This window comes from Streptomyces sp. NPDC043870 (genome assembly GCF_056435785.1).
This window is the reverse complement of the sequence record NZ_JBWKDT010000008.1, coordinates 101,927-157,228: the sequence shown is the minus strand read 5'-3', so window position 1 is coordinate 157,228 and position 55,302 is coordinate 101,927. Positions and strand designations below refer to the sequence as shown.

Annotated in this window: 61 protein-coding genes and 4 pseudogenes; 36 read left to right on the top strand and 29 right to left on the bottom strand. The window is 70.8% G+C overall.

The features are described from left to right. The first annotated feature begins 39 nt into the window (after positions 1-39). A complete protein-coding gene (gene sigJ / locus AC0699_RS13485) occupies positions 40-921 on the top strand; it encodes an RNA polymerase sigma factor SigJ (RefSeq protein ID WP_478659390.1) in 882 nt (293 codons plus the stop codon). Positions 922-1,176: 255 nt separating this feature from the next. Beyond that, positions 1,177-1,941, top strand: a complete 765-nt coding sequence (locus tag AC0699_RS13480) for a GntR family transcriptional regulator (RefSeq protein ID WP_478659388.1) — start codon at positions 1,177-1,179, stop codon at positions 1,939-1,941. A 29-nt stretch (positions 1,942-1,970) separates the two neighbouring features. Here the strand turns inward: AC0699_RS13480 and AC0699_RS13475 are convergent, their stop codons facing one another. Continuing rightward, complete coding sequence (locus AC0699_RS13475) at positions 1,971-3,128, bottom strand: ROK family transcriptional regulator (protein ID WP_478659386.1); 1,158 nt, start codon at positions 3,126-3,128, stop codon at positions 1,971-1,973. Between the two features lie 471 nt (positions 3,129-3,599). On the opposite strand from AC0699_RS13475, the gene AC0699_RS13470 reads away from it, so the two are divergent. The 4 genes and pseudogenes from AC0699_RS13470 to AC0699_RS13455 form a co-directional block, all read left to right on the top strand. Then, entirely contained in the window at positions 3,600-6,158 is a 2,559-nt protein-coding gene (locus AC0699_RS13470) for a Pls/PosA family non-ribosomal peptide synthetase (protein WP_478659385.1), read from the top strand. A 22-nt stretch (positions 6,159-6,180) separates the two neighbouring features. Then, a complete protein-coding gene (locus AC0699_RS13465) occupies positions 6,181-8,697 on the top strand; it encodes a non-ribosomal peptide synthetase (protein ID WP_478659383.1) in 2,517 nt (838 codons plus the stop codon). Next, entirely contained in the window at positions 8,690-9,853 is a 1,164-nt protein-coding gene (locus AC0699_RS13460; RefSeq protein ID WP_478659381.1) for a pyridoxal-phosphate dependent enzyme, read from the top strand. Before AC0699_RS13465 ends, AC0699_RS13460 begins: the two co-directional genes overlap by 8 nt. Positions 9,854-9,891: 38 nt before the next feature. Next, a pseudogene (locus tag AC0699_RS13455) lies at positions 9,892-10,031 on the top strand (ABC transporter permease); the annotation flags it as partial. A 33-nt stretch (positions 10,032-10,064) separates the two neighbouring features. Here AC0699_RS13455 and AC0699_RS13450 read toward each other — a convergent pair. Next, positions 10,065-10,718 carry a response regulator gene (locus tag AC0699_RS13450; protein WP_478659379.1) on the bottom strand — a complete coding sequence of 218 codons (654 nt, stop codon included), beginning with the start codon at positions 10,716-10,718 and terminating at the stop codon, positions 10,065-10,067. 166 nt (positions 10,719-10,884) lie between these two features. After that, entirely contained in the window at positions 10,885-12,039 is a 1,155-nt protein-coding gene (locus tag AC0699_RS13445; protein WP_478659377.1) for a sensor histidine kinase, read from the bottom strand. Between the two features lie 108 nt (positions 12,040-12,147). Between AC0699_RS13445 and AC0699_RS13440 the strand changes: the two genes are divergently transcribed. Genes AC0699_RS13440 through AC0699_RS13430 form a run of 3 tightly spaced genes read left to right on the top strand, consistent with a single transcriptional unit; the run spans position 12,148 to position 14,281 of the window. Beyond that, the gene (locus tag AC0699_RS13440; protein WP_478659375.1) at positions 12,148-13,077 is read left to right on the top strand and encodes an ABC transporter ATP-binding protein; all 930 of its coding nucleotides are present in this window, start codon (positions 12,148-12,150) and stop codon (positions 13,075-13,077) included. Between the two features lie 3 nt (positions 13,078-13,080). Next, positions 13,081-13,803, top strand: a complete 723-nt coding sequence (locus tag AC0699_RS13435; protein WP_478659373.1) for an ABC transporter permease — start codon at positions 13,081-13,083, stop codon at positions 13,801-13,803. Between the two features lie 40 nt (positions 13,804-13,843). Beyond that, on the top strand, positions 13,844-14,281 hold the full coding sequence (locus AC0699_RS13430; RefSeq protein WP_478659371.1) for a hypothetical protein: 438 nt from the start codon (positions 13,844-13,846) through the stop codon (positions 14,279-14,281). Positions 14,282-14,387: 106 nt separating this feature from the next. Here the strand turns inward: AC0699_RS13430 and AC0699_RS13425 are convergent, their stop codons facing one another. From AC0699_RS13425 to AC0699_RS13410, 4 genes are all read right to left on the bottom strand, one after another. Next, entirely contained in the window at positions 14,388-15,113 is a 726-nt protein-coding gene (locus AC0699_RS13425; RefSeq protein ID WP_478659369.1) for a DUF899 family protein, read from the bottom strand. A 170-nt stretch (positions 15,114-15,283) separates the two neighbouring features. After that, a complete protein-coding gene (gene mug / locus AC0699_RS13420; protein WP_478659367.1) occupies positions 15,284-15,856 on the bottom strand; it encodes a G/U mismatch-specific DNA glycosylase in 573 nt (190 codons plus the stop codon). 14 nt (positions 15,857-15,870) lie between these two features. After that, positions 15,871-17,304: an adenylosuccinate lyase gene (gene purB / locus AC0699_RS13415; protein WP_478659365.1), complete on the bottom strand. Its 1,434-nt coding sequence runs from the start codon at positions 17,302-17,304 to the stop codon at positions 15,871-15,873. Between the two features lie 196 nt (positions 17,305-17,500). Then, a complete protein-coding gene (locus AC0699_RS13410; RefSeq protein WP_478659363.1) occupies positions 17,501-18,304 on the bottom strand; it encodes an SGNH/GDSL hydrolase family protein in 804 nt (267 codons plus the stop codon). Between the two features lie 100 nt (positions 18,305-18,404). Here AC0699_RS13410 and AC0699_RS13405 point away from each other — a divergent pair, with 100 nt between their 5' ends. Then, positions 18,405-18,686: a holin gene (locus AC0699_RS13405; protein ID WP_478659361.1), complete on the top strand. Its 282-nt coding sequence runs from the start codon at positions 18,405-18,407 to the stop codon at positions 18,684-18,686. Here AC0699_RS13405 and AC0699_RS13400 read toward each other — a convergent pair. The 6 genes and pseudogenes from AC0699_RS13400 to AC0699_RS13375 form a co-directional block, all read right to left on the bottom strand. Further along, complete coding sequence (locus AC0699_RS13400; RefSeq protein ID WP_478659359.1) at positions 18,674-19,696, bottom strand: hemolysin family protein; 1,023 nt, start codon at positions 19,694-19,696, stop codon at positions 18,674-18,676. The two genes, AC0699_RS13405 and AC0699_RS13400, sit on opposite strands and share 13 nt — an antisense overlap. Further along, positions 19,693-21,033 (bottom strand): hemolysin family protein, encoded by a 1,341-nt coding sequence (locus tag AC0699_RS13395; protein WP_478659357.1) that lies wholly within the window; start codon positions 21,031-21,033, stop codon positions 19,693-19,695. Before AC0699_RS13395 ends, AC0699_RS13400 begins: the two co-directional genes overlap by 4 nt. Before the next feature lie 263 nt (positions 21,034-21,296). Next, entirely contained in the window at positions 21,297-21,722 is a 426-nt protein-coding gene (locus AC0699_RS13390) for a GNAT family N-acetyltransferase (RefSeq protein ID WP_478659562.1), read from the bottom strand. Between the two features lie 87 nt (positions 21,723-21,809). Continuing rightward, a pseudogene (locus AC0699_RS13385) lies at positions 21,810-22,682 on the bottom strand (LLM class F420-dependent oxidoreductase); the annotation flags it as partial. A 56-nt stretch (positions 22,683-22,738) separates the two neighbouring features. Next, entirely contained in the window at positions 22,739-25,309 is a 2,571-nt protein-coding gene (locus AC0699_RS13380) for an ABC transporter permease (protein WP_478659355.1), read from the bottom strand. 10 nt (positions 25,310-25,319) lie between these two features. Further along, entirely contained in the window at positions 25,320-26,102 is a 783-nt protein-coding gene (locus AC0699_RS13375; protein WP_478659353.1) for an ABC transporter ATP-binding protein, read from the bottom strand. Between the two features lie 102 nt (positions 26,103-26,204). On the opposite strand from AC0699_RS13375, the gene AC0699_RS13370 reads away from it, so the two are divergent. Together AC0699_RS13370 and AC0699_RS13365 are read left to right on the top strand one after the other, a co-directional pair. Continuing rightward, on the top strand, positions 26,205-26,489 hold the full coding sequence (locus tag AC0699_RS13370) for an antitoxin (protein WP_478659351.1): 285 nt from the start codon (positions 26,205-26,207) through the stop codon (positions 26,487-26,489). Between the two features lie 124 nt (positions 26,490-26,613). Next, entirely contained in the window at positions 26,614-26,985 is a 372-nt protein-coding gene (locus AC0699_RS13365) for a fic family toxin-antitoxin system, toxin component (protein ID WP_478659560.1), read from the top strand. Here the strand turns inward: AC0699_RS13365 and AC0699_RS13360 are convergent. From AC0699_RS13360 to bioB, 5 genes are all read right to left on the bottom strand, one after another. Next, positions 26,979-27,659: a class I SAM-dependent methyltransferase gene (locus tag AC0699_RS13360; protein WP_478659349.1), complete on the bottom strand. Its 681-nt coding sequence runs from the start codon at positions 27,657-27,659 to the stop codon at positions 26,979-26,981. The genes AC0699_RS13365 and AC0699_RS13360 overlap by 7 nt on opposite strands. A gap of 166 nt (positions 27,660-27,825) precedes the next feature. Continuing rightward, on the bottom strand, positions 27,826-28,170 hold the full coding sequence (locus AC0699_RS13355) for a VOC family protein (protein WP_478659347.1): 345 nt from the start codon (positions 28,168-28,170) through the stop codon (positions 27,826-27,828). A gap of 5 nt (positions 28,171-28,175) precedes the next feature. Next, the gene (bioD, locus tag AC0699_RS13350; protein WP_478659345.1) at positions 28,176-28,892 is read right to left on the bottom strand and encodes a dethiobiotin synthase; all 717 of its coding nucleotides are present in this window, start codon (positions 28,890-28,892) and stop codon (positions 28,176-28,178) included. A gap of 238 nt (positions 28,893-29,130) precedes the next feature. Then, positions 29,131-30,429: an adenosylmethionine--8-amino-7-oxononanoate transaminase gene (locus AC0699_RS13345; RefSeq protein WP_478659343.1), complete on the bottom strand. Its 1,299-nt coding sequence runs from the start codon at positions 30,427-30,429 to the stop codon at positions 29,131-29,133. Continuing rightward, positions 30,422-31,594 carry a biotin synthase BioB gene (gene bioB / locus AC0699_RS13340; protein WP_478659341.1) on the bottom strand — a complete coding sequence of 391 codons (1,173 nt, stop codon included), beginning with the start codon at positions 31,592-31,594 and terminating at the stop codon, positions 30,422-30,424. Before bioB ends, AC0699_RS13345 begins: the two co-directional genes overlap by 8 nt. 145 nt (positions 31,595-31,739) lie before the next feature. Here bioB and AC0699_RS13335 point away from each other — a divergent pair, with 145 nt between their 5' ends. Further along, on the top strand, positions 31,740-32,897 hold the full coding sequence (locus tag AC0699_RS13335; protein WP_478659339.1) for an 8-amino-7-oxononanoate synthase: 1,158 nt from the start codon (positions 31,740-31,742) through the stop codon (positions 32,895-32,897). A gap of 13 nt (positions 32,898-32,910) precedes the next feature. On the opposite strand, the gene AC0699_RS13330 is transcribed toward AC0699_RS13335, so the two are convergent. Then, positions 32,911-33,129: a DUF397 domain-containing protein gene (locus AC0699_RS13330; protein ID WP_478659337.1), complete on the bottom strand. Its 219-nt coding sequence runs from the start codon at positions 33,127-33,129 to the stop codon at positions 32,911-32,913. A 15-nt stretch (positions 33,130-33,144) separates the two neighbouring features. Then, positions 33,145-34,002, bottom strand: coding sequence for a helix-turn-helix domain-containing protein (locus AC0699_RS13325; protein ID WP_478659335.1), 858 nt, complete (start codon positions 34,000-34,002; stop codon positions 33,145-33,147). Between the two features lie 242 nt (positions 34,003-34,244). Between AC0699_RS13325 and AC0699_RS13320 the strand changes: the two genes are divergently transcribed. Continuing rightward, positions 34,245-34,688 carry an ATP-binding protein gene (locus AC0699_RS13320; protein ID WP_478659333.1) on the top strand — a complete coding sequence of 148 codons (444 nt, stop codon included), beginning with the start codon at positions 34,245-34,247 and terminating at the stop codon, positions 34,686-34,688. Positions 34,689-34,796: 108 nt separating this feature from the next. Here AC0699_RS13320 and AC0699_RS13315 read toward each other — a convergent pair whose 3' ends face one another. From AC0699_RS13315 to AC0699_RS13300, 4 genes and pseudogenes are all read right to left on the bottom strand, one after another. Beyond that, positions 34,797-35,330 (bottom strand): DUF6328 family protein, encoded by a 534-nt coding sequence (locus AC0699_RS13315; protein ID WP_478659331.1) that lies wholly within the window; start codon positions 35,328-35,330, stop codon positions 34,797-34,799. Between the two features lie 89 nt (positions 35,331-35,419). Continuing rightward, positions 35,420-35,896: a C40 family peptidase gene (locus tag AC0699_RS13310; RefSeq protein WP_478659329.1), complete on the bottom strand. Its 477-nt coding sequence runs from the start codon at positions 35,894-35,896 to the stop codon at positions 35,420-35,422. A gap of 518 nt (positions 35,897-36,414) precedes the next feature. Then, a pseudogene (locus AC0699_RS13305) lies at positions 36,415-36,721 on the bottom strand (hypothetical protein). A gap of 7 nt (positions 36,722-36,728) precedes the next feature. After that, on the bottom strand, positions 36,729-37,364 hold the full coding sequence (locus AC0699_RS13300; RefSeq protein ID WP_478659558.1) for an ATP-dependent Clp protease proteolytic subunit: 636 nt from the start codon (positions 37,362-37,364) through the stop codon (positions 36,729-36,731). Between the two features lie 229 nt (positions 37,365-37,593). Between AC0699_RS13300 and AC0699_RS13295 the strand changes: the two genes are divergently transcribed. The 11 genes from AC0699_RS13295 (at position 37,594) to AC0699_RS13245 (ending at position 42,931) form a co-directional block, all read left to right on the top strand. Next, entirely contained in the window at positions 37,594-37,869 is a 276-nt protein-coding gene (locus AC0699_RS13295; protein ID WP_478659327.1) for a hypothetical protein, read from the top strand. A 25-nt stretch (positions 37,870-37,894) separates the two neighbouring features. Continuing rightward, positions 37,895-38,251 (top strand): hypothetical protein, encoded by a 357-nt coding sequence (locus AC0699_RS13290; protein WP_478659325.1) that lies wholly within the window; start codon positions 37,895-37,897, stop codon positions 38,249-38,251. After that, on the top strand, positions 38,251-38,967 hold the full coding sequence (locus tag AC0699_RS13285) for a hypothetical protein (protein ID WP_478659323.1): 717 nt from the start codon (positions 38,251-38,253) through the stop codon (positions 38,965-38,967). The genes AC0699_RS13290 and AC0699_RS13285 overlap by 1 nt, the downstream gene beginning before the upstream one ends. 437 nt (positions 38,968-39,404) lie before the next feature. After that, the gene (locus AC0699_RS13280) at positions 39,405-39,827 is read left to right on the top strand and encodes a hypothetical protein (protein ID WP_478659321.1); all 423 of its coding nucleotides are present in this window, start codon (positions 39,405-39,407) and stop codon (positions 39,825-39,827) included. A gap of 193 nt (positions 39,828-40,020) precedes the next feature. Further along, positions 40,021-40,284: a hypothetical protein gene (locus AC0699_RS13275; RefSeq protein ID WP_478659319.1), complete on the top strand. Its 264-nt coding sequence runs from the start codon at positions 40,021-40,023 to the stop codon at positions 40,282-40,284. Continuing rightward, positions 40,253-40,780 (top strand): DUF6879 family protein, encoded by a 528-nt coding sequence (locus AC0699_RS13270; protein WP_478659317.1) that lies wholly within the window; start codon positions 40,253-40,255, stop codon positions 40,778-40,780. The genes AC0699_RS13275 and AC0699_RS13270 overlap by 32 nt, the downstream gene beginning before the upstream one ends. Positions 40,781-40,795: 15 nt before the next feature. After that, entirely contained in the window at positions 40,796-41,647 is an 852-nt protein-coding gene (locus AC0699_RS13265; RefSeq protein WP_478659315.1) for a helix-turn-helix domain-containing protein, read from the top strand. Positions 41,648-41,709: 62 nt separating this feature from the next. Next, positions 41,710-41,904, top strand: coding sequence for a hypothetical protein (locus AC0699_RS13260; protein WP_478659313.1), 195 nt, complete (start codon positions 41,710-41,712; stop codon positions 41,902-41,904). Beyond that, the gene (locus AC0699_RS13255) at positions 41,901-42,179 is read left to right on the top strand and encodes a hypothetical protein (protein WP_478659311.1); all 279 of its coding nucleotides are present in this window, start codon (positions 41,901-41,903) and stop codon (positions 42,177-42,179) included. Before AC0699_RS13260 ends, AC0699_RS13255 begins: the two co-directional genes overlap by 4 nt. A 234-nt stretch (positions 42,180-42,413) precedes the next feature. Then, a complete protein-coding gene (locus AC0699_RS13250) occupies positions 42,414-42,752 on the top strand; it encodes a DUF397 domain-containing protein (RefSeq protein WP_478659309.1) in 339 nt (112 codons plus the stop codon). Positions 42,753-42,754: 2 nt separating this feature from the next. After that, entirely contained in the window at positions 42,755-42,931 is a 177-nt protein-coding gene (locus AC0699_RS13245) for a hypothetical protein (RefSeq protein ID WP_478659307.1), read from the top strand. Between the two features lie 126 nt (positions 42,932-43,057). Here the strand turns inward: AC0699_RS13245 and AC0699_RS13240 are convergent, their stop codons facing one another. Next, on the bottom strand, positions 43,058-43,339 hold the full coding sequence (locus tag AC0699_RS13240) for a hypothetical protein (protein WP_478659305.1): 282 nt from the start codon (positions 43,337-43,339) through the stop codon (positions 43,058-43,060). Positions 43,340-43,931: 592 nt separating this feature from the next. Between AC0699_RS13240 and AC0699_RS13235 the strand changes: the two genes are divergently transcribed. Next, positions 43,932-44,222 (top strand): hypothetical protein, encoded by a 291-nt coding sequence (locus AC0699_RS13235; RefSeq protein ID WP_478659303.1) that lies wholly within the window; start codon positions 43,932-43,934, stop codon positions 44,220-44,222. A gap of 255 nt (positions 44,223-44,477) precedes the next feature. Then, a complete protein-coding gene (locus tag AC0699_RS13230; protein ID WP_478659301.1) occupies positions 44,478-44,867 on the top strand; it encodes a hypothetical protein in 390 nt (129 codons plus the stop codon). Between the two features lie 269 nt (positions 44,868-45,136). Here the strand turns inward: AC0699_RS13230 and AC0699_RS13225 are convergent, their stop codons facing one another. From AC0699_RS13225 to AC0699_RS13215, 3 genes are read right to left on the bottom strand one after another with little or no spacing between them, the layout of a single operon-like run. Next, positions 45,137-45,505, bottom strand: a complete 369-nt coding sequence (locus AC0699_RS13225; RefSeq protein ID WP_478659299.1) for a helix-turn-helix domain-containing protein — start codon at positions 45,503-45,505, stop codon at positions 45,137-45,139. After that, positions 45,502-45,771 carry a hypothetical protein gene (locus AC0699_RS13220; protein WP_478659297.1) on the bottom strand — a complete coding sequence of 90 codons (270 nt, stop codon included), beginning with the start codon at positions 45,769-45,771 and terminating at the stop codon, positions 45,502-45,504. Before AC0699_RS13220 ends, AC0699_RS13225 begins: the two co-directional genes overlap by 4 nt. Positions 45,772-45,790: 19 nt before the next feature. Further along, a complete protein-coding gene (locus AC0699_RS13215; RefSeq protein WP_478659295.1) occupies positions 45,791-46,063 on the bottom strand; it encodes a hypothetical protein in 273 nt (90 codons plus the stop codon). Positions 46,064-46,255: 192 nt separating this feature from the next. Here AC0699_RS13215 and AC0699_RS13210 point away from each other — a divergent pair, with 192 nt between their 5' ends. After that, positions 46,256-46,549: a type II toxin-antitoxin system Phd/YefM family antitoxin gene (locus tag AC0699_RS13210; RefSeq protein WP_469770612.1), complete on the top strand. Its 294-nt coding sequence runs from the start codon at positions 46,256-46,258 to the stop codon at positions 46,547-46,549. A gap of 127 nt (positions 46,550-46,676) precedes the next feature. On the opposite strand, the gene AC0699_RS13205 is transcribed toward AC0699_RS13210, so the two are convergent. Next, a complete protein-coding gene (locus tag AC0699_RS13205; RefSeq protein WP_478659293.1) occupies positions 46,677-47,678 on the bottom strand; it encodes an ABC transporter permease in 1,002 nt (333 codons plus the stop codon). A 115-nt stretch (positions 47,679-47,793) separates the two neighbouring features. On the opposite strand from AC0699_RS13205, the gene AC0699_RS13200 reads away from it, so the two are divergent. The 8 genes and pseudogenes from AC0699_RS13200 (at position 47,794) to AC0699_RS13165 (ending at position 55,166) form a co-directional block, all read left to right on the top strand. Further along, positions 47,794-48,414: a TetR/AcrR family transcriptional regulator gene (locus tag AC0699_RS13200; protein ID WP_478659291.1), complete on the top strand. Its 621-nt coding sequence runs from the start codon at positions 47,794-47,796 to the stop codon at positions 48,412-48,414. A 135-nt stretch (positions 48,415-48,549) separates the two neighbouring features. Then, on the top strand, positions 48,550-48,852 hold the full coding sequence (locus AC0699_RS13195) for an urease subunit gamma (protein WP_478659289.1): 303 nt from the start codon (positions 48,550-48,552) through the stop codon (positions 48,850-48,852). 14 nt (positions 48,853-48,866) lie between these two features. Further along, a pseudogene (locus AC0699_RS13190) lies at positions 48,867-49,172 on the top strand (urease subunit beta); the annotation flags it as partial. A gap of 91 nt (positions 49,173-49,263) precedes the next feature. After that, positions 49,264-50,985, top strand: coding sequence for an urease subunit alpha (locus AC0699_RS13185; RefSeq protein WP_478659287.1), 1,722 nt, complete (start codon positions 49,264-49,266; stop codon positions 50,983-50,985). Between the two features lie 332 nt (positions 50,986-51,317). After that, complete coding sequence (locus AC0699_RS13180) at positions 51,318-51,977, top strand: urease accessory protein UreF (protein WP_478659556.1); 660 nt, start codon at positions 51,318-51,320, stop codon at positions 51,975-51,977. A gap of 20 nt (positions 51,978-51,997) precedes the next feature. After that, the gene (gene ureG / locus AC0699_RS13175; protein ID WP_478659286.1) at positions 51,998-52,678 is read left to right on the top strand and encodes an urease accessory protein UreG; all 681 of its coding nucleotides are present in this window, start codon (positions 51,998-52,000) and stop codon (positions 52,676-52,678) included. Positions 52,679-52,685: 7 nt separating this feature from the next. Beyond that, positions 52,686-53,429 carry an urease accessory protein UreD gene (locus tag AC0699_RS13170; RefSeq protein WP_478659284.1) on the top strand — a complete coding sequence of 248 codons (744 nt, stop codon included), beginning with the start codon at positions 52,686-52,688 and terminating at the stop codon, positions 53,427-53,429. A 159-nt stretch (positions 53,430-53,588) separates the two neighbouring features. Continuing rightward, a complete protein-coding gene (locus AC0699_RS13165; RefSeq protein ID WP_478659282.1) occupies positions 53,589-55,166 on the top strand; it encodes an alpha/beta hydrolase in 1,578 nt (525 codons plus the stop codon). Positions 55,167-55,302: the final 136 nt, after the last annotated feature.

Below are 55,302 nucleotides of genomic sequence, written 5' to 3'. Positions count from 1 at the left end.
CGCCTGGACATCACCGCCCCTGTCGGCTGGGATGGTGAGGTGGCAACCGATACCGCGACGGACGTCTTCGAAGCCCACCGCTCCGTGCTGACGGGGGTGGCCTACCGCATGCTCGGCCGTATCGCCGATGCCGAGGACGTGGTCCAGGAAACCTGGCTGCGCTGGTCCGCCGAGGACCGCGGCGACGTCCGCGAGCCCCGCGGCTACCTCGTACGCATCGCCACCAGGCTCGCGATCGACCGGCTGAGGCACGTGCAGTCGCGCCGCGAGGCGTACGTGGGGCCCTGGCTGCCCGAGCCCATCGCGACCGACTTCGACCACACCGCGTCCGACACCGCCGAGCGCGCCGTGCTCATGGAGTCCGTGTCACTCGCCGTCCTCGTCGTCCTCGAGTCGCTCTCGCCACTGGAGCGCGCGGTGTTCGTGCTGCGGGAGGCCTTCGGCTTCCCGTACGGCGACATCGCGACGACCCTGGACCGCAGCGAGGCGGCCGTGCGGCAGCTCGCCGGGCGGGCCCGCCGCCATGTCGAGGAGCGCAAGCCGCGATACGACGTCGATCCGGCCGAACGCCGCGACCTGACGGAGCGGTTCCTCGCCGCGGCGTCGGGCGGTGACCTCGACGCGCTCCTCGACCTGCTCGCCCCCGATGTCCGGCTGGTCAGCGACAGCGGAGGCAAGTCGAAGGCGCCGCTGCGGGTCATCGAGACCGCGGACAAGGTGGGCCGCTTCCTGCACGCCGTGGCCAAGGAGCCCCTGCCCCGCTCCGAGTTCCGGCTCATGGAGCTCAACGGAGCGCCCGGGCTGCTGGTGCTCTCGGGCGGACACCCGGACACCGTCCTTCAGGTCGAGGTCAGGGACGGCAGGATCCAGTGCATCTACCTCGTACGGAATCCCGACAAGCTCGGCGCCCTGGAGGGGTAGGCCCTGCCCTGGCGGCGGTTTCCCGCTGCCCGCGCGTGGCCCCGCGTCCGGTCCGGATGTGGGGCCACTGTTTTTCGCCACAGCGCGAACCTTCCGTGAACGCTCTGTGGCAGAGGGTGATTCCATGGCTCGGCGCACGAGGATTGGTCTTGACCAAGCCTGTGCGCCGTCCTATGGTCGCAGCGTTAGTGCAGGAACCTTTAATAAACAAGGGCACGGAAATCCGCCGGGGCCACGGTGATTGCGGAGGACAGGGTGGGGACCACGCAACTGGAGACGGTGCCGGAGCCGAAGTACTGGCACCTCAAGACCGTGATCGGCGAGGCGCTCGACTCCGACTTCTCGGTCGGGGAGATCCTGCCCAACGAGCGCGAGCTGGCCGCCCGCTTCGGAGTCGCCCGGGCCACCCTCCGCCAGGCGCTCGAACAGCTGGAGCTGGAGGGCCGGTTGCAGCGCCGCCGCGGTGTCGGCACCACGGTCGCGCCGCCCCGCATGGGCGTCGACGTCTCCACCTCCCCGCAGGACTGGCCCGGTACCGCCGGTGACGCCTGGCAGGCCCTCGACTGCACGACCGGTGTCCCACCCGCCGCCGTCGGCCGCGTGCTGGACACCGACGGCGACGAGGAAGTCCACATCGTGCGCCGGATGCTGGTGACACACGGCCAGCCTGTCGCCACCGAGCTGCTCTACATCCCGTCCGGCTCCGTGGCCGAGCTGTCCGCCATCGATGCCCCCGCCGGCGCGGCTCGCGCCCGCGGAGTCCTGCGTGAGCTGCAGCGTCTGGCTCTGGAGGGCCAGGACCGCGCTGTGGAGCTCGGCTCCGCGCGCGCGGACGACGCGAAGGAACTGGACCGCCTCCCGGGCGCCCCCGTCCTCGTCGTCACCACCCGGTACTTCGCGCAGGGCCGCACCGCCGTCGTCTCGGTGGCGACGTATCGCGCGGACACCTGCCGACTGACCTTCGGCGACTCCGGCGATCTGGAGATCCGCCACGACACCCAGCAGCGCCGCGCCTCCTGAGCGCTGCCCAGCCGTACGGCCCGTCGCGTTCAGCGGCGGGCCGTCACCGTTCCCTCGACGGCGAACAGTTGCTCCTCGACATGGTCCAGCGCCAGCCGTAGCGCCCCGGTCGCCACCGCGGCCTCACCGAGCATCGAAAGCGCCACCCGGGGCGGCCGCAGGCAGTAGCGGGACAGCTCGTCGCGCAGCGGATCGAGGACGCCGTCCAGTCCGGCCGCCCAGCCGCCGATCACCACCAGTTCCGGGTCGAGCGCGAGCACCAGTGCCGCCACGTCGTGCACCAGCCGCTGGATGAACCGGTCGACGGCGGCGCGCGCCCGCTCGTCACCCTGCCGGGCATGTGCGAACACCCCCGCGACCGCCTGTTCGTCCAGCGGATGCAGCGGCTCGCCCGTGGTCGACAGCAGCGTCTCCGGAGTGACCTCCCGGCCCAGCAGGTGCAGTGCGCCGATCTCGCCCGCCGCCCCGCCGTAGCCCCGGTGGAGACGCCCGCCGATCAGCGAGCCCGCGCCGGGACTGAGCCCCGCCAGGACGAAGACGATGTCGTCCGAGTCCGTCGCCGTACCCTTCCAGTGCTCGGCGACCGCCGCCGCGTTCGCGTCGTTCTCCACCAGCACCGGACAGCGGAACGAGCGCCTCAGGCGATCACCCAGGGCCAGCCCCGTCCAGCCCGGCAGCGCCGTGCCCAGGCGTACCGTGCCGTCGGCCTCGACGATGCCCGGCGTACCGACTCCGACGGCGCGGAGCGAGCTGCGGGCGACTCCGGCACGCCGCAGGACATCGGCGACGACGGTACGGACCCGCTCCAGCCGCTCGTCCGCGGGCGCCGCCTCGTCCACCTCACGGGAGCCCGCGCCGATGATCCGGCCGTCGAGCCCCGACAGCAGCGCGGCGACCCGGTGCGGGCCGATCTCCACTCCCAGTAGATGCCCGGCCTCGGCACGGAACCGGAACCGGCGGGCCGGCCGCCCCTGCCGCCGGGTCTCGCCCTCCTCGGGGCCGGTCTCCACGACCAGCCCGGAGGCGATGAGCCCTTCCAGCACGCCCTCGACGGTCGGCCGGGACAATCCGGTGATCCGGGTCAGATCGGTGAGCGTGGGGGAATCGGCACCCCGCAGCGCATGGAGTACCACCGCGGAATTGATCCGCCGCAGCAGCGAAGGATCCCCGCCGGTCAGCCGCCCCACGTCGTGGTCCTTCCCGCTCGTACGCGTGTCTGCCGGATCGTACTCAATGCCGGTCGAGCCCGGCGAGGGCCGACATGACAGCGACAGCGGTTCGGCGGCTGGTCGCGAGGCGCTCGGTGCGCAAGGCCGACGCGCACGGGACGCAGGGGAGCGCTGGGTAGCGAGGTGCGTACGGATCGTACCCAGGAGTGGGTCGTGAGCTGCGTACGGACCGTACGTGGGAGTGGGTCGTGAGGCGGAGAAGGTCAGGCAGTTCGGAGGGGCGGCGGAATCCCGGGGAGGACCGGCTGCGGCGGCTTATCCCACAGAGGGACTGTCGTGTCAAGTTCCGAGTTCTAGGGGCGTGACGGGGCTTCTCACACCAGACGTACTGGAGGAGGTGCAACCCGGGCCCACCGGGTGCCGGCCGCAGCGGCCGACGCGAAACGTTCTCAGGGAGTTCGTATGACAGGGAAGTCCGAGGTAGTCCGCATGCCAGGGGAGTTTGCCGGAACCGTCACGGCCGACTCGGCGGAAACCTCCACCATCCAGGGCGGCGCGTGTGCAGGCCCGGTGGCCGGTACCGCCGGGCTGCTGGCCGAGGTGCTGGCCGGCGTCGTCGGAGTCGAGCAGGTCCAGGCCGACAGCCACTTCTTCCATGACCTGGGTGCCGACTCGATGGTGATGGCGCGATTCTGCGCCAGGGTCAGGAAGCGGGCGGACCTGCCGTCGGTGTCGATGAAGGACATCTACCGGAACCCGACGATCGGGAGCCTGACGGCTGCGCTCGAGGATGCCGAGCCGGCCGTGGCCGAGCCCTCGGTCCCGGCGCCGGCCGAGCCGGCCGAACCGGCCAGGACCAGCACACTGGAGTACGTCCTCTGCGGAACGCTGCAGTTCCTGATCTTCCTCGGGTACGTCTATGCCGTCGCGCTCGTCTCTGTGCGAGGCTTCGAGTGGATCTCCGCCGGCTCAGGGGTGTTCGACATCTACCTGAGGTCGGTCCTGTTCGGTGGCGCGGCCTTCCTCGGCGCGTGCACGCTGCCGATCCTGGCGAAGTGGCTGCTCATCGGTCGGTGGAAGCCCCAGCAGATCCGTATCTGGAGCCCGGCCTACGTCCGGTTCTGGGTCGTCAAGACGCTCGTCCGGTCCAACCCGCTGGCGCTGTTCGGCGGTTCGCCGCTGTACGCGCTGTATCTGAGGGCGCTGGGCGCGAAGGTCGGGCGAGGCGTGGTGATCTTCTCCCAGCACGTGCCGGTGTGCACCGACCTCCTCACCATCGGCGACGGCACGGTCATCCGTAAGGACTCGTACTTCAACTGCTACCGCGCCCACGCCGGACGGATCCAGACCGGCGCGGTCACCCTGGGCCGGGATGTGTACATCGGCGAGCAGACGGTGCTCGACATCGAGACCTCGATGGGCGATGGGGCCCAACTGGGCCACGTCTCCTCTTTGCACGCCGGGCAGGCTGTGCCCGGCGGCCAAGGCTGGCACGGGTCTCCGGCCCAACCCACCGAGGTGGACTACCGGATGGTCCCGCCTGCCATCTGCGGCACCCTGCGAAGTGCGGTCTACTCCGCCGTGCAGGTGCTCATGATGCTTGCCCTGTACCTGCCGTTGGTGATCTGCGTTCTCGACATCCTCGTGGGGTCCCGGGTGGAGGCGCTTCTGGGCGCAGCCTCTCCTGACTTCACCAGTGGGGCGTTCTACCTCGAAGCGCTGGTCATTTCCTTCGTGGTCTTCTTCGGCTCCCTGCTCCTCGGCATTCTCTTCGTGTTCACCGTCCCTCGCGTGCTCAACCTGGCCATCAAGCCGGACACGGTCTATCCCTTGTACGGCCTGCATTACTTGCTCCACAGGGCGATCACGCGCATGGCGAACTCGAAGTTCCTGATAGGTCTCTTCGGGGACAGCTCCTACATCGTCCCCTTTCTGCGCGGCCTTGGGTACGACCTTTCTTCCCCGGTTGTGCAGACCGGTTCGAACTTCGGCGACCAGGTCAAGCACGACACCCCGTACTTGGTCTCCGTCGGCCCCGGAACGGTCTGCGCCAGCGAGCTGTCGATCGTCAATGCCGACTATTCCAGCACGTCCTTCCGTGTGTCCCGGGCGTCGATCGGAGCCCACAGCTTCCTCGGGAACATGATTGCCTATCCCTCGCAGAGCAAGGTCGGCGACAACTGCTTGCTGGCGACGAAGGTCATGGTCCCGATCGACGGGGAGGTCCGGGAAGGAGTCGGGCTCCTGGGCTCGCCCAGCTTCGAGATCCCGCGCACGGTCGATCGTGACAACAGGTTCAACCACCTGACGGACGGAGACGAGCTGCGTCGCCGCCTCGCCGCCAAGAACAGGCACAATGCCCTCACCATAGGGTTCTTCCTGATGGCGCGGTGGATCTACACCTTCGTGGCCATCGTGATCGGTCTGTGCGCTGCGGACCTGTACCCCTCCCTCGGTGTGCCGGCGGTCGCGCTGGCCATGGTCTTCCTCCTTCTGTTCAGCGTCGTCTACGGCGTACTCGTCGAACGTGCCTCCACGGGATTCCGGCCCCTGCCGCCGAAGTACTGCTCGATCTACGACATGGACTTCTGGCGGACCGAACGCTTCTTCAAATTGGAATCGGGTGCGGGCACGGTTTTCAACGGCACCCCGTTCAAGAGCGCGATCTGGCGGCTGCAGGGCGTCCGGCTCGGCAGGAGGCTCTTCGACGACGGCTGCCAGATGGCCGAGAAGAACCTCGTGACGATCGGCGACAACGTCACCCTCAACGCCGGTGCGTGGATTCAGTGCCACTCGCAGGAGGACTACGTCTTCAAGTGCGACCACATCACGATCGGTGCCGACTGCACCCTCGGAGTCGGTTCCTTCGTTCTCTACGGCACGTCGATGGGCGACGGCGCAGTGCTCGCCCCCGACTCCTTCCTCATGAAGGGCGAGGAAGTCCCACCGCACGCCCGATGGGGCGGAAACCCGGCCAGGGAGCTGCGGACCGGCCACCGAATCGACAACCGCGACGTCGCCCACTTCGGCGCCAAGTGGCATCAGTGAGCAGGAAAAGGATTTGATGATCATGGAAATGACCAAGACCGGGCAAGAGTTCTGGCGCGGTGTGCTCACCGCCGGCGGGCTCACGCCGATCCCGCGGTGGACCCTCGATCCGGTAGCGGGCATCGCCGAGCACGAGGCGATCATCCCCGACCGCGACATGGCGGCGCTGCGCCGACTGGCCGACGAGCTGACGGTGCCGTTCGGTTCCGTGCTCCTCGCCGCACACGCCAAGGTGCTTGCCGCGCTGTCCGGCGAGCGCGAGGTCGTGACCGGTTACGTCGCCGACGGCGGCTCGCCGCTGCCCTGCCGGCAGACGACCGCATCCCACTCGTGGCGGGCACTGCTGCTGGACACGCGTCGGAGCGAGTCGGAACTGCTGTCGCACCGGGACTTCCCGGTCGACGACCTCAAGCGCGAACTGGGCCTGACCGAGCCGTCCTTCGAGACCGTCTTCGACCCCACCGGCGGCGACGGCGAGCTCGCCGAGGACACGGTGCTGCGGGTGGGGGTCTTCCAGCAGGGCGGCCGACTCGGCCTGCGGCTCCGGTACCGGACCGATGTGATCGACTCGGCCTGCGCCGCAAGGATCGCCGGCTACCACCTCACCGCGCTCGCGCTGATCGCCGCCGACCCCGACGCCGAGCACGGGCGGTGCAGCCTGCTCTCCGCCGAAGAGCTCCGTTTCCAGCTCGCAGGGCTCTCCGGGCCGCGCCGGGAGCTGCCGGACCGCCGGGTCCACGAGCTGTTCGAACAGCGGGTGCGGCAGCACCCGGACGCCGTCGCGGCCGTGCACGGCGACCGGCAGTGGACCTACCGGGAGCTCAACGCCCGCGCCAACCGACTGGGCCGGGCCCTGCTGGCGCGAGGGCTGCGCCGCGAGGACGTCGTCGCGGTGGTGACGGAGCGGAACCTGGACTGGATGGCCGCCGTCCTCGCGATCTTCAAGGCCGGTGGCGTGTACCTGCCCATCGAGCCGCACTTCCCGGCCGACCGCATCGCGGCCGCCCTCTCCCGGGCCGAGTGCGGGCTCGTGCTGACCGAGCGCGACAGCACCGCCACGCTCGACCAGGCCCTGGACGCGCTGCCCGGAGTCCGGACCCTCTTCGTCGACACGGCCTGGGAGGAAGACCACCCCGACGGTGATCTCGGCATCCAGGTCGCGCCGGACCAGCTCGCCTACATCCTGTTCACCTCCGGTTCCACCGGGGAGCCCAAGGGCGCGATGTGCGAGCACGCGGGCATGCTCAACCACATCTACGCCAAGCTCGACGACCTGGAGGTCGCCGAGGGCGAGGTGATCCCCCAGACCGGACCCCAGTGCTTCGACATCTCGGTGTGGCAACTGCTCGCCGCGCTGCTCGTCGGCGGTCGGACCCTGCTGGTCGACCAGGAGGTGATCCTGGACGTCGAGCGGTTCGTCGACACGATCGTCGACGGCCGGGCCGCCGTGCTCCAGGTCGTGCCGTCCTACCTCGACGTCTTCCTGTCCGCTCTGGAGCAGAACCCGCGCGAGCTGCCGGACCTGCACACCGTGTCGCCCACCGGCGACTTCCTGAAGAAGGAGCTGGTGCAGCGCTGGTTCGTCGCCCAGCCCGAGATCAAGATGGTCAACACCTACGGGCTGACCGAGACTTCGGACGACGCCGTCCACGAGGTCATGGACCGGGCGCCGGACCGGGACCGGGTCCCGCTCGGCCGCCCCATCGGCAACGTGCACATCTACGTCGTCGACGAGCACCTGGCACCGGTGCCGCTGGGCGCCCCCGGTGTGATCGTCTTCGCCGGCGTCTGTGTCGGCCGCGGGTACGTCAACGACCCCGAGCGCACCCGCCGGGTCTTCATGGCCGATCCGCACCGCAAGGGCGAGCCCCTCCTGCCCGACGGCGGGCAAGAAGGGAGGATCTGCCGCAGCGGCGACTACGGCCGCTGGCAAGCCGAGGGCAAGCTGGAGTTCCTCGGCCGCCGGGACAACCAGGTCAAGATACGCGGGTTCCGGATTGAGATCGGCGAGATCGAGAACGCGCTGCTGCGGGCGGACGGTGTCCGCGACGGCGCCGCGGTGGTCGCCGAGCGGACCGGTGGGAGCAAGCGCCTGGTGGCCTTCTACTCCGGCCGGCGTCCGCTGGAGGCCGGCGTCCTGCGGGACCGGCTGGGCGAGTCGCTGCCCGAGTACATGGTCCCGTCGGCCTTCCACTGGCGGGAGAGCCTGCCGCTGACCCCAAACGGAAAGATCGACAGGCGGACGCTGACGGTCCTTGCCGCGGAACTCGACACCGTGAAGGACGACCACCACGCGCCGAGTACGCCGACCGAGCAGCGGCTGGCGGCCGCCTGGGCGAAGGTGCTCGGCGTCCCGCCGGACCGGATCGGCCCGCGCGACCACTTCTTCGACAGGGGCGGCACGTCGCTGTCGGCCGTGAAGCTGGCGGTCGCCCTGGACCGTGCGGTGTCCCTCAAGGACGTCACCCGCCACCCGGTCCTCGCCGATCTGGCCGCTCTGGTCGACGGCAGGCACGGAAGCGAGGTGCGACATGGGTAGCGTGACCAGGTCGGTCGACCTGTCGGGTTGTGAGTGGCTGCAGTACGACTACGGATCCGCGCTGATGGCACCGGACCCGCCGGGATCGTTCAGCATGTGGCGATACCGGAAGCTGCTGCCGGTGGCCGATGGTCCGGTGCGGTATCCGATGCCGATCGGCGGCACGCCGTTGCTGCCGGCCCCGGCGCTCAGAAAGACGCTGGGAATGCCGCGCCTGTGGATCAAAGACGAGACGCGGAACCCGACCGCCTCCAACAAGGACCGCGCCACCGCGCTCGTGATCGAAGACGGGCTGCGACGCGGGATGGACACGATCACGACAGCCTCCACCGGTAACGCGGCTGTGGCCACCGCCTTCGGTGCCGCGGCAGCCGGGATGCGGGCCGTCATCTTCGTGTCCGCCGACTGCCAGCCGGAGAAGCTCGCGCTCATGACGCAGGCCGGTGCATGGGTCTTCCAGGTGCGCGAAGGCTACTCGGCCGCGGTCGACCTGTCCCGGGCCTCCGCCCGCACGTTCGGATGGCTCGACCGCAACACCGGCTCCAACCCGCTCACCATCGAGGCGAAGAAGACCGTGGCGTTCGAGGTGTGGGAACAGCTCGGCCGCCGGCTCCCGGATCTGGTGATGGTCCCGGTCGGGGACGGCCCCACGCTGGTGGCGCTCGACAAGGGCTTCGCCGAACTCGTCAGCTGCGGCCTCGCCGCTCGGAAACCGCGCCTGATCGGCGTACAGGCAGAGCGCTGCCAGCCGCTGGTGCGGGCCTGGCAGGGGGCGCCCGCCGTGCCGACGGAGCTGGATCCCACCGCCACCGTCGCCGACGGCATCGCGGTGGTGCGCCCCGCTATCGGTGATGCCGCGCTGGCCGTGATGCGCCAACGTGGCGGAGGAATGGTGGCGGTCACCGATGACGCGCTGCTGAGCGCGGTGTCGACGCTTGCCGACAGGGCGGGCGTGGGTGCCGAACCCGCCGGGGCGGCGGCCCTGGCCGGGCTGGAGAGCGCCGTCGAACGAGGTCTGGCGGATCGGTCGGAAAGCGTGGTTCTGCTGGTCACCGGCCGGGAGATGAAGGCGAGCGGAGAGCCGGCCGACCGGGGCCGGGTGGCGGTCGTCGAAAAGCTCGACGACATCGAGCGGGCCCTGGCGGGCGGCTGCTGAGGGGTCGAGGACCGGGCCCCGTCAGCGCCGGTCGAGGCGCCGCCGGACTCGCCGCCCTGCTGCGCAGCGGCGTGGCCGTGCTCGGCATCCTGATCCCCTGGTTCTGATCGTGTCCTTCGTCGTCGGGGACGCTGCCGGGGGAGTGGCCCAGTATCTTCCCTACCGGGCCGGGCAGTTGGGGTCCACCAGTATCCCGAGGACGGGCCCGCGGTCAGGCGGGAGCCACGAAACCGGACTCGTACGCGGCGATCACCGCTTGCGTGCGGTCCCGGGCACCCAACTTCGCCAGCACGGCGCTGACATGGGATTTCACCGTTTCCGTACCGACGATCAGCTCCGCGGCTATCTCCGCGTTGGACAGGCCCTTCGCCATCAGCCGCAGCACTGCCGACTCCCGCTCGGTGAGCGCCGCCCGCTCCACGGCGGTGGGCGTGGGGCGGGCGGCGGCCCGCCCCGCGACGAGCGAACGCAGCGCGGCCGGGAAGAGCAGCGACTCTCCCTCGGCCACGGTGCGCACCGCGTTCACGATCTCAGCGGGCCGGGACCGCTTCAGCAGGAACCCGTCGGCACCCGCCCGCAGTGCCTCGTACACGTACTCGTCGTTCTCGAAGGTCGTCACGACCAGGATCTTCGGCGGCTGCTCGACCGTGCGCAGCAGCGCACGGGTCGCCTCGATCCCGTCCAGGAGCGGCATGCGCACGTCCATGGCCACCACGTCGGGCCGCAGTCGCCGCACCAGCGGGATCACCGAGGCGCCGTCGGCCGCCTCCCCGACGACCTCGATGTCGGGCTGCGCCTCCAGAACGGCACGCAGACCCGCGCGGACGAGGGGTTCGTCGTCGACGAGCAGAACAGTGACCGGCATGCGGCCAGCGTAGATCAACAGCCCCCGCCGTCCGCAGGGTTCCGTGCCGGTACGGGTCATCAGTCCGTCCGCAGGGTTCCGTGCCGGTACGGGTCATCAGCCCGTCCGCAAGGTCCCGTGCCGGTATCGGTCATCAGCCCGTCTGCGGGCGTCCGGCCGAAACCGGTCAGCGGAGCGGCAGTTTGACGCGCACCCGCCAGTCCCCCCGGTCCGGGCCCGTCTGTGCCCGGCCACCGAGCAGCGCCGCCCGCTCCCGTATCCCGCGCAGCCCGCTGCCCTGGCCCGGCCCCGGTGTCTCCGCCGTCAGCGGATTGCGGACCTCCAGTCCGAGGGAGCCGTCCGCGACCGCGATCCGCACCCGTACGGGCACCCCCTCCGCGTGCCGCAGCACATTGGTGAGCGACTCCTGGAGGATGCGGTAGCCCTCGCGGGACACCGGTCCCGGCACCTCCTCCAGCGGGCCGGACACCTCCGCGTCCACCTCGGCCCCCGAGGCACGCGCCGACTCCAGCAGCCGGTCGGCGTCGGTGAGCGTCGGGCGGCTGCCCACCGGGCGGTCGTGCTCGCGCAGGATCCCGAGCACCCGTTCCAGGTCCTCCAGCGCCGCCCGCCCCGTCTCCTCGATGGCACCGAGGGCCCGGTCCGTGAACTCCGCGTCGCCCGCGGCCCGCGCCGCGCTGGCCTGCACCACGGCCACCGTCAGCGCGTGACCGATGGAGTCGTGCAACTCGCGCGCGATGCGGGTGCGTTCGAGCAACTGCTCAGCGCGCTCCTCCAGGGCGGCGAGCCGCTCGGCGGCGGACGGGCCGAGCAGCCGCCGCGCGAGCACGGTGGCCAACTCGCCCAGGCCGAGGACGAGTCCGTACAGCGCGAGCAGAGGGAGCGGGACCAGCAGGGCGTACCACCAGTGCGGTGCGGCCTGATCGAGGAGCGGAACGTCGTCGTGAACGCCCCCGAACGTCGTCGCGCCCAGCTCGATCGTGAGGATCGGCAGCCAGACGCAGCCGAACGCGGCCGGCACCCCCAGCACCATCCGTGTCTCCAGCCAGAGGACCGTACGAAGCCGGTCCCGCCAGGCCGTCGCCGGAGTCACCGAGAACGCCGGATCCCGCTCGCCGGGCGTGAGCAGCAGCTGCGCCTGCACCCCTTCGCCCCTGCGCACCGCCGGGATCAGCCCCAGTGGCGGGAGCACCAGCGCCGGGACCCACGGCCGCGCCGGGTCGATGAACATCCAGACACTCTGGACCAGCACGGGCACCCACAGGTGCAGCAGCCGTGTGTACGTCGTCCCGCGGAGCAGCGGGCGCAGAAAGCGGGCCATTCCGTCATCGTGCCAGCCGCCACCGACGACGGACCTCCCCCGGGCGGGGGAGACGATCTCCACGCGCGGGGGAGGAACAGGACCCTCGTCGGACGCGAAGCTGGCCCCATGACCAGCATCGACATCCGAGACCTCACCAAGGAGTACGGCTCCCGGCGCGCCGTGGACCACGTCACGTTCAGCGTGCCGCCCGGTCGCGTCACCGGCTTCCTCGGCCCCAACGGCGCCGGGAAGTCCACCACCTTCCGCCTCGTTCTCGGCCTGGACCGCCCCACCTCCGGCACCGCCACGGTCGGCGGCCGGCCCTACACCGCGCTCGGCGAACCCCTGCGGCACGTGGGTGCCCTCCTCGACGCCGGGGCCGCGCACGGGTCACGCACCGCCCGGGACCACCTCATGTCCCTCGCCGTGAGCAACCGCATCCGCGTCCGCCGCGTGGACGAGGTCCTGGAGGAGACGGGACTCGCCTCCGTCGCACGGCGCCGCGTGAAGACGTACTCCCTGGGGATGCGCCAGCGCCTGGGCATCGCGGCCGCCCTCCTCGGTGACCCGCCCGTGGTGCTCCTCGACGAGCCGTCCAACGGCCTCGATCCCGAAGGGATCATCTGGATACGGGAGTTGCTGCGCCGCCTCGCTCACGAGGGCCGCGCCGTCCTCGTCTCCAGCCACCTCATGAACGAGACCGCGTCCTTCGCCGACCACCTGGTCGTTCTCGGGCGCGGGCGCCTGCTCGCCGACATCCCCCTGCGGGAGTTCATCGACGCGCGCGTGCAGCCCCGGGTCCGGGTCCGCACCACGGACGGCGAGGCGCTGAAGCACCTCCTCGACCGCCACGGCTACGACGCCGTCGACGGCGGGGACGGGGGGTGGACGGTGCACCACGCACGCGTGGAGGACATCGGCCGCCTCATGTCGGGCTCGGGCGTGCCCGTCCTCGAACTCGCCGCCGAGGAAGGCACGCTGGAACAGGCCTACCTCGACCTCACGGCATCGGAAGCCGAGTTCACCGCGTCCCCCGCGCAGCCCCAGGAGGCCTGACCCATGGCGTTCACATCCGTCCTGCACTCCGAGTGGATCAAGATCCGTACGCTGCGGTCGCTCATCGGCGCCCTGTGCGCGGTGCTCGTCGCCACCGTGGCCTTCTCCGCGCTCGCCGGACTCGACCCCGGGGAAACGGACTTCGACCCGCTGTTCACGGCGTTCTTCGGCGTGAGCTTCGGGCAGACCGCGGCGGTCGCGTTCGGCGCGACGGCCGTGTCGTCCGAGTTCCGGGGCGGCGCCCTGCGGGTCTCGCTGGCCGCCGTCCCGCACCGGGGGCGGTGGTTCGCGGCCAAGACCGTCGCGGTCGGCGCACCGGCCCTCGCCGCCGGCTTGGCCACGGGTCTCGCCGGCCTGGCCGTCGGCAAGGCGGTGCTCGGGGACCGGGCCGACGGGATCGGCTGGGCCGAGGGCCTGCGCGGTGTCCTGGGCTGCGGCGTCTACCTCGCGCTGATGGCCCTGTTCGCGGCCGGCCTGGCCGCGCTGCTGCGCAGCGGTGTCGCCACGCTGAGCGTCCTGGTGCCCTTCCTCCTCATCGTGTCGTTCGTGGTCGGTGACATGTCGGGGACGGTCGCCGACTTCCTTCCGGACAAGGCGGGGCAGGCGGTCCTCCACCAGATGCCCGACGGAGCCCTCGGCCCGTGGAGCGGCCTTGCCGTGACCGCGTGCTGGACGGCGGCCGCGCTGCTGGCGGGCGGGTGGAGCATCCGCCGCCGGGATGCCTGACGCCCCGCCACATGTCAGTGCGAGAAGGTTTACTGAATCCATGACCATCGCACGGCATCTGGCGACCATCGATCAGCTGCGCTCCCGGCCCTTCCCCGCGGAGTACGGCCGGTCGGACGTGGGCGACAGCGGTCCCGGCTACCACATGGCCGAGCTGAGTACGAGCGAGGACTTCGGGGAGGAGCCGGAGCGCCGTGAGGTCGTGGAGGAGCAGTACGACGCGGAGCGCGAGGCCCTGGCGTTACTGCTGAGCGAGCGTTGGGGCCGGCCGCAGGTGTTCAGTCTGAACTCGGTGTTCGTCAGGTCCACGGAGGACGGCGAGGAGATACCGGAACCCTGGGGTTCGCTCTCCAGCTCAGTGCCCGATGTCCATCTGTGGCATGCGGACGGCCAGTGGGTGGTGCTCGGTGTCTCCCAGTGGGACACCGAGCTGCCGTTCCAGCTGGTGGCGGTGATCACCGAGATAGACCCGCCGTAGGAAACGCGCTGTAGGTTCGCCGTGTCGTGGGGCTGCTCGCGGGAGTCCATGGCGTACTGGGCCGGCAGCCGTCCGCCGTGCCGGCCGGTCGGCAGGGACTCGGGCGCTACGAGTAGCTCAGCTGCTCCTGCCAGTCGACGCCGCGCCCTTCCGGCGTGAGATCGAACATGTTCCAGAGCGGCTCGAGGGTGCCCACGTGACGCGGGTCCTGGCCCGGCTCGCTGGGTGCGTAGAGCATCTCCGAGCCCCAGAAGTGGCGGATCTCGTCACCATCGCGGTGGAACACGTTCAGCATGGGCATCGCCCCGCCGCCCGCCGTCTCTGCCAGGTAGTCACGGCTGTAGGTGTTGCCGGCTGAGGACAGCAGGCGCAGCCGTCGCCAGCCGCGCTCCTCGGCGAACGTCTGCAGCCGTGAAAGCGGCGCCCTGGCCACGACAACGAAGTTGACGTGCGGGGAGACGTGCTCCACGGCGCCGTCCAGCTGATCGAGCAATGCCGTGCAGGAAGGACACGGTCCTTCCTCGAGCTTCAACTGCGCCGTGCGACCGCTCTTGGGGCCCGGCCGCTCGTCGCTGGGATAGCGCGGGAACATGTAGCTGTAAATGATCAAAGAGTCCTTGCCGGGCATGAAGAGCTGCGACAGCCTCACATCGGCAGGGGCTCCCTCAGGTCCCGTCCCCTGGAAGACATAGTCCTCCGGGACCGGCCCGCCGGGCGGCAGTGCACGTCTGGCAGCCGCCACCGCCTCGGTGGCACGGCGCAGTTCGAGCTCCTGCTCCAACAGCTGGTCGCGCGCCGCGCGGTACGCCGCCGACTCTCCTGGAAAGGTCACGTTCGACGCCCCTCGTGTCAGTTCGACCCCTTTGCAGCGTGCGGCATGAAGAGGTCGTCGACAAGGATGTCCGGTGTCGGGCGGGTCGCTGTGTCGTGTCCGCACCGTCGGGCGCGGACCCGATGCTCCGGACATGCCCCGTCGGACACCGCCCAGGGCGCACCCGCAGCCTATGGCGCGCCCGCGCCCCGGTCCGCGCCGCCGGCCGCCGCCGCCCTCAGCCGGCCGAACTCCTCAGCCATCGTCTGTGCCGTCCAGTGGGCATTGAGCCCGCTCGGGTTGGGCAGTGCCCAGATCCGGGTCCCGCCGATCGTCCGCTCCTGTGGGCCGATGCGCGCCGAGCGGTCGCCGAACGCCGTGCGGTACGCCGTGACCCCGGCGACAGCGAGCCAGCGCGGCCGTAGCCTCTCCACCTTCTCGGTGAGGATCCGGCCGCCCTCGTGGAACTCCTCGTCGCTGAGCTCATCGGCCCGGGCGGTCGCACGGGCCGCGACATTGGTGATGCCGAGCCCGTACGTCAGAAGTTCGTCCTGCTCGGACGGCTTCAACTGGCGTGGGGTGAAGCCCGACAGGTGCAGCACCGGCCAGAAGCGGTTTCCGGGCCGGGCGAAGTGGTGGCCCGTCACCGCCGACATCAGACCGGGGTTGATGCCGCAGAACAGGACGGACAGACCGTCCGCGATCACATCGGGGACGAGGCGATCGCGGGCGGCCTCCAGCTCGGCGGGGGTTTGGCGGGCCATCCCGATCACCCCGGTCAGAGGATGGACCCCGGCGTGTACGCGGCGGCCTCCGGGTGCTGCTTGGCGATCTCCTCGATCCGGGACACCACCGAGGCGACCTGCTCGCCCGCCGCGCCGGTGAAGGACAGCTTGTCCGCCATCAGGGCGTCGAGCTGGGCGCGGTCCAGCGGAATGCGGTCGTCGGCGGCGAGCTTGTCCAGCAGCTCGTTGCGCTCGGCGCCCTGCTCCCGCATCGCCAGCGCGGAGGCGACCGCGTTCTCCTTGATGGCCTCGTGGGCGACCTCGCGGCCCACGCCGGCGCGCACCGCGCCCATCAGCACCTTGGTGGTGGCGAGGAAGGGCAGGTAGCGGTCGAGTTCGCGGGCGACGACCGCGGGGAACGCGCCGAACTCGTCCAGCACCGTCAGGAACGTCTCCAGCAGACCGTCGAACGCGAAGAACGCGTCCGGGAGCGCGACCCGGCGCACGACCGAGCAGGAGACGTCGCCCTCGTTCCACTGGTCGCCCGCCAGCTCACCGGTCATCGAGGCATAGCCGCGCAGGATCACCATGAGGCCGTTGACGCGCTCGCAGGAGCGGGTGTTCATCTTGTGCGGCATCGCCGACGAGCCGACCTGGCCGGGCTTGAAGCCCTCGGTGACCAGCTCGTGACCGGCCATCAGCCGGATCGTCTTCGCCAGCGAGGACGGTGCGGCGGCGAGCTGCACCAGCGCCGTGACGACGTCGTAGTCCAGCGAGCGCGGGTAGACCTGACCGACGGACGTGAAGGCGTGCGCGAAGCCCAGGTGGCCCGCGATGCGCTGCTCCAGCTCGGCGAGCTTGGCGGCGTCCCCGCCGAGCAGGTCGAGCATGTCCTGGGCGGTGCCGACCGGGCCCTTGATGCCGCGCAGCGGGTAGCGGCCGAGCAGCTCCTCCAGCCGGGCGTACGCGACCAGCAGCTCGTCCGCGGTCGTCGCGAACCGCTTGCCGAGCGTCGTGGCCTGCGCCGCGACATTGTGCGAGCGGCCGGCCATCACCAGCTCCGCGTACTCCCCGGACAGCTTCCCGAGACGGGCCAGCACGGCGACCGTCCGGTCCCGCATAAGCTCCAGCGAGAGGCGGATCTGCAACTGCTCGACGTTCTCGGTGAGGTCGCGGGAGGTCATGCCCTTGTGCACGTGCTCATGACCGGCGAGGGCGTTGAACTCCTCGATACGCGCCTTCACATCGTGCCGGGTGACCTTCTCGCGCTCCGCGATGGAGGCGAGGTCGACCTGGTCGAGGACCCGCTCGTAATCGGCGAGGGCGGCGTCGGGCACCTCGATCCCGAGGTCCTTCTGGGCACGCAGCACGGCCAGCCAGAGCTGACGCTCCAGCTTCACCTTCTGCTCGGGAGACCACAGGACGGCGAGCTCCGCGGAGGCGTAGCGGCCGGCCAGGACGTTGGGGATGCGAGGCTTTGCAGTCACGTGTACGGATTCTACTGGCGGTTTACGCAGGCCAGCGCCCCGCCCCGATTTGTGGCTTGCTACGAGACCTGCGCGGCATACGAGACCGCACGAGACCGTACGAGACGGAGTCGCAGGGCGCCGCGATCCCGGCAAGATCCACCGGACATGTCCCAAGAGAGCCCTGAGAGAGCCCTGAGAGAGCCCTGAAAGAGCCCTAGGAGAGCTCGCCGTCGAGCGGAGTCCCGGCCGTGGCCTCGTACGGCAGCAGTTCGGGCCGCTTCGCCTGCCTGCCGTCTCCCGACGATCGCCCGGTGAGCCGCCGCCCGATCCACGGCGCCAGATGCTGCCGGGCGAACCGCACATCGGCCGTCCGCCGTTGGGTCCAGCCCGGGCGCACCGCCGGCGGCAGCGGCGCCCGCCAGTCCTCCTCGGCGGCGAGGCCCAGTGTCTGCCACACGGCCTCGGCGACCCTGCGATGTCCCTCGGCGGTCAGGTGCAGCCGGTCCACGTCCCACAGACGCTGGTCCCCGAGCACCTCGGCGCCCCACAGGTCCACCACCAGCGCGCCGTGGCGCGCCGCCAGGGTGTCGATGTGGCCGAAGAGCTCCTCCATGCGGGGACGGAACCGCTCCATGACCGGACCCTGGCGCCCGGGACTGCGCATCAGTACCAGCTGCCCGCACGCCGGAGCCAGCCGTTCCACGGCCTCCTCCAGCAGCCCCCGTACCCGCCCCATGTCGCACTTGGGGCGAAGGGTGTCGTTGAGCCCGCCGACGAGCGTCACCACGTCCGCCTTCATCGCCGCGGCGCGGTCCACCTGCTCCTCGACGATCTGCCCGATGAGCTTGCCGCGCACGGCGAGATTCGCGTACCGGAAACCGGGCGCGCGGCCCGCGAGACGCGCGGCGAGGACATCGGCCCAGCCCCGGTACGAGCCGTCGGGCTGCAGGTCGGACATGCCCTCGGTGAACGAGTCGCCGACCGCGACAAGACTGGTGTAGCTGGCATTCATTGTCATGACCGTGCGATCATACCGGTCGGTATGCACGTGGGGCCGTCCGGGTGCCCAGGGTGGCGCGACCCTCGTCGCCGCCGCCGTTTCTGGGTATGTCCAGTACATGACTAACTTATGGAGCGGTGCCTTCTGGGCCGCAACCGCAGAGCGTGCCATCCGTACCTTCGCGCAGTCGCTCGCCGCGGTCCTGGTGGCCGGGGCGACCAGCCTCTTCGACGTCGACTGGCCCGCGGCCCTCGCGACGGCGGGCCTTGCCGCCCTCCTCGCCGTTCTCACGGCGCTGGGCGCCTCGGGGCTGGGCCGGAGGGGGCCCGGCATCACCGAGACCACCGACAGACCGGCCACGGCGGCACCGCCGCCGGCGCCGTCGCCTCAGCGGCCCTGACCGGGCGGCCCGACCAGCTCCCGCAGTACGTCCTCCATCGTCACCAGGCCGGCCAGCCCGCCGTTCTCGTCCAGCACCGCCGCGAGATGGGTGCGGCTGCGCCGCATCGCCGTGAGCACGTCGTCGAGCGGGGTCGCGGCCCGCACGCGGGCGATGGGCCGCATCGCCGAGACCGGGAACGGCATGTCGCGCGGAATGTCGTCCAGGGCATCCTTCACATGCAGATAGCCGAGGATCTGCCGGTTGCTGTCGACGACGGGGAAACGGGAGAAGCCGGACTCCGCCGCCAGCCGCTCCAGGTCCTCGGGCGTGGCGCCGACCTGGGTGGACACCACCCGCTCCACCGGCATCACCACATCGGCGACCGGCCGGCGCCCCAGCTCCAGGGCGTCGCGCAGCCGCTCGGCCGCCCGGTCGTCCAGCAGACCGGCGTCTCCGGAGTCCCGGACCAGCCGGGCCAGTTCTGCGTCCGAGAAGGTCGCCGCCACCTCGTCCCTGGTCTCCACCCGCAGCAGCTTCAGCAGCGCGTTCGCGAAGGCGTTGATCGCGAAGATCACCGGGCGCAGTGCCCGGGCCAGCGTCACCAGCGGTGGACCCAGCAGCAGCGCGGCCCGCGTCGGTTCGGCCAGCGCGATGTTCTTCGGCACCATCTCGCCGAGCAGCATGTGCAGGTAGGTGGCGACGGAGAGCGCGATCACGAACGAGATCGGGTGGACCAGGCCGTGCGGCACACCGACGGCGTCGAAGACGGGTGTCAGGAGGTGAGCGATGGCCGGTTCCGCGACCACCCCCAGTACCAGCGTGCACAACGTGATGCCGAGCTGTGCCGCGGCGAGCAGCGCCGAGACGTGTTCCAGACCCCAGATGACGCTGCGCGCCCGCCGGTTCCCGGCTTCCGCCTCCGGCTCGATCTGGCTGCGTCGCACGGAGATCAGGGCGAACTCCGCGCCGACGAAGAAGGCATTGACGACGAGTGTCAGAAAGCCGATGAAGAGCTGGATCGCGGTCATCGCGCCGTCCTCTCCTCGTCGGGGCCGTCCGACGGCAGCGGCGCGTGCATCAGCACCCGCGCCGCACGCCGCCCGGAGGCGTCCACGACGTCGAGCCGCCAGCCGGACAGCTCGATGCTGTCCCCGACGGCCGGAATCCGGCCGAGTGCGGTGGCCAGCAGCCCGGCGAGGGTCTCGTACGGTCCTTCGGGCACCCGCAGCCCGATGGTTTCCAGCTGGTCGGTACGGGCGGCCCCGTCGGCCGACCACAGGGCGCGGCCGTCCGCGTCCTCGCCGGCCCTCGCGAGGTCCGGCGTCTCATGCGGATCGTGCTCGTCGCGGACCTCGCCGACGACCTCCTCGACGATGTCCTCCAGCGTCACGACCCCGGCCGTGCCGCCGTACTCGTCGATCACCACGGCCATCGTCCGCTTCCCGGACAGCCGGTCCAGCAGCCGGTCCACTGTTAGGGTCTCCGGTACGAGCAGCGGCTCGCGCAGCAGCTCGGCCACCGGGTGGCGCGGCCGATGCCCGGCCGGGACAGCCAGCACGTCCTTGATGTGGGCGATTCCGATGACGGTGTCGAGGCTGCCGCGGTAGACGGGGAAGCGCGACAGACCGGTGGCTCGCGTGGCGTTGGCGACGTCCTCGGCGGTCGCCTGCACCTCGAGGGCCGTGACCTGGACGCGTGGCGTCATCACGTTCTCCGCGGTCAGCTCGGCCAGACTCAGGGTGCGGACGAACAGCTCGGCGGTGTCCGCCTCCAGCGCGCCCTGCTTGGCGGAGTGCCGGGCCAGGGCGACGAGCTCCTGCGGGCTGCGCGCCGAAGCCAGCTCCTCGGTCGGCTCCAGGCCGAGCCGGAGCAGGATGCGGTTGGCCGTGTTGTTCAGATGACCGATCAGCGGGCGGAACGCCGCCGAGAAGACCCGCTGCGGGGGCGCGACCACCTTGGCGATGGCGAGCGGCGACGAGATCGCCCAGTTCTTGGGGACGAGCTCGCCGACGACCATCAGCGCGATCGTCGACAGACCCGTACCGATGACGAGGGCCAGGGACGAGGCGGCCGAAGGCGCGAAGCCGAGCGCCTCGAGCGGCCCGCTGATCAGCTTGGCGATGGACGGCTCGGCGAGCATGCCGACGACCAGATTGGTGACCGTGATGCCGAGCTGGGCGCCCGAGAGCTGGAAGGTGAGTTCCCGGACCGCCGTCAGCGCGCTCGCCGCGCCGCGCTCGCCCCGCTCCACCGCTCGTTCGAGGTCGGAGCGCTCGACCGTCGTGAGCGAGAACTCCGCCGCGACGAAGCCCCCACAGGCGAGGCAGAGCAACACCGCAACGACGAGAAGCAGCACCTCGGTCATCGGTTCACCTCCGTCCCATGGTCGGCCAGGGGGAGGAGGACCGCGCGATATCTGCTACTGGGAGGCTCGCCCATGGGCGGACGCTCACACCTTTCGTTCAATTCTGAAGCTGTCGAGGGGAGCATCCATGGTAAAGGACGGGCAAAGTCGTGGCCCAATCGCGCGGATCGGCCCGGCCGTCTCGGCTCTCCCGGATCGTGCCGGCTGTCCCAGCCGTCCCGGTGCACGGATACCCGGCTGCTCAGCCGCGCGTGCGGGGGACCTCACTCGGCGAGTGGCTTCACCCAACGGCTCCACTGAGGCTCGGGGGCGTAGCCGGCCGCTCGCCATGCGTGGTGCGCCGACGCGTTCCGGTCCAGCACCATCGCGTCCCCGCGCCGCCCGCCCAGGCGTACGAAACGCTCCTCCGCCGCCGAGAGGAGCGCCCTGCCGACGCCGCGCCGCCGGTGGTCCGGGTGGACCGCGAGCCGGTACAGATGGCAGCGCCAGCCGTCGAACCCCGCGATCACCGTGCCCACCAGCTCACCGTCGTGCTCCGCGAGGATCAGCGCCTGCGGATCGCGGACGACGAGCCGCTCGACGCCCTCCGGGTCGTCGCTGATGCTGGTGCCTTCCGCGGCCACCTTCCAGAAGGCGAGCACGATGCCGAGGTCGGCCGGCGACGCGGCCCGTATCCGAAGATCAGTCATGGCTGCCATCCGACCACCGAGGGGCCGCGGCGGTCGACCGGATTCCACGATGCGGTCCGTGCCCGGCGGTACGGTCCGTGCCCAGTCGCCCCGCAGCTCCTCGATCACCTGGCCGAACGTCTCCATCCAGGGGTCGAGCACAGCGAGGTACGAGAAGCCGTAGCGCTCGCGCTGCTCCCTCATCTGGTCCGCGATCTGCTTCACGGTGCCGATGGCGAACAGCGGCAGCTCCAGCACCTGTTCCTCGGTGAGGTACGGGACCATCGGCAGCAACTCCGAAGCCGCGGCCCGGCGGTCGTCGGTGATCGTCGGGGCCTGTACGAGCAGGTTGAGCTCGGCGGGCGTCTCGCGGCCGGCCGCGAACGAGTGGTACGCAGCCACCCGCTCGTCCAGTTCCTCGGCGGTGAGCGCCACCATCGCGCCGTTCGCCACGCGGGCCCCGGTGAACGCGACGATGTCCGCGTGCTCGGCCGCCAGCCGCAGCACCCGGTCGCCTTTCGCGCCGATCAGCAGGGGAGGCCGGGGACGCTGCACCGCCCGAGGTACGTGCCCCTCGTCCGCGAGCAGCCGGCCGACCTCCTCGACCGTGCGGGCCAGGTGGTCGACCCTGCGGCCCGGCGGGAGGAACTCCAGGCCCGCGCGGTCGTGTTCCGCCCTCACATAGCCCGTGCCCAGCCCGATCTCCAGACGTCCGCCGGTCAGAGCGTCGGTGGTCGCGATCTCCCGGGCCAGCAGATGGGGGTTCCAGAACGCCGTGTTGAGGACGAACGTGCCCAGCCGCGGCCGCTCGGTTGCCTCGGCAGCGGCGATCAGCGCGGGAAACGGCGCCACCATGCCGAGATGGTCGGGCACGAGGATGGTGTCGTAGCCGAGCTCCTCCGCCCGTCTGCACCGCTTGCGCCACTCCTTGCCCTCACCCGGCGTCACCATGTTCACCCCGAACCGGAACGGCCTGACCATCAGGAACCTCCTCAGAAGCTCGGCAAGTTCGGCAAGTTCGGCAAACTTGGCCTCGGCTACTCGTGCGCGATGGCGGCCAGCACGTTCATGCGCGAGGCACGCAGCGCGGGAAACACCGCCGCGGCCAGACCCACCACCACGGACCCGACGACGACCGCCACCACCGTCGCCCACGGCACGGCGAACTCGGTCATCCCCTCCAGTTGCAGCACCTGCTGCACCGCCACTCCCCACACCATGCCCAGTGCGAGCCCGAGCAGCGCCCCGAAAACGGCGATCACGACCGACTCCAGCCTGATCATGCGACGCAGCTGTACCCGAGAGAGCCCGATCGCCCGCAGCAGCCCGATCTCCCGGGTCCGCTCCACCACCGAGAGCGCCAGCGTGTTCACCACACCCAGCACGGCGATGACGATCGCCAGGCCCAGCAGCGCGTACACCAGATAGAGCAGTACGGCGATCTGCTGCCGTACCAGCTCCTTGTAGTCGGCCTGATCCCTCACCTGCACCTGCACCTGCGGATACGGATCGAGCGCCTGCTCCAGCCCGGCGCGCAGTTCGTCCGGAGCGGTGCCGCTCGCGGCGTTGACGTACACCGCGCTCTCCTGACCGCCCGGCACATGGCGGTCCAAGGTGGCAAGACCCATGAACAGTCCGCCCCGCATCCCGGGACCGGCCGCCTGGTCCATGTCCGTCAGGGCGCCGACCGTCAGCCGGGCCTGCCGCCCGCCGGGGAACTCGACCGGCAGCACCGCCCCGGTCCGCACCCCGTGCTCCGCGGCGAAGTCCCGGTCCATGCCCATCGCGTCCCGCGCCAGCGCGGCCGCCGTGTCCCCGCTCGCGTAGCCGACGTTGGCGGCCTCGTCCAGCTCCGGGTCGTACCCGGCGGCCGTCGACTCGATCCGCGTGCCGTCCGGAAGGGTCAGCGCCAGCGGAGTGAACCGCTGCCGAACGACCGTGCCCGCACCCTCCACGTTCCGCACCTTCGCGGTGATCTCCCGCGGGAACGGCTGGAAGTTGGCGTTCTGTACGACGAAGTCGGCGCCCAGCGTGCGGTCGATCTGGCGGTCGAAGGACTTGGTCATCGAGGCGCTCGCCACCGAGAGACCGGTCACCAGCGCCAGCCCGATCATCAGCGCCGCGGCCGTCGCGCCCGTACGCCGCGGATTGCGCAGCGCGTTGCGCCGGCTCATCCTTCCGACCGGGCCGAACAGCCTGGGGAACGCCCCGCCCAGCACCCGGATCACCGGCCGCACCAGCAGCGGACCGGCCACCACCGCGGCGATCAGCGTCAGCACCACCCCCAGCGCCAGCAGCGAGGACGCGGTCGCCGTCCGCCCGTTCGCCGCACACCCCGCGAACGCGGCGAAGCCGAGCGCCCCGATCACCGAACCCGCGATCGCCCGGATCCGCAGCGGCCGCCCCACACCGGCGACCTCGACATCCACGAGCGCCGCCATCGGTGACACCCGGGCCGCCCGCCGGGCCGGCAGATACGCGGCGACGAACGTGACCCCGAGCCCGACCACGTACGCGGCGGCCGGCGTCGCCACCCTCACCACCATCTCGGCGGCGCTCAGGGTCATCCCGAACAGGCCCATCAGCTCGATCAGCCCGGCCGCCAGGCCGATCCCGGCGGCCAGCCCGAGCGTCGCCCCGACGAGCCCCAGCAGCAGTGCCTCGGTGAGCACCGAGCGGCGCACCTGCCGGCGGTCCGCGCCCAGCGCCCTCAGCAGTCCCAGCTCACGGGTCCGCTGGGCGATCAGCATCGAGAAGGTGTTCACGATCAGGAAGATCCCGACGAGCACCGCGACCCCGGCGAAGCCCAGCATCACGTACTTGATCACGTCGAGGAATCCGCCGAGCTGCTCGGCGGCCGACTCGGCCTGCTCGTCCGCCGTCCTGAGGTCGTAGGCGCCGCCCAGCCGTTCGGCGATGCGCTGCTCGACGACCGCGTCCGGCACGCCCTCGGCCGCGTCGACGGAGATCGACGTGGCGGCGTCCGGCCTGCCCAGCAGTTCCCGCTGCGCGGTCGGAGTGTCGAGGAACACCAGCGCTGCGCCCGGGTTGGTCGTGGTGAACGTCGCGATCCCCACGATCCGGACGTCGAACGAACCCGGCTGGGCCAGGACGGTGAGCGTGTCCCCGATCCCCAGCTTCCTCTTGGCGGCCGTGTCCTCGTCGAGAAGGGCCTCGCCGGGACCACTGGGTGCACGTCCGCCGGTGAGTCTCACCGGACTGCGCTCGGTGACGTACCAGTTGGTGACGATCGTGGGCGCGCCGGTGGTCGGTCCCACGGCCTCATTGCGGTCGTCGACGACCGTGATGTTCTCGACTGCCGCGTCGACATGGGCGTCGGCGACGCCGTCGACCGCGCGGATCCGTTCGGCGAGCGACGCCGGGACGGTACGGACCACCCCGGAGGGCACGTACTCGTCGAGGCCCTCCTTGGCGGAGACCGTCACATCCGCCGAGGTCGAGGCGAACAGCCGGTCGAACGTACGGGACACCGTGTCCGAGAAGATCAGCGATCCGCTGACGAACGCCACGGACAGGATGACCGCGAGGGCCGACAGCAGCAGCCGGCCCTTGTGGGCGAAGAAGCTCCGCAGGGTCGCCTTGAGCACGGGCCCGCCCTCAGCTCTTGCCCACGGTGTCGAAGCGCTTGAGGCGTTCCAGCACCGCCTCGGCGGTCGGCTCCCGCATCACGTCCACGATGCGCCCGTCGGCGAGGAAGAGAACCAGATCGGCGTGGCCGGCCGCGCCCGGGTCGTGGGTCACCATCACCACCGTCTGCTCCAGCCGGTCGACCGCCTCACGCAGGAAGGAGAGCACCTCGGCGCCGGCCCGGGAATCCAGATTGCCCGTCGGTTCGTCGGCGAAGATCAGCTCGGGGCGGGAGGCGAGGGCCCGGGCGCAGGCAACACGTTGCTGCTGGCCGCCGGAGAGCTGCTCGGGCCGGTGCTTCAGCCGGTCCCGGAGCCCGAGCGTGTCGATGACGAGATCCACCCACTCCCGGTCGGGTCTGCGCCCGGCGATGTCCATCGGCAGCGTGATGTTCTCGGCGGCCGTGAGCGTCGGGAGCAGATTGAAGGCCTGGAACATGAAGCCGATACGGTCCCGGCGCAGGCGTGTCAGCTCACGATCCCCGAGCCCGGTGATCTCGGTGTCGCCGAGCCAGACCTGCCCCGTCGAAACCGTGTCGAGACCGGCCAGACAGTGCATCAGCGTGGACTTGCCCGAGCCGGACGGGCCCATCACGGCCGTGAACCGCCCCCGCGCGATGTCCACGTCCACCGCGTCCAGCGCGAGGACCGCCGTCTCGCCCGTCCCGTACGCCTTGGTGAGGCCGCGCGCCCGCGCGGCGAGCGGCGCATCCGCGGGCAGTTCCTGGGCGGGCGCTGTGGCAGGTGTGGACAAGACTGCCTCCCGGGTCGTGGGCATCGACGGCTCCCGTACCCCTGAGCGTACGGGCTCCTCCGGGCCTTGTCGGTGCTAGCGTCGCCGCGCTAGCTTGAAGGTGTGGCGAAGACTCAGCTGAACGTGCGCGTGGACGAGACCACCGCCGAGGCCGCGCGCCGGCGGGCACACCAGCGTGGTCTGAGCGTGAACCGCTACATCGAGGAGCTCGTCAAGCAGGACGCGGGCGAGGTGGGCCGCACCTTCGTCGAGGCCGCCGCCGACTTCATGAAGCAGTACGAGTCGGTGTTCGCCGAGGAGTTCGGGGCGGTGGCCGGCACGACCGGCGCCGAACGCGCGGACAAGCAAGGCAAGCAGGCAGAGCGAGGGGGCCAGGGCAAGCGCTGACTTCGCGCAGGTTCGTCTGCCGGGGCGCCCGTGCCTCGCGGAACCCCTGTGCGACCGCCTACCCCTGAGACAGCCGGCACCCATGGACAACGACGAATCCGCTGAGACCCCGTCACATGGCAACATAAACCTGTCGATCGACCTCGCCTGGCTTCTCATGGTCGCCGAGCACAAGACGCCCGGCGATCCTCAGGTCACCGACTGGGGTGCACTGATCGCCGCCGTCAGCCGGCACGAAGCGGAGATATTCGGCACCCCGGTCTACGACGATCCGCACACCCGCGCCGCCTCCCTGCTGCAGCTCCTTCTGCACGTCCCCGCGCTCGAGCACTCCAACGCGATGTTCGCCTCGGCGGTCGCGTACGGCTATCTCGCCGCGTGCGGGCTGAAGCTCGTCACGTCGCCCGAACGTGTCCGCGACCTCGCCCGGCTGGTGAAGCAAGGCACGGCCGATGTCCGGGACATCGCCGGTGAACTGCGGCGATGGAGTCAGTGACGGTCCACGTGCGGCCGGCGCGCAACACCGAGCACACAGAAGGACGTGGGGAGTCGGGGGCCCTTCTCCGGTACCCGCAGCCGCCGGTACTCACCCGGTTGGAACCCGGCCGCCTCGATCGCGGCGAGCGGATCGCGGGCCGTGTGACAACCTCCGAAGAGCCGTGGCCACACCGTACGGTCCAGACCCCGCTGGACCCTGGCCATCGCTCCGCCAGGCGCCACCCCGTGCTCGAAGAACCGCAGCTCACCGCCGGGGCGCAGGACACGTCTGATCTCCGAGAGCGCGCGTGGCAGGTCCCGGACGCTGCACAGCACCAGGGACACGACCGCCGCGTCGAACGCCTCGCTCTTCACCGGAAGCGCCTCCGCGGCGCCCGGCACCACGTCGACGGGCACATCCGCGTGCCTGGCCGCCGTCACCGCCAATTGCCGCAGCGTGCGTTCCGGTTCGAGGGCGACCACCTCGGACACGGCGCCGGGGTAGTGCGTGAAGTTCAGCCCGTTGCCCGCGCCGATCTCGATGACCCGGCCGGACAGACCGGACAGCAGCTCCTCGCGGTGTGCGGCGATCCCGCCGCGGAGGTCGGCGGACACACTGAACCGGGCGTAGAAACGCGCGAAGACGGGATGGTGCACGGCGTCCCGGGGAACTCTGGAGCTGCGCAGCGGCATGGAGCCTCCTCCGACGTCCGGTGAACCGGTACGGATGGACGGATACCGTGATTGTCCCCCCGGACGGCCCGGGTCAGTCAGGCCCTGCGGCCGGCCGTGTCACCAGGCCTTGTCACTGCGCCGGTCACTGGGCTCCGGCACCGTGTCACCGGGCACCGTCACCATGTCACTCGGCCACGAAACAGAACTCGTTGCCCTCGGGATCCCGCATGACCTGGAACCGGCCCTGTGCATCGGTGACCACGTCCCCGACCAGACTCCCGCCGAGCCCCACCGCCTCGTCGGCCGCGGCCTCGATGCCGGTCACGTCCAGATCCAGGTGGAGCCGGTTCTTGACGGTCCTGCCCTCCGGCACGCGCTGAAAGGCGACGCGTACGAAACCGGGCGGATCGACGTACGCCCAGTCCTCGTTCCGCACCACCGGCTCGCCGCCGAGCAGCGCGGACCAGAACCGGGCGAGAGCCGCGGGCTCCGCGCAGTCGAAGACGATCTCCTGCACTCGTGCTCGCATGGTGATCAGCGTACGGTCGCGCCGAAGGCGGCCGCGTCCCACACACCGCCGAGCGCGGGCGCCAGCCAGCTCGGCGCCGCCGTACGGAACGCCGACGGCGACAGCGATCCCGAGCCCTCGGGTACGGCGCCGAGCAGTTCCGTGCCCGCCGACTCCGGCAGATCCGCCAGATTGCAGCGCGCCGCGAGATCAGGCACGGCGGGCCAGCTGCCCACCACGACCCCCAGCGGCTCCAGCGAGCGTGCGCGCAGGGCCTCGGTGGTGAGCGCGGTCGCGTTCAGCGTGCCGAGCCCGGCGGGGGCCACGACCAGCACGGGGGCGCGCAGCAGCCGGGCTGCCTCGGCGAGGGTTCCGCCGTGTTCGTCGAACCGGACGAGCAGACCGCCGGCGCCCTCGACGAGTACGAGATCGTGCTCCGTGGCGAGCTTCTCGGCGGCCTCGGCGACGTGCTGCGGGCCCACCGGGGTCATGCCCGCCCGTCGTGCGGACGTCGCCGGTGCCAACGGTTCGGGGAACCGGGCGAGTTCGATGCCGGTCACCCCGGGGCCCGCGAGCCGTGCGGCTTCCTCCGCATCACCGGCCTCACCGGTCGCGAGCCCGGTCTGCGCGGGCTTCAGCACCGCCACCTTCCGCCCCTGCGCCGCGGCGACGGCGGCGAGGGCCGCGGTGACCACGGTCTTGCCGATCTCGGTCCCGGTTCCGCTGACGACGATGACGCCCATGCGCTGCTGCTCCTTGCGGTTGTGTTCTTGCTGTCCTGCGCTCGGGGGATTCGGGGGCTCTGCCCCCGAACGCCCGCGCCTCGGAATCCCCTGCGCCCCGGGGGCGTGGGGGGACCCCCAGCGGGGCTCGTTCCGGGCCCGTCCGTCACTTGAGGACGGACACCCCGGCCCACCGACGGTGCCGGATTCGGAGCCGCGCCGCCGCAGGGCGTACCGGGGTCGGGGGCGCGGCCCCCGGTCACCCCGCCGCCGCGGCCGCGCAGACCGCTCGCGTGATGCGGGCGAGGTCCTCGTCGCCGGTCACGTACGGGGGCATCGTGTAGATCAGATCGCGGAACGGCCGGAGCCACACGCCTTCGCGAACGGCCGCCTCCGTCGCCGCGGCCATGTCCACGGGGTGGTCGAGCTGGACGACGCCGATTCCGCCGAGGACGCGGACGTCGCGCACCCCGGTCAGGGACGCGGCCTCGGCGAGCCCCTCGCGCAGGCCCGCCTCCAGACGCTTGACCTCCTGGCCCCAGTCCTGGCCCAGCAGCAGGTCGATCGACGCGCACGCGACCGCCGCCGCCAGCGGGTTCCCCATGAACGTGGGCCCGTGGGCCAGAACGGGGACCTCGCCCTGCGAGATCCCGTCCGCCACCCTGCCCGTGCACAGCGTCGCCGCCATCGTCAGATAGCCGCCGGTCAACGCCTTGCCGAGGCACATGACATCGGGCGGGACACCCGCGTGCCCGGCGGCGAACAGCGTGCCGGTGCGCCCGAACCCGGTCGCGATCTCGTCGAAGATCAGCAGAACACCGTGCTCGTCGCAGGCCTCCCGCAGCACCCGCAGATACCCGGGGGAGTGGAACCGCATCCCCCCGGCGCCCTGCACGACCGGCTCCACGATCACCGCGGCCAGCTCGTGCGCGTGCCGCCCGATCTGCTCCCGCAGGTGATCCGCGTACGTCTCCTCGTACGAGTCGTACCCGGACGGCGGAGCGTCCGCGAAGACCTGCCGGGGCAGCACGCCCGACCACAGTTCGTGCATCCCGCCGTCCGGGTCGCACACGGCCATCGGCTGCCAGGTGTCCCCGTGGTACCCACCGCGCCAGGTCAGCAGCCGCCGCTTCGCGGGCTGTCCCACCGAGCGCCAGTACTGCAGACACATCTTCACGGCGACCTCGACGGAGACCGAGCCCGAGTCGCAGAGGAAGACATGCCGGAGCGGCTCCGGGGTGATGTCCACCAGCCGGGTGGCGAGCCGGACGGCGGGCTCATGGGTGAGCCCGCCGAACATCACATGGCTCATGCGGTCCAGCTGGCCGCGCGCGGCCTCGTTCAGCACCGGGTGGTTGTAGCCGTGGATCGCCGACCACCAGGAGGACATACCGTCGACCAACTCGCCGCGCCCATGCGCCGGTTCGGCGAGCCGGAGCCGTACTCCGGACGCGGACTCCACGACCAGCGGGTCCGTACGGCCCGGCATCGGGCCGTACGGGTGCCAGACATGGGCCCGGTCGAGGGCCACGAGCTCGCGCGCGTCGGAGCTACGCATTGGGCGCGAGGTCCGTCCCGGCGCCGCGGCGGCGCACCGCCACCAGATCCGTGCGGGCCACCGCCGCTTCCGCGGGGGCCTCCGCGGTCTCCTGCGGTGTGTCACCGCAGGGCGCGCAGCCACCGCCACCGTGCGAGCCGCAGCCGCCCGCCACCGCGTCCGCCCGGTGCTCCGGAAGTGTCGTGGTGTCCGTGCCCTCCACCTCGAAGCCCGCGTCCGCGATCATTTCGAGGTCCGCCTTGCCGGCCTGGCCCTCACTGGTCAGATAGTCGCCCAGGAAGATCGAGTTGGCGAGGTGCAGCGCCAGCGGCTGGAGCGTGCGCAGATGGACCTCGCGGCCACCCGCGAGCCGTACCTCCACGTCCGGGCAGACGAACCGCACCATGGCGAGGATCCGCAGCGCCCGCTGCGGCGTCAGGTTCCACTCCTTGGCGAGCGGCGTGCCCTCGAACGGGATCAGGAAGTTGACCGGCACCGAGTCCGGGTCCAGCTCGCGCAGCGCGAACACCACATCGACCAGGTCCTCGTCGCTCTCGCCCATACCCGCGATCAGGCCCGAGCAGGCCGAAAGACCGGCGGCGTGCGCCTTCTGGACGGTGTCCACGCGGTCCGCGTACGTGTGCGTGGTCGTGATGTCCCCGTACGTCCCCTCGGACGTGTTGAGGTTGTGGTTGTAGGCGTCGGCGCCCGCGGCGCGCAGCCGCTCCGCCTGGCCGTCGGAGAGCAATCCGAGGCAGGCGCACACCTCGACGCCCTCGTTCTGCTCCTTGATCGCCTCGATGGTCTGCGAGACCCGGTCGACGTCCCGGTCCGTCGGGCCCCGGCCGCTGGCGACGAGGCAGACCCGCTTCGCGCCACCCGCGACCCCGGCGGCCGCCGCCTGCGACGCCTCGTCCGGCTTCAACCAGGTGTACTTGAGGATCTCCGCCTTGGAGCCGAGCCGCTGGGAGCAGTACGAACAGTCTTCCGGGCATAGACCGGACTTCAGGTTGACGAGATAGTTCAGTTTCACCCGCCGTCCGAACCACTGACGGCGTACCTTTCCGGCCGCGGCCACCACTTCGAGCAGATCGTCGTCGGAGGTCGCCAGCACGGCGAGCGCTTCTTCGCGGGTCGGCAGCTCACGCCGCAGGCCCTTGTCCACCAGCGTGTTCAGGAGGTCCATGGCGCAGATCCTCGCCTACCGGACACTCCCCGGCCAAGGAGGAACTCGACAACAGACGCCGAATGAGGTGTGTGTATGGCCACACTCTGACCTCGGCTGTCCAGGGATAGGGTCTGTGCGCTGCCTACAAAAGGACCGGAGCCTCATGTCCCAGGCCTTGCCCCAGGATCCCTTCCACTGGACCGACGGCGCGGCGCGGCGCCGCGCGGACGCCGGGCTGGTACGTACGCTCCGCCCGCGATCCGCCGACGCCACCCTGCTCGATCTCGCGAGCAACGACTACCTCGGTCTCACCCGCAGGCCCGAGATCACCGCGGCGGCGGCCGAGGCGGCCCGGCGCTGGGGCGCGGGCGCCACCGGCTCCCGGCTGGTCACCGGCAGCACCGAACTCCACGCCGAACTGGAGCGGGAGCTGGCCGAGTTCTGCGGGTTCGAGGCCGCGCTCGTGTTCTCCTCCGGGTACGCGGCCAATCTCGCCGCGCTGACGGCGCTCAGCGACCACGGGTCCCTGATCGTCTCGGACGCGGGCAACCACGCCTCGATCGTCGACGGGTGCCGGCTCTCGCGGGCCGAGACCGCTGTGGTGCCGCACGCCGATCCGGACGCCGTGCGCAAGACGCTGGACGCGCACCCGGGACGGCGCGCCCTGGTGGTCTCCGACTCGGTCTTCTCCGTGGACGGCGACGCCGCTCCGCTGACCGGGTTCGCGGAGGTGTGCCGGGCGCACGGCGCTGCGCTGGTCGTCGATGACGCGCACGGCCTCGGAGTCCTCGGCGACGGTGGCCGGGGTGCCCTGGACGCGGCGGGACTCGCGGGCGCCACGGGCGTCGTGGCCACCCTCACCCTCTCCAAGTCCCTCGGCAGCCAGGGCGGTGCCGTCCTGGGCCCGGCGCGGGTCATCGACCATCTGGTCAACGCCGCCCGGACCTTCATCTTCGACACCGGCCTCGCCCCGGCCGCGGCGGGCGCGGCCCTGGCGAGCCTGCGGCTGCTGCGCCGCGAACCCGCCCTCGCGGACCGTGCCCGTGCCGTCGCCGCGACGCTGCACGACCGGCTGACGGGCGCCGGACTGACGGCCGCGCGTCCGGACGCGGCCGTGGTCTCCGTACAGGCTCCGTCGCCGGAGTCGGCCGTGCGCTGGGCGGCGGACTGCAGGGCCCGGGGACTGGCCGTCGGCTGCTTCCGGCCGCCGTCCGTGCCGGACGGCATCTCCCGGATCAGGCTCACCGCGCGGGCCGATCTCACGCCTCAGCAGGTCGAGACGGCGGTCGCCGCCATCCTGGGGACCGCGCCCGCCGTCTGAGCCGGCGGGTCCGTCAGCCGGCCGAGTCCCCTCCCAGCCCGCGCACGAAGCCGGTCCAGGCGGCGGGGGAGAACAGCAGCACCGGCAGATGGATGTTCTTCGAGTCCCGCACGGCCAGCGCGCCGTCGGCGCAGCGTGCGGTCTCGACGCAGTTGTTCATTCCGACACTGCGGCTGCTGCGCTGCCACGGGGTGCGCAGCGGGGTGTGTATGCGTGCGTCGTGAGCAGACATTGGGGGGTGCCTTCCCTACGCGCCGTCACCGATCCCGGCGATGAGATCCAACGAGTCGTGGAGCGAGAGCGCATGCGCCTGCATGGTGCGGAACGCGGCGCCGTACGCATCAAGGTCTTCTTTCCGCTCCAGATAGAGACTACTCGTCAAGTGGTCAAGAACAACCACGTCCAGATCAGAAGTGTTCGGAAAGGAGAAGATAACGAAAGGTCCGGTGAGTCCCGCGTAGCCACCGGTCGAGAACGGCAGCACCTGCAGCCGGACATGGGGGAGCCGGGCCATGTCCAGCACCCTCCTCAACTGACCGCGCATGACCCGCGGGCCGCCCACCTGCCGCCGCAGCACCGCCTCGTCCAGCACCGCGCTGAACTCCAGCGGCCGCTCCGCACGGAGCACTTGCTGCCGGGCGATCCGCACCTCCACCAGTGAGTCCACGGTGGCCGACGGCAGCCCTTCGAGCGCCGAACGGGTCACGGCCCGCGCGTAGTCGGGGGTCTGCAGCAGCCCCGGCACCACCGACGTCTCCAGCGTCCGGGCCGTACTCGCCTGGGACTCCAGACTGATGAAGTCCCGGTACTGCGGTGGGATCACCCCCCGATAGGCGTGCCACCAGCCCGTACCTCCGCCGTCCGCCGAACCGGCCAGCGTCCCCAGCAGTTCCCGCAGCCGCTGGTCGACGACCCCGTACGCATCGAGCAGCCGGGCCACGTCCGCCGGCTTCGCCCCGCTCGTGCCCGTCTCTATCCGGCTCACCTTCGACTGGTGCCAGCCCACGAGCCGCGCCGCCTCCCGGCTGGTGAGGCCCGCGCCGAGCCGCAGCCCGCGCAACTCCTCCCCGAGCTTGCGCCGGCGCACCGCGGGACCGTGCCGCATCCCCGTCTCCTCCTTCGGCCGCCGAATCCCCGGCGAATCGCAGCGCCGAGTATGGGCCCAAATACGGTCTCCCGTCGCAGAGTTCACCGCTTTGAGCGACAGATATATGCATATCCTGGTGGATCGGCACCACCGGCGACAGCAAGAGTGGCAGTCTGGCGCGAAGCACAATCCGAGGCTGTTCCGGCACATCATCCGCTCCGTGCCGCAAACCGGCCCCGGTGGGAAAGGGACAGCCCGCCATGGCAGATCACCAGGAAGCATCCGTCACTCTGCCGAGCAATCCCGCCTCGGTCCCCGCCGCGCGGAGATACGTCTCCGACATCCTCACCGAGTGGGGACTGCCGGGGGAGACCGAAGCGGCCGACACCGTCCGGCTCATCGTCTCCGAACTCGCCACCAACGCCGTGCAGCACACCTTCGGACAGTCGCCGACCTTCACGGTCGACGTCCGGCTGGAGCGCGACGAGCAACTGCGCATCGGCGTCACCGACAGCCACCCCCGATGGCCGCAGCGGCTGCCCGCGGCCGTACAGCAGGACAACGGCCGGGGCATGGTGATCATCCGCTGGCTCACCGCGGAGTGCGGCGGGCGGCTGTCCGTCAACCCCACCCCGGAGGGCGGGAAGACCATCTGGATCGTCCTGCCCTGGGCTGCCGCCGCACCCGTGCAGAACCCCAACTGACCGGATGGCGGCCCACCGGCCGGGCGGCGGCGCCGCGGTGACCCGGCCGGTGGCCACGGTCCGGCCGCGTACCGCCCGGACCGTGGAGGAGACCGGTGGCGCGGGCTCTCACCGTCCTGCGCCGGGCGCCGAGGACGGGTCTTCCCGCGAGTCCTCCCGCGAGGTGAGGTGCCGGCCCACGAGCCAGGGAAGCAGGCCCCACAGCCCCGCGCAGACGAGCAGCGTCGCGGCCGCGGCGGTCACCCCCTCGGGCGTGCCGTGCACGACGTCGACGACCAGCAGTACCGCCGAGGTCAGCGCCAGGGCGAGCACCGCCAGGCCGATGCCGGCCAGCCGGGAGGAGACGTCGACGATCTCCCGTTTGGCACCTCTGCGGAACAGGCCGCGGTGCAATGCGGCGGGCGCGGTGAACAGCGCCGCCGCGACCACGGCCAGCATCAGCGTCGTCACGTACGTACCGCGCTGGAACGAGTCGAGCGAAGGGAAGCGGGCCGTGAAGGCCAGCGTCAGCAGAAAGGCGAACAGGATCTGAACGCCGGTCTGGATGACCCGGAGCTCCTGGAGCAGCTCGACGAAGTTACGGTCGGCCCGCTCCATCTCGGTCTCGTCCCGCGAGGCGCGGAGGCTTTCGTCATCAGGCATGCATGACGACTAGCCCGCGCCCCGCGGAACATGCCACCGCTGAGCCGATCGGCGCATTCAGCCGGTCGTGCCACGCGCCCCCCACAGGATCAGCGCACGCGCCCGTACCGCACGTTCTTGGACCAGATCTTGCTCAGTTTCACGACGGAGCCGGTCTTCGGCGAGTGCCAGATCCTGCCGCCGCCCGCGTAGATACCGACGTGGTACACATACCCGCCGGCATGGAAGAAGACCAGGTCACCGCGTTGCCGCTTGCGGGCGGAGATGTGCCGGGTGCGGTTGTACTGCTGCTGCGCCGTGCGCGGCAGGCGCTTACCGGCCTTCTTGTACGAGTAGAGAATGAGCCCCGAACAGTCGAACCGGTACGGACCGGTGGCCCCGTACCTGTACGGCGCTCCCTTCTTCGACGCGGCCACCTTGAGGGCCTTCGTCGCGTGCGCCGAGGCCGCCTGGGCCTCGGAGACACCGCCCGGCATGATCAGTGAGCCGCCGACGGCGGCGAGTGTGAGAGCCGAGACGGCACCCGTCCGGGACAGCAGGGACGGGACATGTGTCTGCGCAGTCATGCGCAACCCTTCGTCAGCCGCCTGTGAAGGATGACCTGTCGGGTTCGGACCGGCGAAGAACGCCCGGCCGCGCTAGCGGCTTCACCCCGAGGACCGGCCATGCGGCCGGCCCGTACTGCGCGGGTCCTCCACTCCTGCCGAAGCCCTCATGTCGACCAGGCATCCGGTGCGGCGGCAGGACTCGGCGTCCGCCCGGACCGCCCCGCCGCGGTGGCGGGGGCTTGTCGTCCCAGGGATCTTGACGCACTTTCTGCCGGATTTCCGAGTTGAAACGACGATTTGTGAGGCTCCTCACCACTGATCCATTGGAGTGGACAGGGCCGTTTGGCGGAGTTCCGGTGGCCGCGTGACGAGCGCCGTACCAGCAACGGAACGCCGCATTGGACCAGATGGCTCAACGCTGTGCGCAACTCGCCCGATACTTATGTTGAAGCTGCGACTGGTCTGGATGGGCGACACCCACTCGTACGCCTCCGGCATGGCGCGAGCGGCGTTCCGGGCTGCCGTGTGGCCGGCCGTCAACTCGTCGGCTCGGGCGGCACGGTGATTCGCGAGGCCCTCCGCTCCCCGTCCAGCACCCGCAGGGCGCGCGTCAGCGTGGACGAGTGCAGCTCGCTCTCGCCGCGCGCGTGCATCAGCGCCAGTGAGTCCCTGAGGGCCGTGGCCCGTGCGGCCAGTGCCTGCGCGGCGCGGAGCGCGCCATAGGTGTGTGCCGTGGGCCGGGTTGATCCGTCCCAGCTGGTCGAGGACTTCGAGGTAGCAGTCGATGAACTCGCTTTCGGCGCGCGTCAGTGCGGGCAGGGGCGGCAGCTCGGGTGGCAGCATGGGCGGCTCACCTCGCGCCGGTGGAAATCACGGACGCTTTGCGGTTCTTGATGATGTGGTCCACGAGGCCGTACTCCCTGGCCGCTGCCGCGTCGAAGACGATGTCGCGTTCGAGGTCGGCGGCGATGCGCTCGGCGCTCTGACCGGTGTGCCGCACGAGCATGGCTGCCAGCTGCTCGCGCAGCCGGAGCAACTCCTGTGCCTGGATGTCCAGATCGGTCGGCTGACCCTGGAGCGGCTCGGTCAGGGCGGGCTGCCGGACGACGACCCGGGCGCCGGGCAGGGCCATTCGCTTGCCGGGCGTGCCCGCCGCGAGCAGCACGGCGGCGGTGGAGGCGGCCTGGCCGAGGCAGGTCGTCGCCACGTCGCAGGTCACCACTTGCATCGTGTCGTAGATCGCGGACATGGCGCTGATCGAGCCCCCGGGGGAGTTGATGTAGAGCGAGATGTCCTGGTCAGGGGCGGCGTACTCGAGGTGCAGGAACTGGGCGATGACGTCGTTGGCAGAAGTGTCGTCGACGGGTGTGCCGAGGAAGACGATCCGCTCGTCCAGCAGCTTCGAGTACGGATCGAGGGAGCGGAGCCCGGCGCTGGTGCGCTCGGTGAACTCGGGCAGGACGTAGCGGGCGGAAGGACGGTTCATGGCGTGCCTCTCCTCGTACGCGGCTCTCGCGGCTCTCGTGGATCTCATGGCGTGCACGGTCTTCCGGGGCTGACCGGGTTTCTGTAAAAAATGTACAGGACGTACAGACCGTTAGAATGGGGAACCTGTTCAGCGCCCTACGGCAGGCGTACGACGACGACCGCGGCGCCGAGGGCACCGAGCGTCCCCCAGTCGTCGAGCTGGAGCCCGCGGAGGAGACCGAGCAGCCGTGACCAACGGGCAGATTCACGACCGGTGCTGGGCGATCGTCGCCACCGTCGCCGATGGCCGGTACGGGGACGTGGATGCGCTCCTGGCCGGCCTCGACCCCGAGGACCTCGGGCACGTCGTAAGTGGCCTCGCCACGCTCGCCGTCGGGTTCCTGATGCCGCGCGGCACCCCGTGGACGGACAGCGGCCGACGGTCCCGTGTCGCTGATGCACTATGCGCCGAGCTGCTTCAGCGCGCGCTCGGAGAAGGGCCCGACGGTGACGACGCCGCGTAGACCTGCTGTCATCGAGGCTGGCGGGGTGTTCCTCCCCGCGGACGTCTGCCACCCCCTGTGGCTGGCGCTGCGGGCCCAGCTCGCCCGACACAGGGCCGACGGCGGGCAGGTGCGGCCCGAAGTCGCCGCAGCTCTCGAAGCGTTGCGCGCCGCCGCCCTGGACCACCTGTCCGCGAAGGGACATCCCGAACGGACACCAGCGGACATCAGCGCACCCTCGACACGTCGCCTGGTCACCACCGAGGAACTATCCGGCCGCCTCGGGGTGACCGGGCGTCACGTCCGGCGCCTGGCTGCACAGCACGGCGTCACAGCCGCAGCGCGGGGCCTGTGGCACCCGGACGACGCCGAACACCTCGCCCGCCTGCGGAAGGACCGCTGATGGCCCCCGAGCCGCTCCCCACACATGATCAGGACCCCGATGTACAGGCAGCGCGCACAGCGCAGGCCACGTATCTCGCAGCAGCGCAGGAAGCCCGCTCCTCGTACCGGCTGTCCGACCTGGCGAAGGCCGAAGCAGTCGACACCGCGTACACCATGTACCTCGAAGCGCTCCAGGCCGCGTGGGACCGGCTCAAGGCCCGCCGACGCGAGCGTCTCGAATGGCTGGAGACGCAGGTGCCCACTGGGCCCGGCATCCCTGCCGACACCTCGCCGGCCGACCGCGCCGTCCTCATGGCCGCGTTCCGCGCCGCGTACGACAAGGCCGCCGAAACCGACCGTGCAGGCCGTATCCGGCTGCTCCAGGAGGCCGAGCGGTTCGACGACGACGCCGGCCGCCGCGGAGCGCTCACCGCGATCGTCGACTTCTCCGAGCTGCACACAATCCGCGAGTGGGTCAACCAGCACCTGACCACCGCTGGCCTGCTGGACGAGGTGGCGAGCCTGCGCGAGGCCATCGCAGGCCGCTCGACGCGCCCGGATCACCGGCTCGCGGTGCAGGCGTTCCACGCCGTACGGGCCCCGGAGGAGGTCCGACAGCTGCCGCAGCTCCTGCGCCTGCGGGACGCGGCGGAGAAGCAGGGACAGGACCAGTCTGCTGCCTGGCGTGCGCACTCCGTGGCGCACTCTCGTTTCCCTCAGCCCGGCCGCTTCTGAACTCTACCGCCCTCGTCGCCCGGCTTTCTCACGAAGGGGCCGGGCGCACGGCGTTCTGGCCATACCCTGTCCTCCTCATCACTGCAGGGGGACCTGTGAACGCAACGCCACCGCAGCGACCGCCAAGACCTGACGAGGACCTGGAGCGGTTTCACAACGGGGACACCCTCGACAACATCCCGATCATCAGGGAACGCAAGCGGTTCCCATGGAAGACGATCACCGCAGCAGCTGGTGGGGTGCTCCTGGTCGCCGCGTGTTCCCTGGTGCTGGTGTTCCACCCGGGGAATCGAAACAGGGAGGCGTCAGACCTGCCGAAGTCCAGCCCCACCACTGCAGGCACCATACGCGCCGAGAGCTCGCCGCCCGCCAGCAGCCCCACGGCCAAGCAGGAGACCGCCCCCTCAACTGCGCCGACTCAGACCTCAGCTCCCACGGTGCGCTCCCAGACAAGCTGCGTCCCGGTCTCCTACAAGTTGCCCGACGGCCCGAGTCTCTGCGAGTCGAAGGCCGACGTCTGCGCCCTCGGGTCGCCCATGTACACCCCGGACATCGAGACCATCTGCGGAGCGGCTCCCGTCGCGCACATCTACGTGCAGAACGCGGAATTGGTAGAGGCCGGAGGCTGCCTGTCGCTGGAGGGCACGGCATGGGTCACGGGAACGGCCAGCTATCTCGGCGCGGGCGCACCGGGCTACCAGTGCCATGCGTTCGTCGACCGTACTGACCTTGAAACGGGCGGGGTGCCGCTGACTGTCTGCCAGGAGTACTACCCGAACACCCGGCAGACGTTCCTCGCGGAGCTCACGACGCCGGCGGGAACCATGACGGCCTGTCTCACAGCCCATCACGGCGCCTGACGACTTCGTAGTCATTGCAAGCAATCCACGGTCCGCCCGCGGGATCCCGCAGTTTCGTGCCACCGCCGTCCGGCACCCTCAACACGGGCCGGGCGTCGTCGTGTTCACGCCCCCTGCGGTGACTACATGGCGTGATGCACCCTTGACGCTCCGAACTCCGCCGGGTGATGGTCTGCAAGAAGTCGCAACCCCCTTGATCACGGAGGTCGGCATGGCTCTACGGTTCTTCGGTAAGGACCCCAACACCGACGGCGACGAGTGCCCAACGGTGTGGGTCGACGACACGAACGCAGACATGGTGTTCCAAGGGTGGAAGGCCGACGAGGCGACAGAGCAGGAGTGCCTCACCGTCGGACATGTCCCGGACACCGAGGCAGTGATCAGGATTCCGGCACGCATGGTGCCACTCGTGAGGAAGGCGTGCGATGCCGCAGAACAGCGTGCCGAGCTTCACTGAGCAGCTGGCCGACTGCCACCGCTCGGCCGTGCACCTGGAGATGCGCGACGCCTACGGCATCGCCTCGGAGGCCGAGGAGTTCGCCGCGTGGCAGGCTGGCGACGACAGCAGCCGGTACGACCGGGCCGGCCGCCGCAAGGCGTGGCTGGACCAGGTACGCGCCGCAGTGGCGCGAGGCGTCGTGATGCGGCGGGCCCGGATCGTGTCCGAGCCCGTGAGCGAGTACATCCGGTTCGAGCACGCCGGAACCCCGCTCAACATCGAGGCCGGAGAGCACGTGCGGTGGCTGCCGCGCCGACGTGCCTCTGACATCGCCCTGCCAGGCAACGACTTCTGGCTGTTCGATGACCGCGTGGTGCGCTTCAACCACTTCTCCGGGGCCGGCGCCTCAGGTGGCCCCGAAGTGGTCGACGATCCGGCCGTCGTGAAGCTGTGCTCCTCCGCCTTCGAGGCGGTGTGGGAGCGGGCGATCCCGCACGACGAGTACCGCGTCTGACGCACCCACGCGCTGATGTCCTCTCCGTCGTCCAGCGTTCAGGCCGCACGCAAGGCGATCGCTCAACGCCTGCGTGAGATGCGGTTGGACGCTGGACTGACGGCCCGGGAAGTATCCCGGCGGTGCAGCTGGCACCCGGCCAAGACCTCCCGTCTGGAGTCGGCCAAGGCGGCGCCGTCTGACGCCGACATCCGCGCCTGGTGCACGGCGTGCGGGGCCACGGACCGCATCGCCGACCTGATCGCCGCCTCCCGCTCCGCGGACTCGATGTACACGGAGTGGCGGAGGCTGCAACGCACCGGCCTGCGGCAGCTGCAAGAGTCCCGCGTCCCGCTGTACGAACGCACCCGCCTGTTCCGTACGTACTCCTCCCACGTCATGCCGGGCCTCCTCCAGACCCCGGAGTACGCGACTGCCCTGCTGTCCGCCATCACCGAGTTCCGCGGGACTCCGAACGACGTTGTGGACGCCGTAGAGGCGCGCATGGCGCGCTCCAAGAGCGTGATCCGGGAGGGCAACCATCGGTTCGTGATGCTCGTCGAGGAGTCCGTGTTGCGCTACCAGCTCGGCGAACCGGACGTGATGGCGGGACAACTGGGCTATCTGCTGTCCGCGATGGCGCTGCCGGCGGTGTCGCTCGGCATCATCCCGTTCTCAGCGCGCGCACGGCGCATGTGGACGCTGGAGGCATTCACGATGTTCGACGATCAGCGGGTGCACGTCGAGCTGCTGTCCGCGCAGGTGACGGTGACTGAGCCGAGCGAGGTCGCGACGTACGTCAAGGCTCATGCCGAGCTGATGCGGATCGCAGTCCACGGCGAGCGGGCGCGGGCCCTGATCAGGGCCGCACTTGACTCCGTTGGGTGAGGTTGCGCAACTTCCCGCAACTTCCTGGAGCCCGCTCCGTCGCCGTCCGTAGCTTCCTTGTCATGGAGACGGGAACCCGGCCTGCCGCAGCCGTCAACGCGGCGAATCCAGGATGGTGCCACTGGCACATGGGCTCGTCCGAGACGGCCGAGCTGATCCAGTACGGGGAGTGGTCCTCCGGGCCGCCGGTGGCGCTGTACGCGTGTGCGCCGTGCCGTGAGCAGCGCGGTCTCACCCCGCTCGGGGGTGCCGCATGACACTCCGTCAGTGGGAGTACGCCACCACGCCCCACGACGGCCGCACTGGACTGATCACGATGGACCTTGGCGGCCACGGACCGTTCCACATGTACCGGCTCCGCTTCCACCACGGCCGCGCACCCGGGCCCGGGCTTGTGAGTGAGGCGACCATCCGCCAACAGTTCCTCGTGCGCGCAGGCGAGCAGCAGAAGTCCAAGGCCATCGCGGCCGGGCTCGTCCCCGAGAACGAGCGCAGCGCCCTGCCCCCAAAGCCCCGCATCCGACGCTCATAGCGCAGCGTGCGGTGAAGCGGAGCGCCCGACGGCGAGCAACACCAGGGCGCCCGCTGCCAAAGCCCCGGCCGGTCACAGGATTCCCGTCCCGTCCGGCCGGGGCTCCCAGTCACCCGCTCTGGCCCCGTGGCCCTGGAACAGCTCGGACGCTCCGCCGATCCGGGTGGGCCTTCGCATTGCGCATGCGGCCGGAGCGGGCCCACTTCACAAGACCCCGACCAGAGAGGCACACCCGTGGGAACCATCAGCAACGGCCGCACCACGAAGGCCTACGAGAACCTGACCGCACCCGGCCTGGACTGGCGCAAGGCAAGCCGGACGGACCTGGACCCGATCCTCAAGGACTGCGTCATCCTCGCCGCGGCGCCGGACGCCAAGGACCACCCCCACCCCCACGTCCCGGACGGCACCCGCATGGTGGCGCTCTCCGACGACAAGGACCCCGCCAGCCCCGTCCTGTACTTCACCCGCGCCGAGATCGGGAAGTTCTTCGAAGGCGTGAAGGCCGGCGAGTTCGACGACCTCATGCCCACCCACGGAGAGATGGTGCAGGCCGCCGCCGTGGCGCGCTGACCATGAACGCGCAAGAGGTCACCGCGGCTTTCGCGCACGTGCAGAAGCAGTACAACCGCACCCCGTGCCGGGAATGCCGAGGCACCAACACCGTCGCCCTGGTCTATGAAGGCGCGGTCATCGCCTCCTGCGAGGACTGCGGCGGCGCCACCCGCAAGGGCCAGCTCATGCACCGCTGACCCGCCCGCTGACCCGCCCGCCTCCAAGACCGCCCCGGCCCGCCGTCCCCCGTCGGCCGGCCGGGGCTTCTTTATGTCTGTTCACTCTCCGAGCGGCTTGGCATCCTGCCGCCGTCACCGATGCGGCTAGTCATCGTCATCGCGACCCGACTTGCGGCGGTCCACCACGCTGAGCCAGAAGGTGGCAATGGCGGCGATGTCGGCTCCGACGCCTACCCACGCCGGAATAGCGCCCTCGCCACTCCCGGCGGCTGATGACGCCCCCGCCCCGTATGTGCTGGCACCCACATTGGCGAGGAGGAGACCGACAACCACCAGCACGGTGCCCGCTACGAGCAGCCCGAGGCCGACGTAGAACAGGGTGCGCTTCACGGCGATGGTGTTGTCGTCACGAGTTGCAGTAGACACAGTTCAGCTGTAGATCATTCATGGTGGAGAAGGCCGCTCAACTCGCTGAGGGGCGATCCCAACACTCAAACGGCTCTCGCTCGATCTGTTCACGCCCATTGCTGCCGTCCGGCTGGCCGGGGCTTCTCCTACCGCTACAGTCCCCCCATGTCGCACATACGGGAAAGGCGGACTTGGTTCGCCGCAACGGGTGTGGGCCTGGCCCTCGCCGCAGTGGTTACGGTCTGGACGGACAGGCTTAGCGCCGAGGTGCCAACATCGTCGTCGCAGGCGGAGCTCTCCTCACCGCAGTCGCCTCCTGGTCAGCCACCAGCCGGGCGAGCGATACCGCGACTGAAGCCCACGCCACAGCGCTTGAAGCGCAGCGGACCGCCGAATCGCTGGCAGCCATCGAGCGCGATCGCTGGCATGCCGAGCTGACCCCACAGCTCGAGGTCACGATCCGCCGCCCGAGTCCTGGGAACAGGGCCACATTCACGATGAAGCTTCTGGGCCCGTCCGCGCTCGAGCGACTCGACGGGTGACCGTCCGAATCCAAGACGACGGTCTTGACCGGACACCTCGCACCGCTCCGCCACCAACGGCTGAGGACGTGGCCGCACATATCTGGGGGCCATTGCACTTCATCGCGGGCATCGACGACGTCGCACCGCCCGGTCGACATACCCCGGCCTTCCCATTGGAGCTCGGCGACTGGAAGCGCTTCGACATGCGCGATACGCAGGCGCCCTTCTGGTACGAGGGCGAGGATGCGGAACGTCGGTGGCGGGTCGAGGTCCGGGAGCAGCCCGTGCGATTGCGGATCGAGTGCCACCGCGAGGGCCACAAGCCTTGGTATCTCTATTGCGAGACCAAGATCAGATCAGGCTTTGCGCCCTCATGACGAGCTGGCATCAGCTTTGTGCCGTACACCTTCGAATCAAAGGCGCATCCCTCGAAGCATGGCGCCGAGTCATCTGGGCCCGCAAAGCTACAGAGGGCTAGTGAATCGCTCTCGCGCTGCGGCAAAAGCATGTCGTCGGTCGTCGAATAGAGTGCTGTCGCGAGGGTGTCAACGTCGTTCGTCACAAAACGATCTTGGACACCCTCGTTCTCGTCTCCGCAGGCACCCCTTGGACCACACCACCAGGAGGAACCAGTGTCGTACCCGCAACTGCTCGCCCCCGAGGAGAAGCTCGCCGACGCGAAGAAGCTGTTGAGCCTCCCGCGTATCGTCGTGATCTGCGGCTCCACCCGCTTCATGACCGAGATGAACGAGGCCGATCTGCGGGAGACCAAAGCCGGAAAGATTGTCGTCAAACCGGGCTGTGACATGAAGTCGCCGCACGAACTTTGGTCCGATCCTGTCGAGGCCGAGGCGCTGAAGGTTCGACTCGACGATCTGCACCGGGCGAAGATCCGGCTCGCTGATGAGGTGCTCGTAGTCGGCGACTACATCGGAGACAGCACCCGAGCCGAAATCGCCTACGCCCAGTCGCTGGGCAAGCCCTTGCGGTTCACGCACCCCGAAGTCGACCCTGACGCCTGACCGCCCGCTGCCACCTCGACAACCAGGGCCGGCAGCCCGCCGCCTGACCGTCTCGCGGTGGTTTCGGCCGCCGCCCACCCCACACCCTCCGCAGGCATCCCTTGGAATTGATCATCTAGGCGAGAAGGCCCTGGGCCGCGCAGGCGGGGCGAAGGTCAGGACGAGCGCGCACGTCCCGAGTGCGGGCAGCGCGTAGAGGTCGCGCGGTATGCCGGGCCCACGAACCCGGCCACCGTCGCCGCAGCGAAGAGCACGGCGAGTACGGCCGGTCAGCCGGTGGCGCTCGGGTAGTACTCGGCGAAGGCGTCGGCGTGCGCCGCGAGGCGTGCGGCGGTGGCGCGGAGTTCGCCGCACCAGCGCCGGGCTGTGTCGTAGTCGATCACCGTGTACGCGGGCCGGGTGTCGTCGATGGCCTGAGCTGCGGCGCTGAGCTGGCTCATGGCATGCTCGGCCTGCGCCGCGCGGCGCATGAGCCGGTCGGCACGTGTCTCAGGTGGCGCTTCGCCCGTTGCGAGGTCGCGGCGCACGGTGTCCTTGGAGACGCCGAGCTGCGCCGCGATCTGCCGGTTGGATGCCCCGTCCTGCGCCATGCGGCGCACGGTGGCGCGGCGCCGCGCTACGAGCTGTGCGCCAGTCACCGGCCCTCACCCCTGGTGGCGCCCCAGTGGCGGTATCCGGTGGGTGGGTGCTCGGCAAGCCGCTCGCGCAGGTACTCAGTCGTCCACTCGATGGTCATCACGGGCTTGTCGTCGACGACGCTACGGAGCGCGATGACCGCGTGCATGGCCCGGTCAGCCAGCAGCCGGTCATAGATCTCGCCGTCACCGATGGTGGCGGGGTGGGGGATGTCGAGAGCTTCGAGGACGGCGGCGAGGAGGTCGCGCATCGGGTCGGCTGAGGTCACTGGGACACCCCCTCGGCGATCAGCCGCAGCAGCGTGGCGTACTCGCCGCGTGTCTGCCCTGGACGTACGGGCGGGGCGGCGGCGAGCAGAGCCTGCTCGGCGTCGTATGCGGCCTCGGTGGGCCGTGGAGCCGCTCGGCGAACACGAGGGCCTGCGCAAGGCGGGTCGCTTCGCGCATCTCGGCGTTCGGCCGGAAGCTGGCGAGCTTGTCGGCGAGCTGGGTGAGAAGGGTTCGGGTGTCCGCGGTGAGCGCGGGCGGACTTGCCGCAGCGCGCGTTGTACGGTCCTGCATGGGTCTGGGCTCCCTTGATCTGAAGGATTCGGATCAAGGCGCCGTCTGGTGTGCGACCACCGGGCGGCGCCGCCGTATCACACGCGTCTCACAAACTGGCTGCGTGTGGTCGGACTGGGAGCCTCTGACCTGGTGTTTTGGGCTTCTCTACGGACCGTGTGGACGTCGTGGACGCCCCGTAAGCTGGGGAGCATGGCCTATGAGATTCCGGTGACGCAAGCCCGTGCAGAGCTCGCCGAGCTGATCAACCGTGTCGTGTACGGCGGCGAGCGCGTGGTCGTCACCCGCCACGGAAAGCCGCTCGTGGCCCTGGTATCCGCTGCTGACCTGGAGCGATTGGAGGGCCTTGAGCAGCCGGCCGAGGACCCCGTGATCACCTCGGTCTCAACGCTGCGCACGTCGTCGCCGTCCGCTCCGGGCGAACGCGGCCGGTTCGGCATCGCGGCGGAACACCGCGCCCCGGGCCGGGACGGCCGCGGCGCGTGAGGCGCCCGCGCCCGTCATGACAAGACCGCGCGCCCCCGTCCGCTACAGCGGGGACGCGCGGTCGCTCAGGAGGCTCGCTCACGAGGCGCTCGCTCGTAGGGCCGTGGGGGTCGGGCGTCCCGACGGATCAGCCGAGCGGGGCCGGTTCGGCGGGGGCGGACCGGGCGGTGGTCGCGTTCACCGCCCTGCCCGGCCGCCCGCCGATCAGCACCGCGGTCAGGCCCAGAACTGCCCACAGTGCCAGCGTCAGCGCGGGCCCGCCTGCCGCGCTGCCGTCGAAGTACGCCACCGACCGCAGCAGTGAACCGCTCGCGCCCGGAGGCAGCCACTGGCCTATCAGCCCTGCCGGTTCGGGGAGCAGCTCCGGCGCACTGGCCACGCCCGAGAACGGGTTGCCGATGAGGACGACCAGCAGTGCGCCCAGACCGATCCCGGCGGTTCCGATCAGCGCGGCCAGCCCCGCGACAGCGCCACCGATGGCCAGTGCGGTCAGGGCGAACACCCCCGCTTCGGTCCACCAGTCTCCTGTGAGCACGCCGAGCCAGCTGTCCGCGAGAGCCGTCGCGGCGATGCCGGCCAGGATCGACGCGCCCACCAGCGCGGCCGCCGCCCTCGCCCCGCGCAGCCCCAGTGCGGTGACGGCGCCCCCGGCCGCCACTCCCGCCAGCGCGAGCGGCAGGATGCTGGAGGCCAGTGCGCTGCCCCTCGGGTCGCCGGCGGGGGCTGCGACGACATCCTCGGACCGTACCTGGGCGCCGGACGGAGCGCCGGCCGTTGCGGACTCCTTGAGGAGCTGGGCGACGACCGGGCTCGCGGCGGACGCCGTGAGCACCTTCGGGCCCTGTGGTGTCACGACCAGGGCTCCGTATACGGCCCGGTCCTCGATCGCTCCCCGGGCCGCTGCCTCGTCGGCGTAGCGGTGCACGTCGAAGGCCCCCTCGTGCTGCGCGAAACGCTGCTCCAGCTGTGCCGTCGCGGCGGCCGGGCCGGCCACGCCGACCGGGAGGTCGCGCGGCGCGATGCGGGCGGCGGGCCAGGCGAACGCCCAGAGCGCCAGGATGACGACGACCGGTACCAGGATCATCACCGCGATCACGCGGCGGGCCGGTGCGGCCGGTGCAGTGGGCATGGTGTCCCCTCGATTCGGGTGATCCAAAGAGAAGGATCGTTCGTTTTTGTCGAGCCTCACTGTCCTGGCGCGGTGTCCAGTTGTCAAGAATGAATGTTCGTTTTACATTTGCCGCATGGCTCGCGTATCCCAGGAACACCTCGACGCCCGGCGCCGTCAGATCCTCGACGGCGCCGCCCGCTGCTTCGCCCGCAACGGCTTCCACGCCACGTCGATGCAGGACATCCTCGGCGAGGTGGGCCTCTCGGCCGGCGCCGTCTACCGCTACTTCCGGGGCAAGGACGAGCTGATCTCCGCCATCGCCGAGGAGGCGTTCATTGGAATCCGGGCGGCCTTCGAAGAGGCGGCCCGTACGACCCCGCCGCCCACCCCGGACATCCTGCTCGGGCGGGTCCTCGGGATGTTCCTGGAGGGACGGGTGCCCGGCGGCGACCGGCAGGCCTTCGGCCGTCTCATCGTGCAGGTCTGGACCGAGACCCTGCGCGACGAGCACCTCGCCGCGATCCTGAACGACGGCTACGACGGCATGCGTCGGGCCTGGGCGAAGCTCGTCGACGCCTACCGGGACAACGGGATCCTGCACGCCGATGTGCCGGCCGACCATGTCGCGCGCACGCTGATCGCCACGGCCCAGGGGTTCATCGCCCAGCAGGCGCTCTTCGGGGATGTCAGCGTCGAGGTGCTGCAGGACGGATTGCGTGCACTGATGTCCATGCAACTACCAAAGGTCAGTTAACGCGCCGGAAAAACTTCCGCCCTAACGTTCAAACCTTGGCAGCGGGACGCCCATGGACCGTCGACAGAGTGTTGACACCGGCTACTGTCCGCTGCGCCCGGTCCGGTCCGGGCAGGACGACTGTGAGGTGGAAGCGTGCAACTGACCCCGCATGAGCAGGAACGGCTGCTCATCCATGTCGCCGCCGATGTCGCGGAGAAGCGCCGAGCCCGCGGGGTGAAGCTCAACCACCCCGAGGCGGTCGCCCTCATCACCACGCACATCCTGGAGGGCGCACGCGACGGGCACACCGTCGCCGAACTCATGGCTTCCGGACGGAAAGTGCTCACCCGCGACGACGTCATGGCCGGCATCCCCGAAATGATCCACGACGTCCAGGTCGAGGCGACGTTCCCGGACGGCACCAAGCTCGTCACCGTCCACGACCCGATCGTCTGACGGGAGCGCCACCGATGATTCCCGGCGAGATCCTGTACGCGGACGGGCCCGTCAAGCTGAACGAGGGCCGCGACGTCACGCGTCTGACCGTGCTCAACGCCGCCGACCGGCCCGTCCAGGTCGGCTCCCACTACCACTTCGCCGAGGCCAACCCCGGACTCGACTTCGACCGCGCCGCGGCCCGCGGCCGGCGGCTGAACATCGCGGCCGGCACCGCCGTGCGCTTCGAGCCCGGCATCCCGGTCGACGTCGAACTCGTACCTCTCGGAGGGCTTCGCATCGTCGCGGGCCTGCGGGGAGAGACCGGAGGCGCTCTCGATATGAGCGACGCACGCGAGGCCGCCGGGCCGCAGACGGCAGCGAAAGCCGCACCTCTGCGCCGAGCGGGCGGAGAAGCGAAGGGAGGAACCGGTGTCTGAGTTGACACGTGCCGTCTACGCCGACCTCTTCGGACCCACCACCGGGGACCGGATCCGGCTCGCCGACACCGATCTGCTCGTCGAGATCGAGGAGGACCGCTCGGGCGGGCCCGGACTCGCCGGCGACGAGGCCGTGTTCGGCGGCGGCAAGGTGATCCGCGAGTCGATGGGCCAGTCCCGTACGACCCGTGCCGAGGGCGCCCCGGACACGGTGATCACCGGCGCGGTGATCATCGACCACTGGGGCATCGTCAAGGCCGACATCGGCATCCGCGACGGCCGGATCACCGGCATCGGCAAGGCCGGCAACCCCGACACGATGGACGGTGTCCACACGGACCTGGTCATCGGCCCCGAGACCGAAGTCATCGCGGGCAACGGCAGAATCATCACCGCGGGCGCCATCGACGCCCACGTCCACTTCATCGCGCCGACCATCGTCGACCAGGCCCTGGCCTCCGGCATCACCACGCTCGTCGGCGGCGGCACCGGCCCGGCCGAGGGCACCAAGGCGACCACGATCACCCCCGGTCCCTGGCATCTTGCCCGGATGTTCGAGGCGCTGGAGTCGTTCCCCGTCAACATCGGGCTGCTCGGCAAGGGCAACACGATGTCCCGGGAAGGGATGTACTCCCAGCTGCGCGGCGGGGCGCTCGGATTCAAGATCCACGAGGACTGGGGTGCGACGCCTGCCGTCATCGACGCCTGCCTGGGCGTGTGCGAGGAGACCGGTGCGCAGCTCGCCATCCACACGGACACGCTCAACGAGGCCGGGTTCGTCGCGGACACGCTCGCCGCGATCGCCGGACGCACCATCCACGCGTACCACACCGAGGGTGCGGGCGGCGGGCACGCACCGGACATCATCACCGTGGTGTCGGAGCCGTACGTCCTGCCCAGCTCCACGAATCCGACCCGGCCGCACACCGTCAACACCATCGAGGAACACCTCGACATGCTGATGGTCTGCCACCACCTCAACCCGGCCGTGCCCGAGGACCTGGCCTTCGCCGAGTCCCGGATCAGACCGTCCACGATCGCGGCCGAGGACGTCCTGCACGACATCGGTGCCATCTCCATCATCTCCTCGGACTCCCAGGCCATGGGACGCGTCGGTGAGGTGATCATGCGGACATGGCAGACGGCGCACGTCATGAAGCGGCGTCGCGGAGCCCTGCCGGGCGACGGCCGCGCGGACAATCTGCGGGCACGTCGCTATGTCGCCAAATACACGATCAACCCGGCCGTCGCCCAGGGTCTGGACCACGAGATCGGCTCGGTGGAGCCGGGCAAGCTCGCCGATCTGGTGCTGTGGGAGCCGGCGTTCTTCGGCGTCAAGCCGCAGCTCGTCATCAAGGGCGGCCAGATCGCGTACGCACAGATGGGCGACGCCAACGCCTCCATCCCCACACCACAGCCCGTGCTGCCCCGACGGATGTTCGGCGCGCTCGGGAAGGCCCCGGCGGCGGGCTCGTTCAACTTCGTGTCGGAAGCGGCGATCGAGGACGGGCTGCCCGAACGCCTGGGCCTGGGCAAGCGCTTCGTCCCGATCCGCAGCACGAGGCGCGTCACCAAGGCGGACATGCGGGAGAACGACGCGCTGCCACGGGTCGAGGTCGACGCCGACACGTTCACGGTGACGATCGACGGCGACGCGGTCGAACCGGCCCCCGCGCAGGAACTGCCCATGGCGCAGCGGTACTTCCTGTTCTGACGATGAACGACTTCACACACGCGCCGGTGGACGGCCCGGCCGACGGCTCCCGCCGCACCGCGGCCGGTGCTGCCTCATGCCCGACGCCCGCCGCGGCGGACAGCGGCACGGTCCCCGGCCAGGGGACCGGTTCGGGGGTGGTGGCCGGTGGCGGCCTCCGTCGGGTGGGTGTGCCTGCCGGGCAGGCAGGGCCGTCCACGGTGGCCGGGGACCGGGACCGCCCGGTGCCGCCGCCGCCCGCAGCCTGCCCCGTGCCCGCATCGGCGGAATCGCGGCGGGCAGGGTCGCCGGAGGACGCCGGGCGGCCGGTCGGCGCATCGTCGCGGGCCGCGTTGCTCGTACTCGCCGATGGGCGATTTCCCGCCGGGGGGCATGCCCACTCCGGTGGGGCCGAAGCGGCCGTCAAGGCGGGGCGGGTCCGGGACGCCGCAGGACTGGCGGGCTTCTGCCGCGGGCGGCTGCACACCGCCGGGCTGACGGCCGCCGCGCTCGCCGCCGCGGCGGCGCTCGGCCTCGACCCGCTCGAGCTCGACGCGGCCGCCGACGCCCGCACCCCGTCACCCGCCCTGCGCACCACGGCACGCAAACTCGGCCGGCAGCTGATGCGGGCCGCCCGCGCCACCTGGCCGTCAGCCGAACTCGACGCGCTGGCCCAGGCATTGCCCAGGGGCGCGCACCAGCCCGTCGTGCTCGGGCTCGCGGCGCGGGCCGCGGGCCTCGGACCCGAGGACGCCGCACACTGCGCCGCGTACGAGACCGTCAGCGGGCCGGCCACCGCCGCGGTACGCCTGCTGAGCCTGGACCCCTTCGAGGCCACCGCCGTCCTCGCCCGCCTCGCCCCCGCCATGGACCGGGTCGCCGAGCGCGCCGCGGCCGCGGCCCGGCAGGCGGCCGAGCTGGGCGTCGACGCCCTGCCCGCCGCCTCCGCCCCGCTGCTCGACATCACCGCCGAGCTGCACGCGGCCTGGCCCGTACGCCTCTTCGCCTCGTAGGACCCAGAAGGAGCCGCACCATGCATCTCGACCACAGCCACGACACCGCCATGTCCGTCAGCGCCGACGCCAACCGCCCCGACGGCACCCGGCGTGCCCTGCGCATCGGCCTCGGCGGCCCGGTCGGCTCGGGCAAGACGGCGACCGTCGCCGCGCTCTGCCGCACCCTGCGCGACCAGCTGTCCATCGCTGTCGTCACCAACGACATCTACACCCGCGAGGACGCCGAGTTCCTGCTGCGCAACGCGGTGCTTCCGCCCGAGCGCATCCAGGCCGTCGAGACCGGGGCCTGCCCGCACACGGCGATCCGCGACGACATCTCCGCCAATCTCGAAGCCGTCGAAGACCTGGAGGAATCGGTCGGACCGCTCGATCTGATCCTCGTCGAATCCGGCGGCGACAATCTCACCGCCACCTTCTCCAAGGGCCTCGTCGACGCACAGATCTTCGTCATCGACGTGGCGGGCGGCGACGACATCCCCCGCAAGGGCGGCCCCGGCGTCACCACCGCCGACCTCCTCGTCGTCAACAAGACCGACCTCGCCCCGTACGTCGGCTCCGACCTGCAGCGCATGGCGCGCGACGCCAAGGAGCAGCGCGGTGAACTTCCCGTCGCCTTCACCTCGCTGACCGGCGAGGACGGCGTCCGGCCGGTCGCCGACTGGGTACGCGCACAGCTCACCGCCTGGGCCGCCGCGTGACCGCCGCATGAGCGTCCGAGCCACCGCCCGTATCGTCGCCACCCGCGACGGTGGACTTCCCGTCCTGGAGAGCGCCGGGCCGCTCGCGCTGCGCCGCACCCGTGCCGCCGGACCGTACACCCGCGTCACCGTCGTCGGTGCGATGAGCGCGCCGCTCGGCGGGGACCGGCTGTCCGTCGAGGCGGACGTCCATGACGGCGCCCGGCTGCACGTGGACTCCGCCGCGGCGACCGTCGCCCTGCCCGGCCGAACCCCGGAAGAGGCCACGTACGACATCGTCCTGAGCGTGCGGGACGACGCGGAGCTGCGCTGGCTGCCCGAGCAGCTCGTCTCCGCCCGCGGCAGCAACTTGCGTATGCACACACGCGTCGAACTCGCGGCCACGGCACGGCTGGTGCTGCGCGAGGAACAGATCCTCGGCCGGCACGGCGAGGACCCCGGCACCCTCACCACTCGCCTCACCGTCAGCCGTGCGGGCCGCCCCCTCCTGGACCAGGAACTCGCGTACGGACCCGGCGCACCCGATGGCTGGGACGGGGGAGCGGTACTCGCCGGACACCGCGCGGTCGGTCAACTCCTGGTGGTGGACCCGGACTTCGAGGAAAAGCCCGCCGAGCCGCGGCAGTTCGGCGACACCTGCGTCCTCACCCCGCTCGCGGGCCCGGCCGTGCTGGTCACCGCGATCGCCCCGGACGCACTGCGGCTTCGCCGTCTGCTCGACGAGGCCCGGCGTGAGGCACTCGACGACTGACGCCGTCCCACCCGGCGGACTGCGCGCGCCGGCTATCGCTTCGGCAAAGAAGGACCAGTTCGGTCTATCGCCCTGCGTCGCACAGACGTAAGGATCCCCCGTAACAGACCATGACCGCGCTGCTGTGGGGAGCGGCGCATCACCAGGGGGAGGCACCACGTGAAACGCACAGCGGCGCTCGGCTCCGTCGGCACTCTGATCGCGGGCACACTCATGACCGGCGCGATCGCCGCACCGGCAGCGACCGCAGACGGCAGGCCCGAGCAGAGCGTCGAGGCGTACGGAGTGAAGGTGGCCGCCGAGCGCGCGGCGCACCAAGGCATCGCCTGGGCCGACTGCCCGGCCGACTGGGGCCTGGAGAAGCCCATCCAGTGCGGCTGGGTGAGCGTCCCGCTCGACTACACGCGCCCGAACGGCAGGCAGATACGCATCGCCGTCGACCGCATCGGCAACACCGGCACCCAGGAGGAGCGCCAGGGCGCGCTCCTCTACAACCCGGGCGGGCCCGGCAGCTCAGGACTGCGCTTCCCGCGCCGAACCGTCACCAACAGCCCCATCTGGGCCAGGACCGCCAAGGCCTACGACTTCGTGGGCTTCGACCCGCGCGGCGTCGGCCACTCGGCGGCCATCTCCTGCGCCGACCCGCAGGAGTTCGTCAAGGGGCCCAAACCCGACCCGGTCCCCGACTCCGAGGCCGACAAGCGCGCCCAGCGCAAGCTCGCCGCCGAGTACGCGCAGGGCTGTGCCGAGCGCAGCGGCGACCTCCTGCCGCACATGACCACTCTCAACACCGCTCGCGACCTGGACGTCATCAGAGCCGCGCTCGGCGAGAAGCAGCTCAACTTCCTTGGTGTCTCCTACGGCACTTACCTGGGCTCGGTCTACGCGACTCTCTTCCCGTCCCATGTCCGCCGCATGGTCATGGACAGCGTCGTGAACCCGCGGACCGACATGATCTGGTACGGGGTCAACCTCAGCCAGGACATGGCTTTCGAGCGCCGGCTGACCGACTGGATGAAATGGGTCGCCGCCAACGACGCTTCCTTCCACATCGGCGACACCGAGGAGAAGGTCCACCAGCAGTGGCAGACGCTGCGCGACACCGCCGAGAAGAACCCCATCGGCGGGGTCGTCGGCCCGGCCGAGCTGGTGAACTACTTCCAGGGTGCCCCGTACTACGACAGCCAGTGGGCGCCCGTCGCCCGGGCCTGGAGCACGTACCTGGCCGGTGACCCGAAGCCGCTCGTCGACGCCGCGGGCCCGCATCCTGAGGACACCGCGGGCAACGCCGCCGCCGAGAACAGCACCGCCGTCTACACGGCGGTCGAGTGCGCGGACGCCCCCTGGCCGACCGACTGGGAGACCTGGGACCGTGACAACTCCCGGCTGCACGCGATGTACCCCTTCTTCACCTGGTCGAACGCCTGGCTGAACCTGCCGTGCGCCACTTGGCCGACCAAGCGTCAGCAGCCGCTGGAGATCCGCGCGGGCAAGGGTCTGCCGCCGGTGCTTCTGGTGCAGGCCGAGCGCGACGCGGCCACCCCCTACCAGGGCGCTCGTGAACTCCACAAGCGCCTCAAGGGCTCGCGCCTGGTCACCGAGAAGAACGCCGGCTCGCACGGCATCACCGGCCTGGTGAGTCCCTGCATCAACGGCAAGGTCGAGGCGTATCTGGTGAGCGGCACGCTCGACAGCCGCGACACGGCGTGCGCACCGCACGCCACCCCGACCCCCTGACCGGTCCGCCGGCGACAGCAGCGCAGAGGGGGGGGGGGGGGGGGGGGGGGGACCCCCCCCCCCCCCACCCCCCCCCCCCCCCCCCCCCCCTGGACCTCCCCTACCCTCTTTTTTCCTTCTTCGCCGCCCTCCCCCT

Bases quoted from the DNA above. Each gene is read 5' to 3' on its own strand.
- AC0699_RS13470 (WP_478659385.1), top strand. From the start codon at position 3,600: ATGCCAGGGGAGTTTGCCGGAACCGTCACGGCCGACTCGGCGGAAACC.
- AC0699_RS13465 (WP_478659383.1), top strand. From the start codon at position 6,181: ATGGAAATGACCAAGACCGGGCAAGAGTTCTGGCGCGGTGTGCTCACC.
- AC0699_RS13460 (WP_478659381.1), top strand. From the start codon at position 8,690: ATGGGTAGCGTGACCAGGTCGGTCGACCTGTCGGGTTGTGAGTGGCTG.
- AC0699_RS13450 (WP_478659379.1), bottom strand. From the start codon at position 10,718: ATGCCGGTCACTGTTCTGCTCGTCGACGACGAACCCCTCGTCCGCGCG.
- AC0699_RS13445 (WP_478659377.1), bottom strand. From the start codon at position 12,039: ATGGCCCGCTTTCTGCGCCCGCTGCTCCGCGGGACGACGTACACACGG.
- AC0699_RS13440 (WP_478659375.1), top strand. From the start codon at position 12,148: ATGACCAGCATCGACATCCGAGACCTCACCAAGGAGTACGGCTCCCGG.
- AC0699_RS13435 (WP_478659373.1), top strand. From the start codon at position 13,081: ATGGCGTTCACATCCGTCCTGCACTCCGAGTGGATCAAGATCCGTACG.
- AC0699_RS13430 (WP_478659371.1), top strand. From the start codon at position 13,844: ATGACCATCGCACGGCATCTGGCGACCATCGATCAGCTGCGCTCCCGG.
- mug (WP_478659367.1), bottom strand. From the start codon at position 15,856: ATGGCCCGCCAAACCCCCGCCGAGCTGGAGGCCGCCCGCGATCGCCTC.
- AC0699_RS13410 (WP_478659363.1), bottom strand. From the start codon at position 18,304: ATGACAATGAATGCCAGCTACACCAGTCTTGTCGCGGTCGGCGACTCG.
- AC0699_RS13405 (WP_478659361.1), top strand. From the start codon at position 18,405: ATGACTAACTTATGGAGCGGTGCCTTCTGGGCCGCAACCGCAGAGCGT.
- AC0699_RS13400 (WP_478659359.1), bottom strand. From the start codon at position 19,696: ATGACCGCGATCCAGCTCTTCATCGGCTTTCTGACACTCGTCGTCAAT.
- AC0699_RS13395 (WP_478659357.1), bottom strand. From the start codon at position 21,033: ATGACCGAGGTGCTGCTTCTCGTCGTTGCGGTGTTGCTCTGCCTCGCC.
- AC0699_RS13390 (WP_478659562.1), bottom strand. From the start codon at position 21,722: ATGACTGATCTTCGGATACGGGCCGCGTCGCCGGCCGACCTCGGCATC.
- AC0699_RS13360 (WP_478659349.1), bottom strand. From the start codon at position 27,659: ATGCCGCTGCGCAGCTCCAGAGTTCCCCGGGACGCCGTGCACCATCCC.
- AC0699_RS13355 (WP_478659347.1), bottom strand. From the start codon at position 28,170: ATGCGAGCACGAGTGCAGGAGATCGTCTTCGACTGCGCGGAGCCCGCG.
- bioD (WP_478659345.1), bottom strand. From the start codon at position 28,892: ATGGGCGTCATCGTCGTCAGCGGAACCGGGACCGAGATCGGCAAGACC.
- AC0699_RS13345 (WP_478659343.1), bottom strand. From the start codon at position 30,429: ATGCGTAGCTCCGACGCGCGCGAGCTCGTGGCCCTCGACCGGGCCCAT.
- bioB (WP_478659341.1), bottom strand. From the start codon at position 31,594: ATGGACCTCCTGAACACGCTGGTGGACAAGGGCCTGCGGCGTGAGCTG.
- AC0699_RS13335 (WP_478659339.1), top strand. From the start codon at position 31,740: ATGTCCCAGGCCTTGCCCCAGGATCCCTTCCACTGGACCGACGGCGCG.
- AC0699_RS13330 (WP_478659337.1), bottom strand. From the start codon at position 33,129: ATGTCTGCTCACGACGCACGCATACACACCCCGCTGCGCACCCCGTGG.
- AC0699_RS13325 (WP_478659335.1), bottom strand. From the start codon at position 34,002: ATGCGGCACGGTCCCGCGGTGCGCCGGCGCAAGCTCGGGGAGGAGTTG.
- AC0699_RS13320 (WP_478659333.1), top strand. From the start codon at position 34,245: ATGGCAGATCACCAGGAAGCATCCGTCACTCTGCCGAGCAATCCCGCC.
- AC0699_RS13315 (WP_478659331.1), bottom strand. From the start codon at position 35,330: ATGCCTGATGACGAAAGCCTCCGCGCCTCGCGGGACGAGACCGAGATG.
- AC0699_RS13310 (WP_478659329.1), bottom strand. From the start codon at position 35,896: ATGACTGCGCAGACACATGTCCCGTCCCTGCTGTCCCGGACGGGTGCC.
- AC0699_RS13300 (WP_478659558.1), bottom strand. From the start codon at position 37,364: ATGAACCGTCCTTCCGCCCGCTACGTCCTGCCCGAGTTCACCGAGCGC.
- AC0699_RS13285 (WP_478659323.1), top strand. From the start codon at position 38,251: ATGGCCCCCGAGCCGCTCCCCACACATGATCAGGACCCCGATGTACAG.
- AC0699_RS13270 (WP_478659317.1), top strand. From the start codon at position 40,253: ATGCCGCAGAACAGCGTGCCGAGCTTCACTGAGCAGCTGGCCGACTGC.
- AC0699_RS13265 (WP_478659315.1), top strand. From the start codon at position 40,796: ATGTCCTCTCCGTCGTCCAGCGTTCAGGCCGCACGCAAGGCGATCGCT.
- AC0699_RS13260 (WP_478659313.1), top strand. From the start codon at position 41,710: ATGGAGACGGGAACCCGGCCTGCCGCAGCCGTCAACGCGGCGAATCCA.
- AC0699_RS13255 (WP_478659311.1), top strand. From the start codon at position 41,901: ATGACACTCCGTCAGTGGGAGTACGCCACCACGCCCCACGACGGCCGC.
- AC0699_RS13245 (WP_478659307.1), top strand. From the start codon at position 42,755: ATGAACGCGCAAGAGGTCACCGCGGCTTTCGCGCACGTGCAGAAGCAG.
- AC0699_RS13215 (WP_478659295.1), bottom strand. From the start codon at position 46,063: ATGCAGGACCGTACAACGCGCGCTGCGGCAAGTCCGCCCGCGCTCACC.
- AC0699_RS13210 (WP_469770612.1), top strand. From the start codon at position 46,256: ATGGCCTATGAGATTCCGGTGACGCAAGCCCGTGCAGAGCTCGCCGAG.
- AC0699_RS13205 (WP_478659293.1), bottom strand. From the start codon at position 47,678: ATGCCCACTGCACCGGCCGCACCGGCCCGCCGCGTGATCGCGGTGATG.
- AC0699_RS13200 (WP_478659291.1), top strand. From the start codon at position 47,794: ATGGCTCGCGTATCCCAGGAACACCTCGACGCCCGGCGCCGTCAGATC.
- ureG (WP_478659286.1), top strand. From the start codon at position 51,998: ATGCATCTCGACCACAGCCACGACACCGCCATGTCCGTCAGCGCCGAC.
- AC0699_RS13170 (WP_478659284.1), top strand. From the start codon at position 52,686: ATGAGCGTCCGAGCCACCGCCCGTATCGTCGCCACCCGCGACGGTGGA.